At 41.2% G+C, this 57,671-nt stretch carries 32 protein-coding genes and 1 pseudogene (1 of these 33 running past the window's edge); 26 read left to right on the forward strand and 7 right to left on the reverse strand.

The genetic code is table 11. From position 1 onward, the window contains the following. Window positions 1-200: 200 nt before the first annotated feature. Window positions 201-926: an ABC transporter permease gene (locus I8748_RS10140; protein WP_198124561.1), complete on the forward strand. Its 726-nt coding sequence runs from the start codon at window positions 201-203 to the stop codon at window positions 924-926. Window positions 927-1,021: 95 nt separating this feature from the next. Here I8748_RS10140 and I8748_RS10145 read toward each other — a convergent pair whose 3' ends face one another. From I8748_RS10145 to I8748_RS10155, 3 genes are all read right to left on the reverse strand, one after another. After that, entirely contained in the window at window positions 1,022-1,918 is an 897-nt protein-coding gene (locus I8748_RS10145; protein ID WP_198124461.1) for a DMT family transporter, read from the reverse strand. Window positions 1,919-2,051: 133 nt separating this feature from the next. Further along, window positions 2,052-4,733, reverse strand: coding sequence for a bifunctional serine/threonine-protein kinase/ABC transporter substrate-binding protein (locus tag I8748_RS10150; RefSeq protein ID WP_198124462.1), 2,682 nt, complete (start codon window positions 4,731-4,733; stop codon window positions 2,052-2,054). A 408-nt stretch (window positions 4,734-5,141) separates the two neighbouring features. Next, window positions 5,142-6,725: an iron uptake porin gene (locus I8748_RS10155; RefSeq protein ID WP_198124463.1), complete on the reverse strand. Its 1,584-nt coding sequence runs from the start codon at window positions 6,723-6,725 to the stop codon at window positions 5,142-5,144. Window positions 6,726-7,262: 537 nt separating this feature from the next. Between I8748_RS10155 and I8748_RS10160 the strand changes: the two genes are divergently transcribed. From I8748_RS10160 to I8748_RS10225, 14 genes are all read left to right on the forward strand, one after another. Then, window positions 7,263-7,784, forward strand: a complete 522-nt coding sequence (locus tag I8748_RS10160) for a tetratricopeptide repeat protein (RefSeq protein WP_198124464.1) — start codon at window positions 7,263-7,265, stop codon at window positions 7,782-7,784. A 142-nt stretch (window positions 7,785-7,926) separates the two neighbouring features. Next, entirely contained in the window at window positions 7,927-13,830 is a 5,904-nt protein-coding gene (locus I8748_RS10165; protein ID WP_225896374.1) for a CHAT domain-containing protein, read from the forward strand. 404 nt (window positions 13,831-14,234) lie between these two features. Continuing rightward, window positions 14,235-16,001 carry a multicopper oxidase family protein gene (locus I8748_RS10170; RefSeq protein WP_214662497.1) on the forward strand — a complete coding sequence of 589 codons (1,767 nt, stop codon included), beginning with the start codon at window positions 14,235-14,237 and terminating at the stop codon, window positions 15,999-16,001. 414 nt (window positions 16,002-16,415) lie between these two features. Continuing rightward, window positions 16,416-17,537: a hypothetical protein gene (locus I8748_RS10175; RefSeq protein ID WP_198124465.1), complete on the forward strand. Its 1,122-nt coding sequence runs from the start codon at window positions 16,416-16,418 to the stop codon at window positions 17,535-17,537. Window positions 17,538-18,097: 560 nt separating this feature from the next. Then, a complete protein-coding gene (locus I8748_RS10180) occupies window positions 18,098-18,379 on the forward strand; it encodes a catalase (protein WP_198124466.1) in 282 nt (93 codons plus the stop codon). A gap of 592 nt (window positions 18,380-18,971) precedes the next feature. Further along, complete coding sequence (locus I8748_RS10185; protein WP_318781206.1) at window positions 18,972-19,133, forward strand: carbohydrate porin; 162 nt, start codon at window positions 18,972-18,974, stop codon at window positions 19,131-19,133. A gap of 112 nt (window positions 19,134-19,245) precedes the next feature. Further along, entirely contained in the window at window positions 19,246-20,439 is a 1,194-nt protein-coding gene (locus tag I8748_RS10190; protein ID WP_198124468.1) for an MFS transporter, read from the forward strand. 178 nt (window positions 20,440-20,617) lie between these two features. Continuing rightward, on the forward strand, window positions 20,618-22,165 hold the full coding sequence (locus I8748_RS10195) for an EthD domain-containing protein (protein WP_198124469.1): 1,548 nt from the start codon (window positions 20,618-20,620) through the stop codon (window positions 22,163-22,165). Window positions 22,166-22,329: 164 nt separating this feature from the next. Next, window positions 22,330-23,850: a 4-alpha-glucanotransferase gene (malQ, locus tag I8748_RS10200; RefSeq protein WP_198124470.1), complete on the forward strand. Its 1,521-nt coding sequence runs from the start codon at window positions 22,330-22,332 to the stop codon at window positions 23,848-23,850. A gap of 123 nt (window positions 23,851-23,973) precedes the next feature. Next, window positions 23,974-24,552: an NADPH-dependent FMN reductase gene (locus I8748_RS10205; protein ID WP_198124471.1), complete on the forward strand. Its 579-nt coding sequence runs from the start codon at window positions 23,974-23,976 to the stop codon at window positions 24,550-24,552. A gap of 364 nt (window positions 24,553-24,916) precedes the next feature. Further along, window positions 24,917-25,726 carry an MIP/aquaporin family protein gene (locus I8748_RS10210; protein ID WP_198124472.1) on the forward strand — a complete coding sequence of 270 codons (810 nt, stop codon included), beginning with the start codon at window positions 24,917-24,919 and terminating at the stop codon, window positions 25,724-25,726. Window positions 25,727-25,819: 93 nt separating this feature from the next. Then, window positions 25,820-26,593 carry a glucose 1-dehydrogenase gene (locus I8748_RS10215; protein ID WP_198124473.1) on the forward strand — a complete coding sequence of 258 codons (774 nt, stop codon included), beginning with the start codon at window positions 25,820-25,822 and terminating at the stop codon, window positions 26,591-26,593. A gap of 423 nt (window positions 26,594-27,016) precedes the next feature. Then, a complete protein-coding gene (locus I8748_RS10220) occupies window positions 27,017-29,677 on the forward strand; it encodes an MGH1-like glycoside hydrolase domain-containing protein (RefSeq protein ID WP_198124474.1) in 2,661 nt (886 codons plus the stop codon). Window positions 29,678-30,516: 839 nt separating this feature from the next. Then, the gene (locus I8748_RS10225; protein WP_198124475.1) at window positions 30,517-30,885 is read left to right on the forward strand and encodes a hypothetical protein; all 369 of its coding nucleotides are present in this window, start codon (window positions 30,517-30,519) and stop codon (window positions 30,883-30,885) included. 172 nt (window positions 30,886-31,057) lie between these two features. Here I8748_RS10225 and I8748_RS10230 read toward each other — a convergent pair whose 3' ends face one another. Next, on the reverse strand, window positions 31,058-32,239 hold the full coding sequence (locus I8748_RS10230) for a low temperature requirement protein A (protein ID WP_198124476.1): 1,182 nt from the start codon (window positions 32,237-32,239) through the stop codon (window positions 31,058-31,060). 534 nt (window positions 32,240-32,773) lie between these two features. Between I8748_RS10230 and I8748_RS10235 the strand changes: the two genes are divergently transcribed. Then, on the forward strand, window positions 32,774-36,322 hold the full coding sequence (locus I8748_RS10235; protein WP_198124477.1) for a WD40 domain-containing protein: 3,549 nt from the start codon (window positions 32,774-32,776) through the stop codon (window positions 36,320-36,322). Window positions 36,323-36,418: 96 nt separating this feature from the next. On the opposite strand, the gene I8748_RS10240 is transcribed toward I8748_RS10235, so the two are convergent. The 3 genes from I8748_RS10240 to I8748_RS10250 all read right to left on the reverse strand — a co-directional run bounded on the left by I8748_RS10240 (window position 36,419) and on the right by I8748_RS10250 (window position 40,643). Then, a complete protein-coding gene (locus I8748_RS10240; RefSeq protein WP_198124478.1) occupies window positions 36,419-37,453 on the reverse strand; it encodes an SGNH/GDSL hydrolase family protein in 1,035 nt (344 codons plus the stop codon). 143 nt (window positions 37,454-37,596) lie between these two features. Further along, entirely contained in the window at window positions 37,597-38,739 is a 1,143-nt protein-coding gene (locus tag I8748_RS10245) for a 3-oxoacyl-ACP synthase III family protein (RefSeq protein ID WP_198124479.1), read from the reverse strand. Between the two features lie 14 nt (window positions 38,740-38,753). Continuing rightward, complete coding sequence (locus tag I8748_RS10250; RefSeq protein WP_198124480.1) at window positions 38,754-40,643, reverse strand: ScyA-related TPP-binding enzyme; 1,890 nt, start codon at window positions 40,641-40,643, stop codon at window positions 38,754-38,756. 3,216 nt (window positions 40,644-43,859) lie between these two features. Between I8748_RS10250 and I8748_RS10255 the strand changes: the two genes are divergently transcribed. The 10 genes and pseudogenes from I8748_RS10255 to I8748_RS10300 all read left to right on the forward strand — a co-directional run. After that, a complete protein-coding gene (locus I8748_RS10255; protein WP_198124481.1) occupies window positions 43,860-44,252 on the forward strand; it encodes a carboxymuconolactone decarboxylase family protein in 393 nt (130 codons plus the stop codon). A gap of 562 nt (window positions 44,253-44,814) precedes the next feature. Continuing rightward, window positions 44,815-45,444 carry a DJ-1/PfpI family protein gene (locus tag I8748_RS10260; RefSeq protein ID WP_198124482.1) on the forward strand — a complete coding sequence of 210 codons (630 nt, stop codon included), beginning with the start codon at window positions 44,815-44,817 and terminating at the stop codon, window positions 45,442-45,444. 29 nt (window positions 45,445-45,473) lie between these two features. Beyond that, a pseudogene (locus I8748_RS10265) lies at window positions 45,474-45,725 on the forward strand (DUF1830 domain-containing protein); the annotation flags it as partial. 160 nt (window positions 45,726-45,885) lie between these two features. Next, window positions 45,886-48,003, forward strand: a complete 2,118-nt coding sequence (gene glgX / locus I8748_RS10270) for a glycogen debranching protein GlgX (protein WP_198124484.1) — start codon at window positions 45,886-45,888, stop codon at window positions 48,001-48,003. Between the two features lie 214 nt (window positions 48,004-48,217). Beyond that, window positions 48,218-50,389: an STAS domain-containing protein gene (locus I8748_RS10275; RefSeq protein ID WP_198124485.1), complete on the forward strand. Its 2,172-nt coding sequence runs from the start codon at window positions 48,218-48,220 to the stop codon at window positions 50,387-50,389. A gap of 404 nt (window positions 50,390-50,793) precedes the next feature. After that, a complete protein-coding gene (locus tag I8748_RS10280) occupies window positions 50,794-52,455 on the forward strand; it encodes an FAD-dependent oxidoreductase (RefSeq protein WP_198124486.1) in 1,662 nt (553 codons plus the stop codon). A gap of 20 nt (window positions 52,456-52,475) precedes the next feature. Continuing rightward, a complete protein-coding gene (locus I8748_RS10285) occupies window positions 52,476-53,870 on the forward strand; it encodes an ATP-binding protein (protein ID WP_198124487.1) in 1,395 nt (464 codons plus the stop codon). Window positions 53,871-54,173: 303 nt separating this feature from the next. Beyond that, window positions 54,174-55,514, forward strand: a complete 1,341-nt coding sequence (locus I8748_RS10290; RefSeq protein ID WP_198124488.1) for a transposase — start codon at window positions 54,174-54,176, stop codon at window positions 55,512-55,514. A 1,170-nt stretch (window positions 55,515-56,684) separates the two neighbouring features. Continuing rightward, entirely contained in the window at window positions 56,685-56,864 is a 180-nt protein-coding gene (locus I8748_RS10295; protein ID WP_198124489.1) for a hypothetical protein, read from the forward strand. A gap of 102 nt (window positions 56,865-56,966) precedes the next feature. Beyond that, window positions 56,967-57,671, forward strand: the 5' portion of a protein-coding gene (locus I8748_RS10300) for an RpoD/SigA family RNA polymerase sigma factor (RefSeq protein WP_198124490.1). The gene runs 246 nt beyond the window's last position; 705 of the gene's 951 nt are visible here — the first part of the coding sequence; the start codon lies at window positions 56,967-56,969; the stop codon falls past the right edge of the window.

A 57,671-nucleotide genomic window follows, 5' to 3' on the forward strand; every position in this document is an offset into this window, starting at 1 on the left:
CCCCTAATCCCCACTCCCTCCGGTCGTGGGGGCCCCGTGCTCCCCATCTCCCCATCCCCCACAGCTTGACTTTTTAGATAAAATATGATACAAAGGCTATTCATATGAATTAAGTAACAGTAAGTGTGAATATTTCTTCCTCTAGAAAAAAACCGCGTGTCGCATGGCAGGCGGTTTTCTCAGTAATCGTATTTATGTTCATGTACCTGCCTATACTGGTACTTGGCTTTTATAGCTTCAATCAGTCACCCTATAGTGCAACTTGGCAAGGATTCACTCTCGATTGGTATCGCAAATTGTTCAGTGATGAGCGGATATTATCAGCTTTAAAAAACAGTTTGATAGTTGCCTTTTGTGCAGTGGGTATTTCCGCAGTGCTGGGAACGTTAATGGCGGTAGGTTTAGCGCGTTATCAATTTGTGGGTAAGAAGTTGTATCGCGGTATTTCTTATCTACCGTTGATTATTCCTGATATTGCGATCGCAGTAGCCACTTTAGTTTTTTTAGCAGCGTTTGCCATCCCCTTGAGTTTATGGACAATTGTTGCGGCTCATATAGTGTTTTGTCTAGCTTACGTCGGACTTGTAGTTTCCTCACGACTGACTAATTTAGATCCTCACTTAGAAGAAGCAGCACTAGATTTAGGAGCCACACCAGTGCAGGCTTTTATTAAAGTATTATTGCCGCAGTTAATGCCTGGTATTATAGCCGGCTGTCTGCTAGCCTTTGTTCTGAGCTTAGACGACTTTCTCATCGCCAGTTTTACCGCAGGTAGCGGTTATAACACTTTGCCAATGGAAATTTTTAGTCGCATCAGAACAGGAGTCAAGCCTGATATTAATGCTCTGAGTGTGTTGCTAATTTCAGTATCTGCAATTGTCGCTTCTATAGGGGAATTAATTCGCGTTTTCGGAGATAAAAAGTGAATGCATCAAAAGCAAAGGTTTTTAGTCCAAAATCCAAAATTGGTATTTACTTATTCATGCAATAAAACCCATATCCCACCCAATGCAATCGATTTTTATAGCAACTTGGGTTCTTTAATCTGATTTGTTAGGCTAATCCCGCCTATAACAAGCCCACCTCCTACCAAAGTGGTTAAATTTAGTGATTCCCCTAAAATGCTAACTGCAAGTAAAACTGCAAAAACGGGGACTAAGTTAATAAAAAGTGCTGCACCAGCAGCTCCTAGTTCGCGTACCCCGTCTAGATACCAGTTAAAAGCCACCGCTGTACCCAATATTCCCAGGAATGCCAGCGCTACCCACGCATTGATAGGAATTGTTGCAATCTCTTGTATTCCTCCTTTACTAATTGCAAAGACAATGAGGAAGGTACATCCAATTAACGTTGAATAAGTTGTAGCAGTTAGTGGAGAGAGAGTTTGCATTGCTTTTTTACTTAACAGTGTATAAGTCACCCAGCTCAAAACACAGCCAAAAATAATAACTTCACCTATTCCAATTCCACCATTCCATAAAAGTGCTAAATCTCCTTGAGTTATCACGATTACCGCACCACATAACGATATTAAGATTCCTACTATACGGCGAAGTGTGAGGTGTTCGCCCAAAAATATACGTGCTGCTAATAATGCACAAACAGGATTTGTAGCAATAACTAAAGCAGCACGACTGGCTGAGATATGCTTAAGTCCCTCAAAAAAGCATAGATTATAAACCACTACCCCAGTTAGACCCATTAGAATCGTTTGTAGCCAAATCTTAGGAGATGGTGCAACCCATGAATGAGTCTTTGATACGAGCCACAACAGACATATACTTGCAAAAGTGAACCGAAGTGCTGCTCCGGTGTATGGAGAGAGGTAAGGAGCAGCAATTCTACCTGCAATAAAAGTGCCGCCCCAAATAAATGCAACTAGAATGAGCTTGATATAAATTTTCGTAATTGTCATCATAACTTACCGTTCGGGTCATCAGGAATGAATTTGATCAAATCAGGAAGATGTGAACAAGAGCAAGGAAGAAAAACAGGCGTTCGGTAAGACTGAAGTAGTAGTGTAGCAAGGCTAAAAGGGTGGGCTTTGCCCACTAAGGATTATCTTGATTATTTCGCTGTGGTGTGTTCAGATGAATAAACCCATATTCATCACGATTAGGGTTAGAAGAATATTGAGCTTGCACTAAAACTCCAACACCTGTGACTATTTTGCGATCGTGATTTTTGTCAAATTTCACACTGACTTCGGTAGCACCTGATGCTGAAATATTCTTTAATCTTTCGTATACAAGTTGACGGCTTGAACTAATATTTTCCTGTTTGGGAAAATCAGTCAAAGCTTTCACAAATGCCTGTGCTGCATCATAGGAAGACAGGGTTCTCCAACTCACATTTGTTGTCCACCAAAGTTCTTTAGCTTCTTTGATGAAATCTTTGTTAGCACGACTTGCATGGGAAGATACAGCGACAATCATACCATTAGCAGCGTTTCCAAGCGTCTCAAGGGTCTTCCTACTATATAGAACATCTCCTCCTAAAAGCAGGAGTGACGGCTGTTGATTTGCCAATTCAGGATTTTGCTTGACAAGCTTAACAATTTCTAGTGCTGCTTCAAGTTTGCTACGACTAGGTGCTAACATCAAAGCCTGCACTTTTGCATCTTGTGCTTTTTTAATGCAAGCTTCTTTATTTTCTGTTGATAAATCACAATTTACTTGAATATCGTTTTGATTTGCATTTGGAGAATATCTCAGCGTGTTGGCAAATTCTCCTTTCAATGATTTGCTATATTCACTATTAGATTCAAAAACTATTAGCACTTTTCGCTGTGTCAGCTTATTTACTATATAGTTAGCTAAATCTCTAGCTGCTATGAAGTCATTAGAAGATGTACGAAAAACATATTCGCTCAACTTACCTGTTTGTGAGTTACCTTCTCTAAGAGCAGTACTTGTAGGCGAAATTAAAACAAGTTTTTTGATTTCATAAATATTTCCTGCATTCCATGTATTGTCACTTGTGATATGACCAATAACACCTAAAATTTTACTATTATAAAAATAAACTAGTTCTCCCGGAATATTTTGATTTTCATCCGCAAGCAAATTGGCTATTTTTTTTACTTCGTCTTTGTTATCAGTATTTTCTTTGGCAAGTAAAACTTGAAATAATGGCGCAGCTTGATTTTGCTGCATTACTTGAGTAACACCACGCAGTATTTCTAAAGCAATATCACCATATTTGTCTAGGCTGGGAACAACAACTGCAATGGTTGGAAGGCTCGTAATCGATGTAGTTTTAGCTGCTTTAGAGTTGTAATAATAAATCCATGTCTCTGGATCAACTTCACATTTATTATTAGCAGGTGATCTTTGAAAAGCGACTTTAAATTTATCTGTAGCTTGTTTAAAATATTTTTCAGCTTCTTGGAAACCGTCTGAAGAAGCTGAATCACTGGCTGCTTTAAAGGCATCTATGCCTTTTTGTTTTAAAGCATAAGCTTCCGTACATTCTGTAATGGCGTAAGTTTCTGGTTTTTGCTTAATTAAAGGTTCTTCTCCTCTGCTAAAGTAATCTGCAAAAGGAGGAGGTGGTGTTGGTGTTGATGTTGGCGGTGGTGGATTTGTTGCAGCGATTGGTGGTATAGGCTCAGGTGGTATGTGTACAATAACAGCGATCGCTAGTGCTAACAAAGCCAAAGAAACTAAACTTATCCGCCAACGCCACCGTCTAGGAATCCTTTTGAGCCTATGGAGCAAGTTATCAAGCACGGTAGAAGGCTGTGTTTCACCAGCAAGAGCATCAAGAACTTCTTTTGCAGACTGTGGCCGCTCTTCTTGTCTGTATTTGAGCATCGAGTCTAAAACATTTGCAAAACGCTCGTTGCTCACATTTGTATGTTGTCTCCAATTTGAATTCAACAGCAGTTCTCTAGGATTTCCGCCTCCTGTCAACAAACACACACAGGTGGCGGCTAAAGAGTATAAATCTGATGCAGCGGATACTCTTTTACCTGCGAATTGCTCAGGTGGTGCAAAATCTGGAGTTCCTAATATAGTTGATTCATTAGCAGGTAATCCTTCAATTACTACCTGTTTAACTGTGCCAAAATCTATCAAATATAGTTTGCTATCTCTAGTACGGCGCATAATATTGGAGGGTTTAATATCCCTGTGTATGACTATGCGATTACCATCGTAATTATGGATATATTGTAATATTTTCAGAATTTCCTGTAAAATGTTGACAACTTCATCCTCTGAAAATTGTCTTCTTTGCCTTAATTCTTGAGCTAAATTCTGACCCTCGATATAATCTTGTACTAAGTAAAAAAACCTTTGCAAACTGCCTGTTTCTTCCTGAACTTCCACCACAAAAAATGCCCACGCACGAGGAATTTGCTCATGACCTAGCTCTGCTAAAATACTCGCTTCATCCTCAAACAATTTTTCTATGCGTTGAAGTTCTGACGCACTCAATACTCGACCAGGAGGATTTCTAGGGTGCAACTGTTTGATGACACGCAATGGTCTGTGAGGAAAGTTAATATCTTCTGCTAAAAAAGTTCTACCAAATCCCCCTCGTTCTTCATCTGGAACTAATAATCTTAGCGGTACAAAACGCCCCTCCAAAATTAAAGGCATTCCACAACAAGAGCAGCGTATTTCTGTTTTAGAACTGGAAGTGAGAGATTCCTCTGGAATAAAATTGTGAGGGCTATTACAATTTGGACGAGTGCAGTAAACTTCTATAGAGGAACCGTTATTATCCATTGATTAACCTTCAACGTTACTTTAGCTACACACTGGTGATCAAAGCTTGAAAGCCAGATGATACTTTTTAGATAAATCTTTCTCTTGGTTACATCCAAATGTTCAAAAAGGCAGTACTAATTTGTAATTAATCCACACTTTAAAAAGGTTGCTCAAGCCAGGTTATGGTACTTTACGCTGTACGGTGAAACAATACATCTTGCTAGAATTTTGTATAAATTTTTCCTTTATATGTATGTAAAATGACTTTTATAAGAGTATCATATACGTAATAATTCTGAAATATAGCTAAGATTTTTGCAATATCCTCAAAGTAACGTTTTTTTGCTTTGTGACAATGAAGGCTCTGAAAACCCATACTCTTCAAGAAGCCAGGGTTTTCAGACAAGAACTAAAATGAGTTTTTGTTTATATTTTAAAGGTAGTCCTAACTACTCCTAAGAAAATGTCACCATTGCTATCGTCGTGATTTGGTGCTGTCAGCCAAATCAAACCAGGAGTAATGCTGATATTGTCGTTGATTTTATATCGATAAAACCCTTCAATGTGAAATCCCGTATCTGGGTCACGACGAATTGAGTTTGATAGGGGTGCTGAAGTACCAGTTAATTTAGGTTGCATCCCCACAATAATTCCTCCTAAATTGCCCTTTTTACCCAAATCGTGAAAGGCCATGGTGACAGCCCAACTCCAGACATCAGCATCACCTTTGACATCTCCAGTCAGCGCCCGCGCATCGATATAAGTTACCCATCCACCAATTTGAAATTGATCGCTAACTTTGACATTGGTTTCAATTCCATAGGCATTAGCAGAAACTTTTCTGCCTCCTAAATTGGATGCTAAACTGCCAGTATTATGACCTAAACCGTCAGTATTATAACTATTGACGTAAGTCAAAGCAATTTTGGTAGCTGGGTCTTTTTTATTTGGATAAAAAATAATTTGCCCTAACGCACCATAGCCACTGTTAAACAAGCCGCTAGCAGGGTCGTTGGTATTTTTTGCTAGATAAGCCAGCTCTGCTTTAATATTATCAGTAGGCTTAAAAGTCACACCTGCGCCAGTATCTCCACCCAAACGGTAAATAGGGCTATATCGACCAAAGCGAGAAATAGCACTTTCTGCATCGCTTGATAGAGGATTAATTACATCCCAATCATCAAAGTAAGTATTAAAACCTGTAGCAACTAAAACACTCAGTTTATCGCCCACAAGAAAACGATATTGCAGTTTACTCAGCAAAGCATCATTAGTTGTATTAGTACCAGATGCGAAACTTAAGCGAGTATCATTTCCAGGCCCATTGGGGTTAAACACATTACTCGCCTGAATTCTTACCCTCAATTCATCTTTTCCCGTAAAACTGGATACGAAATTGAGACGAATTCGATCAGAAAATGTAAGGTTGCTATTATCTCTATTTCCACTACGGCTAGCATCGCCAAAAGCATCTGTGACTGCAAATATGATTTGACCATCGAGTTTAGTGGTTGTAGAAAACTGCTGTTGTTCTAACTTTTCTGTACGTGCTTCTAAAGTATCAATTCTACCCCGTAAGGTAGCGATTTCTGCTGCAAATTCTTCTTGCAGCTTTTGCAAAGTCACCAAATCCTCTTTAATAGCTATATCTGCGATATCAGTATTAATTTGTTGGTTAATTTTATCCAAGCAGGCGTTTAATCCAGAAGCAAACTCAAAGCGAGTCATGGCGCGATCGCCTTTAAATCTCCCATCCGGGTATCCAGCTATACATCCGTAACGCTCGATTAAAGTCTGTAAGGCTTGAAATGCCCAGTCTGTTGGTTGTACATCAGAAAGTTGAGAAACTGAGGTAATTTGTGCCAAATCCAATTGCACATATTGATTCGCGCTGTTGTCATCATTGGATTTTAAATCTGAGGCCTTCACTTTTGCGATCGCACTTAGCAGCACAATCGACATCAAAGCAGCAGGAACTAAGCCTAGAGAAACTCTAAAACAACTCAACATATTTTTCTCCCCACAAAATTTATTTTGTAAAAACTTTTTTGCAATCGAAAATATCCTTGATATGGTCAAAAATTAAATTGATATGCTGTATTTTATTAACGCTTACTATACACTCTGGCAAAGGTGAAAAGCAACTTAGTTGGTGTTCAACATTGGGTAACTAAATCATTAGAGAATTTTGACAATCTGGGAATGCGATCGCAAATTGAAGCAACACAAAATCTGTTATAAATGCCAAATTCACAATTCCTCTACCCCCTATTCGTGACAGTTCCGGGTGCGGAATGTGGATTTTACATAACCTCCAACACCTCAGAGATATATAGTGGTGAACCCAAGACGGTTCGGTTAAAGGGGAAAGGGGAAAGGGAAAAGGGGAAGAAAAACCTTTAACCCAAGCCCAGTAACCTTTTCCCAAAACCCTATTGTGAGTTGAAAATGCTTATCCGAACCGTATTGGTAGTGAACCAGTAAGTCAACTTATTTACTGGACTATTTGGACACTTAGCAAAACTTAGTATTTTAGGAAACATAACTATGCAAGGTTTGAAATTAGCAGTAGCCGTGATTGTATTGGCAACATTGACTTTGACCCCCAAAGCTGAAGCCAAAAGCTTATTCAACAATCAACATACACCAGCATCAAAAGTTACTGCACAATTACCCAACTCCAAGATTGCCAATAACAGTCAAACTGAAGATTACTTACAACGGGGATTTGAGCGCTTTGAGTCGAAAGACTATCAAGGAGCTATAGAAGATTTTAACCAAGTCCTGAAGATTGAACCCAAAAATATTTATGCTTATGTTGGCAGAGGTGGTGCAAAGCTGTTGTTGGAACAATATGAAGCGGCAAAGTTAGATTTTGACACAGCCTTAGACATTAATCCAGATATTTCCATAGCCTACTATTTTCGTGGTATTGCCAACTATGCCTTAAAAGATAAACCAGGAGCGATCGCAGATTTTCGCAAAGCATCTACACTCTTTAAACAAGAAGGCAAACTGGAACTAGCTCAAAAAGCAGATAACGCAGTTAAGGAGATAGAAGCTAGCTAAACTATTGCAAAATAATCATGATTGAGGTAGCAGCAACAATGAAAATCCAGATCAAGCTGCTGCCTTGCGTCATGCGATACTAGCAACTAAGAAAAAATACTCTAATTCCAGAGATTGGGCAGCCTTTACCCTTATCGGTGTGATGTCGTTCCAAATTATGACAGCTATTATGCGCGATCGCACAACCAGACTTATTTTAATCGCTTTGAGTGCTTTTTTGGTAACAATTGCACCTACATTCCCACAGAATTTTTCAGTATTTTTCTCTGCACCCCAGGTGTTAGCACAAACACCAAATCAGCAGCAAACTCAGGCTGTCTTTGGTAATTTTATCGATTACTTCGCCCAGGAAAGGGAAATTAAAGCACATGAAGGTAGCGTTAACAGTGCCAGTTTTAGTCCTGATGGCAAGTTAATTGTGACAGCTGGTGCTGATAACACTGCCCGTGTCTGGGATTTTGCTGGTAAGCAAGTAGCAGAATTAATTGGGCATCAAGCCAGTGTTAAAAGTGCGAATTTTAGCCTGGATGGTAAGTTGATAGTCACTGCATCCTTTGATGGTACTGCCCGTATTTGGGATATTTTGGGTAAACAGCTAGCTGAGTTAAAAGGGCATCAAGGTAATGTTAACAGTGCGAATTTTAGCCCGGATGCTAAACAGATAGTAACGGCAAGTGCAGATAAAACCGTTCGTATTTGGGATATTTCCGGTAAGCAACTAGCACAAATTACAGCGCATGAAAACATTGTCACTAGTGCCAGTTTTAGCCCCGATGGTAAGCGGATAGTCACGGCAAGTGCAGATAAAACTGCTCGGATCTGGGATACATCGGGCAAACAGTTAGTAGAATTAAAAGGACATACTGACACTGTTTTGAATGCGAATTTTAGCCCAGATGGCAAACGTATTGTTACTGCTTCTGATGATAAAACAGCACGTTTGTGGGATGTGTCGGGTAAGCAGTTAGCCATTTTACAAGGGCATCAAGATAGTGTATATACCGCTAGTTTTAGTCTTGATGGACAGCTAATCATCACGGCATCGGTAGATAAAATTGCTTTGGTTTGGGAATCGTCAGGGAAGCTGGTAGGAAAATTACAACAGCATACTGGTGGGGTTAACAGTGCCAGTTTTAGTGCGGATGGAAAGTGGATAGTGACAGCAGCAAATGATGGAACTGCGCGAGTGTGGGATACACAAAGCAAGCTGTTAACTGAACTCGAAGGACATCAAGCGGAGGTTAAAAGTGCCAGTTTTAGCCCAGATGGTAAGCTAATTGTTACAGGAGCAAACGATGGCACTGCCCGGTTGTGGGACGTTTCAAGTAAAAAGCTACTAGCAGTACTTAAGGAAAATGATTCTTGGGTGACAAGTGCTAGTTTTAGCTCTAATGGAAAGTTGATTCTTACCTCATCTTTAAGTTCTATTCATGTGTGGGATATCTCCGGGAAGTTGCTAACCCAAATCACAGATTTTGATGTTGCTACCCCTAATATCCAGAGAGCCAGTTTTAGCCCAGATGGGCAGATGATTATTGCAGATAGCCTTTCAGACGGTAACTATGTGTGGGACATCTCCGGGAAGTTAGTAACAAAAGTGAAAGGTTATGACTACGGTGAAGAATCTAACTTTAGTCCTGATAGACAAAAAAGTGTGACTATATCATACAAAACTGCTTACGTATGGGATCTTTCAGGCAAACTGCTAGCAGAACTTCAAGGACATAAAGGTGATATCACTATCGCTAAGTTTAGTCCTGATGGTAAGCAGATAGTTACTGCATCTGATGACCAAACAGTACGAGTGTGGAATCTTTCTCAAAAGCAGCTAGCCCAACTGAAGTTACCAGAAACACCTTCTTACAATAGTGTAGAACCTGAATCAAAAGTTGGGGATTTGTTCGGTTTCCTTAGTATTAGCCCTGACGGCAAGCGCGTTATCACCCCAACCAATAACAACACAGCCCGCGTATGGGATATTTCCGGTAAGCTGCTAGTCGAACTTAAAGGGCATCGGGGCTTTATTCAAAATGCGAGTTTTAGCCCGGATGGTAAGCTTATTCTTACCACAGCTTATGATAACACTACCCTTGTGTGGGATATGAACGGCAAATCTTTGGTGCAAATCAACGGGGGTAGCGCAAATTTTAGTCCCGATGGCAAGTTAATTGTCACTGCATATGGTGAAAATGCGTTTTTGTGGGATACCTCTGGCAAGTTATTGGCAGAACTCAAAGGGCATCAGGATAATGTAAACAGCGCCAATTTTAACCCGGATGGCAAACTGATTGTGACTGCATCTTATGATAAAACAGCTCGTGTATGGGATGTTAAAGGCAATTTACTGGCGGAACTCAAAGGGCATCAGGATGATGTAAGCAGTGCCAATTTTAGCCCAGATGGCAAACTAATTGTTACCGCTTCCCGAGATAAAACAGCTCGTGTGTGGGACGTTAAAGGCAATTTACTAGCGGAACTCAAAGGGCATCAGGATGATGTAAGCAGTGCCAATTTTAGCCCAGATGGCAAATTAATTGTTACTGTTTCACAAGACAAGACAGCGCGTTTATGGAATATCTCTGGTCAACTTTTAACAGAAATTAAAGATGTTCAGTTTGGGGAAGTTAACCGTCCTAGTTTTAGTTCTGAGGGAAAATTCATTTTGAATGTATATGGTGTTTTTGGGGTATGGGATACTTCCGGTAAGCTAATATCGGAAATTAACATTCAAGAGAATTTCAATCAGGCTCGCCTTACCCCCGATAGTAAGCGTATTGTCACTCTATCGGGTTTTGAAAAAATTGCTCGGGTGTGGGATCTCTCTGGTAATCTTTTGGCGGTACTGCAAGAAGGGATTGAGGCTGAGGTCAAAAGAGCTAGTTTTAGCCCTGATGGGCAGCGAATTGTTACTGTATCTACTGATAAAATCCCTCGCGTTTGGGATACTTCTGGTAATTTACTCACAGAACTCAAAGGACATGATTCTGATGTCAAAAGTGCGAATTTTAGCTCTAATGGAAAACTGATTGTCACCGCATCTTGGGATGGTCTCGTCCGTGTCTGGAATATCAATGGTAAATTGCTAGCGGAACTAATAGGGCATGAACCCAACCTCTATAGTGCGAATTTTAGTCCTGATGGTAAGTTGATTGTGACTGCATCTTATGATAAAATCGCTCGTGTGTGGAATACTTTGGGTAAACTGCTGGTAGAACTTAAAGGACATCAGGCAGGTGTCACTACTGCTAATTTTAGCCCAAATGGAAAGCTAATTGTCACAGCAAGCGATTATTCTGATAATCCTCGTATTTGGGATACTTCCGGGAAGTTGTTATTAGAACTCCAAGGCGGCGATCGCGGTTTCAAGAGCAACCCCCGTAATGCGATTGCTAATTTTAGCAATGATGGAAAACTGATTGTTACTCTATCCGATGGCCTGACTCCCAAGGTGTGGGACACGAATGGTAAGCTATTGGCCCAACTTCAAGGGCATCAGAGATTTATCGGCGCTGCAAGTTTTAGCCCAGATGGGCAGCACATTATCACTGCATCTAGGGATGGTACTGCCCGTGTGTGGGACACGAATGGCAAGCAACTATTGGAATTAAAAGGTCATCAAGACACAGTTAGTGATGCGAGTTTTAGTCCAAATGGAAAGCTAATCGTTACTGCATCTTTTGATGGTACTGCTCGTGTATGGGAAACTTCTGGCACACTGGTGGCGGAACTCAAAGGACATTACAACAGAGTCAATAGCGCTAGCTTTAGTCCAGACGGAAAACGCATAGTTACTGCCTCAGAAGATGGTACTACCCGCATTTGGGATACAAATGGCAAGCATTTAACTACCTTGAAATTAGCAACACCGCCTTCTTCACCAAAAGCTGAAGCCGATCGCCTGCGCGATCGCCAATTCTACGCCCCCAACTGCGCCCAAGCACTCGACCCTTGGCAAAAAGCTCTAAAAATCTATCAAGAAATCTCTGACAACGAAAATCAAGCAGTCATCCTCGAACAACTCGGAAACGCTCATTATTGCCTCAGCGATTACACCAACGCCATTAAATCCTACTCGCAAGCTTTACAAATCGCCCAAAAATCTAACTATCCCCAAATAAAAGTCAAAAATCTCGCCAATCTTGGTAATGTTTACAATTCCTTAGCTGACTATGAAACAGCAATTAAGTATTACAACGATGCTTTAAATATTCTAGAACAGTACCAAGACACACAACTCGAAACACAGGTTTTACAAAGTCGTGGTAATGTTTACATTTCTCAAGATAAGTATAACGAAGCAATTCCAGACTTATCCCAAGCATTAGCTATTGACACAAACACCTCTAGTCTTGCTAAAACTAAAGCTAAATTAGCAAATATTTATTATTCATTGGATGATTACAATAAAGCAATTCAATATTATAAAGAAGCTGTTGAATTTATACCCAGTGAAGCACTAGGAGGTTTAGGTAATGTTTACCTTGCACTGGGCGATACTGCAAAAGCGATTGAGTTTCACTCTTCAAGTTTAGCCAAAGCACAACAAAATGAAGATCAAGAAGCTGAGGGTAATGCTTTAAACAATCTTGCTAATTCCCTCCGTCAAGCTGGTAAATTGCCGGAGGCTGAGAAACATTTACGGGAAGCGATCGCTATTTGGGAAAACCTCCGCATTCAACTAGACGATGCCAACAAAATCTCTATCTTTGAAAAACAAGCCCGTACCTACCGCCTGCTACAAAAAGTCTTGATTGCTCAAAATAAAATCACTGAAGCTTTAGAAATATCTGAACGTGGTAGGGCAAGAGCTTTTATTGATTTACTCAATAAACGAGTATCCCCTAATCAAACAGAACAATCAAAAGTTACAGCACTGAATATTGCACAAATTAAACAAATTGCTAAAAACGAAAATGCAACTTTGGTTCAATATTCAATTATTACTGATGAATTTCAAGTTGGTGGTAAACGGCAAATTCAAGATTCAGAACTATATATTTGGGTCATCAAACCCACAGGTGAAGTCACATTTCATCGTAGCGATCTTAAGCCTTTGTGGCAAACAGAAAAGATAACTCTCAAGGAATTAGTTGACCAAACCCGCTTTTCTATGGGTGTGATAGATATCAATAGGCGCAACTCTCGCAGTATCTTTAGAGTTTCACTAACAGAGAAAATAAATCAACCCAAAGGCTTACAGCGACTCCATGATTTTTTAATCAAACCGATTGCAGATATCCTTCCCAATAATCCCAATGACCGAGTTATCTTTATCCCTCAAGGTGAATTATTTCTTGTTCCTTTCCCAGCGTTGCAATATGACGAAGATAAATATCTAATTGAAAAACACACCATCCTGACTGCACCATCAATTCAGGTATTGGATTTTACATCCAAGCAACAACGACGTGTAAAGCCTTTAAACCCCAAGTCTTTGATTGTAGGTAATCCTACAATGCCAAAAGTGGAGTTGCAACCAGAAAAACCCCCTGAACAATTAAGAAATTTACCTTGGGCGGAAAAGGAGGCTAAAAATATTGCTGAAATCCTGAAAACGCGAGCCTTGACAGGTAACGAAGCCAGCAAAACCGCAATTTTACAGCAGATTTCCCAAGCTGTAATTATTCACTTTGCTACCCACGGTTTACTTGATGATAACCGGGGATTAGGAAGTGCGATCGCTCTTGCACCCTCCAATCAAGATAACGGTTTGCTCACCGCAGAAGAAATCTTGAACCTGAAGCTAAATGCAGATTTAGTCGTTCTCAGCGCTTGCAACACCGGACGCGGACGTATTACTGGTGATGGTGTGATTGGTTTATCTCGTTCTTTAATTAGCGCAGGTGTTCCCAGCGTCGTTGTTTCCTTGTGGGCGGTTTCTGATAATTCAACTTCATTTCTGATGACAGAATTTTATCAAAATCTGCAACAAAAACTAGATAAAGCCACTGCACTAAGAAAAGCCATGCTGACAACAATGCAACAGAAAAAATATCAAAAACCCTTACATTGGGCTGCTTTCACCTTAATCGGTGAAGCTAGCTGAGTAATTTGTCAGTTGTCAGTTGTTAACACTCTACCTTGCTCCCCCACCGCTGAAGCACTAACTTTTTACCTAAAATTAGGATCTTATCTGGTAAAAAATTTTTTGAAAGTGAAAACTATACTCAAATTCTAATTCACCACTGATGTGAATTCAAACCCCTCTTATCCTTTAAGGGTTTTGAGAATTTTCCAGAGCCATGCTTTTTTTTAAGAAACACTCGCCCAAAGTCCTATTTATTAAATCGAGCTTTTTCCTTGAAAGTGTTTCTTTGTTTGGCAAGAAGACTATTGACAAATGAACCGTAATTTGGATTTGTCCACAGTGGGCAACAGGCGGTTTCAAGTTTATTTACCCATCAGGCCACAGCAGCCTTAACCAACTTACGTAAATTTGTTTGATACATTATGTATCCATATAGAAAGAAAGCAGCAATACTAAGCAGAAGACAGTTTATCTTTGCAGGTGCCAGCGGTGGAGCAGCATTTCTTGCCACTGGCCTGCTCAAGGCAAGTAAAACTCGTGCGACCTTGCCTGTGGAGATCACAAAGTTTACTGAAACTCTACCTATCCCGTTTCCAACTGCGCCACCCAGTACTTTGACCATCGCACGCAGTTCACACTCGTTCCACACCAACTTAGGCGCAGGCCCCACATTGGCTTATGGTGGTTTATCTATTCTTGGCCCAACTATCGAAGTTACAAGAGGCACGCCTGTTAGCATCAACGTATTTAACAATATTGTTGGAGACCATCCGTTTTTGCAAGCAGTTGACCCGGAGTTGACTGGTACTCTAGAGTCTGACAAAACTAGCCCCCGAGTATCGGTGCATCTGCATGGTAGCAACACCGAACCTCAAAGTGACGGCTACCCAATGGACACGTTTAGGCCAGGGCAGAATTACCTGTACAACTTCAACAACAATCAGGAAGCAACTACCCTTTGGTATCACGACCATTCAATGGGAATTACAGGTTTAAATGTCTTAGCCGGTCTTGCGGGGTTTTACCTCATCAGGGACATTGATGATCCTGCGGGTGGCAATGGGCCACTGGGTCTACCAGCTGGAGCGCCCTATGAAATACCACTGGTTATACAAGACCGTTCTTTCAACACCGATGGCTCTGTATCTCACCCCAACCAACCACCCTGGTTAATAGAGTATGTCGTTGATGTCGCTACTGTTAATGGTAAAGCTTGGCCGAATCTGAATGTAGACCGTACCCTCTACCGATTCCGGATTATTAATGGCTCAAGCGCACGGACTTACAATCTCAAGCTGTCCTCAAAGCAGCCAATCATTCAAATCGGTACCGACCAAGGTTTGCTCAACGCACCGGTGTATTTGTCCAGTCTGCTGCTTTCCCCTGGCGAACGGGCTGATGTGTTGATCGACTTTTCCAAGAGTCTGTCGGGAGAGAAAATTGTCTTAGAAAATGATGCGATTTCACCATATCCATCTGGTAGGCCTAAGTTCTTCGTATTTAACCCTGAACTGCCCGAAATTATGCAATTCACAGTCAACGCTGGTGCCGCTGCTCCGAAGCCAATTCCTAGTGTACTGAGACTGCATAAACCACTGATAAAACCAATTGCTGTTGAGCCGGTACGGCAACGGTTCCTGACACTGGTAGAGATTTCGGGGCCAACTGGGCCGATTGTGTTACTGCTGAACTATCTCTACTGGGATGAGGGATTCAAAAACCCGGAACTGATGGAACGACCGAAAGTGGATACCGTGGAGCAGTGGAATATCATCAATCTTCAGCCTGTTGCTCACCCAATGCACTTGCATCTAGTCCCGTTTCAGATTCTAAATCGACAAAAGATTAATGCAAGCAAATATCTCAAAGCATACTATGCTAAGGGGCCTCGTACAGTCATCTCAGAACATGCAACCGGTGGCCACCAGGTACCTGGTAGCTACCCACCACCTGATCCTACCCCCTTTGCGATCGGCCCAGCCAGACCACCAGCACCAAACGAGGCTGGATGGAAAGATACAGTACTAGTCAACCCTTATGAAGTCACCCGCCTAATCGTCCCGTTTGGCGCTCAAGCCGCCGAGAACCTACCCTTCGGCAACTCGTTTATTGGAACCTACGTCTGGCACTGCCATATGCTTGGACATGAGGACAATGAGATGATGTTGCCTTTCGAGATAATAGCCTAGCACCGCTACTTTCACTGCGCGTAATACCATTTCGTAATTCGTAATTCGTAATTAAATGGGTACAGCAGCCAACACCAAATTGAAAATTTGGTGATGCTTCGTTGGTGGTGGGTTCAGCAGCTCACACTGATTGTCACTACGAATTACCCTTCGGGTGACGCTCGCAAGCTCGCTACCGCTGCGCTAACGGCAGTCCCCCAGACGCTCGTTCGCCTTTGGCGTCTCCCCTTGGGAGAAGACACAGCTTAGCTACGCTAACGACGGAAACCGCCCTTCGGGTTCGCCACTTTGCCATCTCGGCAGAAGCCAAGACGGCAAGTGGACTCACCAAGATGGGGGCTGCCTCACGAATTACGAATTACGAATTATTTTGACAACTAATACGTAACCAAATCCAGTTTGCAGATAAATTTTATGAAGTTACTCTCCACTCTAGCTATTAGTGCTTATTCAATTTCGCTCAGTTTCCTCACTATAGTTTCACCTGTTCATGCAGCATCTCAAGGCGAAACTAATACTGGCACAAATATTCTATCAGATGGTTTCAGTAGTGTAGAAGGACAACTAGAGAATGAGAAAGTTGACTTCTACAACTTTTCCAATTTTGATCCTGGAAAGTTATTTACTGTCGAGGTAAATTCACAGTCATTTGATCCACTTCTAGGGCAACTGGATAGTTTTGGTAATATCATCGCTATCAACGATGACCAATCTGACAACAATGTTCTGCCCATCTTAACCGGAGAGATACCTGCTAGTGGCAGCCTGAACTTTGCTGTGTCTGGCTTGAGAGACATTAACCTCAAAGGAAACCACTTTGAATCTGGTTTATATACATTATCATTAAAAACATTTGCTTTACCCAGTAGTTCGACTAATTCAACACTAGTCAATGGTGGTTTTGAAACTGGCAATTTTAACGGATGGACAACACTAGGCTCTACCAATATTGAAACGACAACATTTGGCAGTGGCCCAACGCAAGGAAATTCGCAAGCTTTGTTGTCAACTGGTGGCGCTACATTTAATGATTCAATTCTAGAAAAATTTCTGGCATTAGAAGATGAGAGTCTGAATAGTCTTGGCAAAGGACAAGTTACTCAAGGTTCAGCTATTCAACAAACATTCACAGCTAAAGCTGGAGACATTTTGAGTTTCGATTGGGATTTCTTGACCAATGAGGTATTACCGCCAATTACTTTTTCAGATTTCTCCTTTGTTTCAATTAGTTCACAAGACAACTCCGTCAGTTCCTTATTAGCACTGGCTGATGTGACCGATACCACATCGGAATTTTCTCTGACAGACTTTTTTCAAGAGACTGGCTTTAAGACTTTTTCGTTCAAGTTGCCAACTACAGGAACATACACCTTAGGACTTGGAGTTCTAGATGTGGGAGATAGTGATATTGATTCTGGACTTTTGATTGACAATTTTAAACTTACCTCTGTTCCCGAATCCACTTCTGGACTAAGTTTATTAGGATTTAGTACTCTAGTACTATTAAAATTTCGCAGGAAAATCTACCCTAAATAACTAAGTATGACTGTGAAATTTCTGATCTTTCAGCCATTCTCTTAACTTGATCCTTAATTGATCGATCTTCTCTACTCAAAAATTAAGAAAAAGTAAATAATTATTACGTGATTGAAACAGTTCAACACACTAGTTGCAAAAACTGATTGACAAATGTATGTCTATGGCTTGATTGCTGCTTTCATTGACTAGTCATTTAAGACACAGAGAAAGTACTGAATAAGACTTTCATCAAGAGAGTACTAACGAGTCGAGCAACGCAACATTAGTTAATCAACAAACTAATTAACTTGCGATCGCTAACAAAAAAGTAGTAGTAATGAAACTATAACTTAGCATACATTATTGCTGTAACTATGGGTATTCCAGCAATCAACCTTTCTGGAATGACCCTCACAAAGAAACTGGATTCCAACCGCTAGCATTTGTGTTTAAGGAAAAAAGCGCCTTGCGCTTTGCCTGTGCAAATACACGAATAACCCTCAATTTGATGATGGTGATCACCACAAACTGTAAACACTAGGGCAAAAAAATCCATTAGCGAAAGCGGCAATTAAACAATGAATAAAGAAAAAGAAGTCCTGACAACGGATGCTGGCATTCCAGTTAGCGATAACCAAAACTTGTTGGGTGCTGGCGCACGCGGCCCGTTATTAATGCAAGACTTTTATTTGAATGAAAAGGTAGCGCACTCTCATCAAGAGTTTATTCCACAAAGAGTTGTAAACGCCAAAAGCTCTGGTGCTTATGGGACTGTCACTACCACCAATTATACCCAAGTAGGTAATCTTTTGAGATTCCTGCCAGTCTTGCCGCAGCTATGCAAGGTGTACCGCACTTGATCATTGAGCGATAGCTTACACACTTTGCAAAAGTCGATTCACCCAATCAAAAAGCAGTTGCTAAACCGCTCGGTCTCTTAACTGAAATTAAAATACTAACTCTCTAAAATCTGACTGATTTATTCAATGTGAGTTTGACAAACCTCCTAAAGGGCGAGGGAGGGGCAACGCAACAACAAGGGTTTTACTCTTCTCTCGTTGTAGAAAAGTGACTGGGGAGAGGTCATATAATCACTCATCGAACTCACATTCGACTTTCGATTTTAGATTGACCCTATGTCTGAAGCTAGGAGCTTGTCATTGAATTTTAGATTTTGGAGTTTATAGCTATGAGTTTTTTATATCCTGAGTTATGTTCTTCTTGGTTAAATTTTCTGTGGAATGAGAGTAATACTTGGGTTTAAGTGAATTTATCTATTGAGGTATACAAGGTAAGCAGAGAAAGATAAAAAAGCTTAACCCAAAGGTATTACGCTACAGACTAAGCTACAAAAAAATTCTATTCTCCCCAACCTCAAGGGCTTGCCAACACAATCGGTAATTTTAGGTTGGTCAAATACTAGGGACAGATAGTAGTACTATCCAAAGTTAGTTGAGTATTTTACAACTTACCAGTCGTGAAGCGTTTTATAACATGCCAATTAGCGACAACATCAGGGTTACGCCATTGGTACAGGTAATCATCGACCCTGGTAACCAGAGCAGTAACGGCACTATTTTTACTGGTACTGTGCGAACTGTCTTTTCCTTCTAAAACCTGTATTCATATATTAGTCAATCCTCACAATCCAACCCACAAAATCAGCATCAGCTAGCTTCATCGCCCGCAACTTATTATCCATCCAATTCATAAAAGGAAGCTTAATATGGATTCAATTGAACATATCAGTCAGGGTAAGAACCGTAATCCAGTCTATCTTGATAAAAACCTTCTGATTATTTTCTGTATTACTTTGATAGGTATACTGGGGGTTTCTAGTGTGACTCCAACTTTCCCCAAGCTAGCCCAAGAATTAAATGTACCACCTCAAGATGTTGGATTACTGGTGACAGTATTCACCTTTCCTACTATTTTACTAACTCCTATTCTCGGTGTCTTGGCAGACCGATTAGGTAGAAAAAAAATACTCGTTCCCTCACTGATATTATTTGGAATTGCCGGAGTAGCATGTGGGTTTGTTCGCGATTTTAACCTGTTACTGATATTACGTTTCATTGAGGGCATGGGTGCAGCTTCCTTAAATTCTCTGAATGTGACACTGATTGGCGATCTATATTCAGGTAAAGAACGCACCGCTGCTATGGGTTACAACGCCAGTGTCGGTAGTGTAGGTACAACAACTTATCCAACTATTGGGGGAGCAATTGCAGTCATGGGATGGAATTATCCCTTTATGCTTCCCATATTGGCTATACCCATAGGATTGCTTGTTTTGTTTTCACTCAAAAATCCTGAACCAAAAAGCCAGCAGAATTTTATTGAGTACCTCAAAAATGCATGGGGAAGCGTCAGAAACAAACAATTTTTTGGAATTTTCTTCAGCACAGTTGCAACATTCATGCTGCTCTATGGAGCCTTCATCACCTATTTGCCAATTGTGATGAAAAATTCTTTCAATGCATCTGCTTTCACCATTGGCATTATGATCTCAAGTATGTCTGCTACAATTACAGTCACATCACTACAATTGGGCAGATTAACCAGAAAGTTCTCCAGCAAAACTTTGATTAGAGCATCATTTGTCATCTTTGCTATAGCTCTAGCAATAATTCCTTTTATTCACAGTATTTGGCTGCTATTAATTTCTACGACGATTTTTGGACTAGGTCTTGGTATAGGCTTCCCCAGTATTCAAACTCTCTTGGCAGAGATGGCGCCCAAAGAATATCTAGCTGCAATTATGTCGATAAATGGAACCTTTTTAGGATTTGGGCAAACTTTAGGGCCACTATTAATGGGAATAGCTTTTGGCATTTGGGGAATTAATAGTGTTTTTTTCGTGGCTGCCTGCTTTTCACTCGCCACTCTTTTAGTGTTTAGGCGTTGCACATGTATGTAAGAAATTAAGGCTATTCAGGAAAACTGGCATTATCAAACAACTTTATCCATTAGATTTTTGTCTTTAGAGGGCTTGATTAAATTAGCTAATTGTTTCGATGTCCTCAAGGAAAATCAAAGTTAGCGAATATCAGATTGTGCCTCAATCAAGACAGTAGATGTAGCAAAGGAAAGCAGTAATGTTAGCAACAATTAGAAAATTCGATTATGCAGTCCGCGATCAAAAAGGTAAAGTATCTTTCTACGTTCTCTTATGGAAACGTAAAGGAATTTCTTTAGAACTTTTTGATGACTATTGGAGAGATGTTCACGGGCCAGTCTGTGCTAGACTACCAGGCCAGCATCAATACTGGCAGTTTCATGTAGCTGCAAATGAAGGTGGTCTATGGCCAACCATTAACGGCATTGAATACACTTGTCCAGAAGCAGATCAATTTAATGGTATTGCCGAATTAACCTTTGAAACGGCAACCGATCGCGATCTCTGGTTTAAATCTGCTGCTATCCTGATGGATGACGAACATAATGTATTCAGTAAAGCCATTGGTTACAACACTAGTTTTGGTAATTCTCGAACTTATATTGATGGCATCCCCACAGGAGACCCCAACGGGAAATTAGGTGTAATTAAGTTTCACGTCATGGTGAAAAAATCTGATGCCGTGAGTGTGGAAGATTTTCGCCGATATCTTACCAATAGCTTTGCACCAGCTGTTATTCAAAGTGATTCTGTTCTCAAATTCCGCCTACATTTGTTTGAGGAAGTAGATAACTCTCGCCCGGACGCGGCCGGAGTTTCTCATTATGAATCCCCAGAAAAACAATATCAAGCTGCTTTTGAAATAGCTTTTGCTAATCCTTTGGAAATGGAAACATTCTTTGCTTCCAAAGAATATGCGATCGCTGTTAAAGACCAAGCGAGATATGTCCAGCGGCTTTTACCATTTCCCGAACGAACTGCTTACACTTTTGTTTACGACGGCAATATGACTCTCGCAGGTCAGCGGAGTTCCACAGTAGCAGAACTGATTGCAAATATTGGCGCAACTAATCAACTCAAGGAGGACGTAGTTAGTCTTATGTTAGAACAGAAACTTGTTTCCTACTCAAATGGTCACTCGAATGGTTATCAAACCAATAACACGACCAACATATTGTCTAATAAACGAACTAACTACTACAAAGATTTATCCGCAGATTATTCTCGGCCTGGACTCGTAACTTCTTATGTAGCGAAGAAACTCATCGAAGATGCTGAGAAAATTGTGGCAATGAAAGAAAGGACTTTGCCAGAAATTGGGCCTAATTACACCCTAGAACAAATTGAACAAGAAAACAAAGAATGGTGGCCTACCCATTGTGAGGCTTTGAGGCAGGGACGAGGCGATATATTAACTGGTGAGTATCGCGACGATTTAGTATATCTGTGTCAAGATGGCCCCTATCAAGGCTTGGAACAACAAAAAGAGCGCGAACAGCATTGGTGGGCATTAATTGCTCAACCAGGTGTGACGATGTGCTGGCCAATTGTCATGTTTCATGGTGAAGTAGTCTTCTTTGAATGGAAGTGTGTGGATGATGAAACCAACGAAACACTCGCCAAGGGAAATGTCACCTGGATTCGCCGTGGACACAGAGGCGCCTGCTATCTGAAAACAGAACAATTGACTTTCTACAGGGATGTTTTTGCCCCCAGTGAACTGCTGAAGTTAATCAAGACTGCCTAAGTAAGGGGGAGCAGGGGAGCAGGGGAGCAGAGGAGCAGGAGTGCAGGGGTGCAGGGGTGCAGGGGAGAAATTTTTTCCCAATTCCCCATTCCCAATTCCCAATTCCCCATTCCCCAATGCCCCAGGAAATATGTTTGGCTTGAGTATAGGGTCAGTATTTGATTATGCCTTTTCCTAGAACTAGCGGTATTTTACTACACCCCACTTCTTTCCCCAGTCGGTTTGGTATTGGTGACTTAGGGTTGGAAGCTTATCAATTTGTTGACTTTCTGGTAGACAGTGGACAGCAGCTTTGGCAAATATTGCCATTAGGGCCTACGGGAGATCATAATTCTCCCTATGCATCTTATTCAGCGATGGCAGGAAATCCATTGCTGCTGAGTCCTGAAGTATTGATAGAAAAGGGTTTCCTAGCTCCAGAAGACCTTTTTGATTTGCCAGAATATAGCACTGCAACAGTAGATTTCGAGCGGGTCATCCAAACGAAGATGCCTTTGCTGCAAAAAGCTTTTAAGAATTTTAAAGCCTATGCTTCATCTATTCAGTGCAAGGAATTTGAACAGTTTTGTCAAACTAGGGCTTACTGGCTAGATGACTATGCTCTATTTATGGCGCTCAAGTATGTTCACGGTGATGCCAAATGGAATACTTGGGAACCAAATCTGGCCAAACGTCAACCAGATACAATTCAGCAATGGCAACAACGATTAAGCCATGAGATTTCTTACTATAAATATCTTCAGTTTGAGTTTTTCTCTCAATGGTCAAACTTAAAGCGTTATGCCAATGAACGTGGCATCCAAATTATTGGAGATATTGCGATTTACGTTGCCCACGATAGCGCTGACGTTTGGTCTCATCCCCAAATCTTTTGTCTTGATGAACAAACAGGTGAACCTGCATTGATGGCAGGAACACCACCAGACTACTTTAGTACCACTGGCCAACTATGGGGTAACCCAGTTTATGATTGGGTGCAGTTACAGAAAGAGGACTTTCACTGGTGGGTACAGCGCTTCCAAACTATCCTTGATTATGTAGACTTGATTCGGATTGATCATTTTCGAGGCTTCCAAGCATTCTGGGCAGTTTCAAAGGGCGAAACAACAGCTGTTAATGGTGAATGGATGCAAGCTCCTGGGGAGATTTTCTTTCAATTACTCAACCAAAAGTTAGGCAAACTGCCAATCATAGCCGAGGATTTGGGAGAAATCACACCAGATGTGGAAGCTTTGCGTGACCAGTTTGAATTTCCTGGGATGAAAGTTTTACAGTTCGCTTTTGGTTCGGGGTCTGATAATCCTTTTTTACCGTTCAATTATCCCCGCAACTGTGTGGTTTATACTGGCACTCACGACAATGACACAACAGTAGGCTGGTTTAATCAATTACAAGACCAAGATTCCAAAGCAGTTTTTCACTATTTAGGTTGTACCAATCCTGCCGATATCCACTGGGATTTAATTCGGTTAGCATATAGTTCTGTAGCTAATCAAGCGATTATTCCTCTACAAGATATTTTGGGATTGAATACTTCTGCGCGGATGAATTTACCCGGCCAAAATTTAGGTAATTGGGGATGGCGTTATGAATCTGCGGCTTTAACCAAACAACTGCGCGATCGCCTCAAAAGCATGACCGAAACTTATGGACGAGCTTTGACTCACAGTAGTTTGCAAGTATAATCAGCCTTGAACTATAAAGGCTATTTCTCTGTCTATATCTGCGTTCAGAAAACAAAGCTGTTGCGATCGCTTTTGTCGTGGCAGCAGCCCTATAATCCACTGATAACTGTAATACCAATACCTATGTCATCTACACTTAAAATCCTCGCCTTTGCTGGCAGTACTCGCATTGATTCTTACAATAAAAAATTGGTAAAAATTGCGGCGGGTGGCGCTCAAGCCGCAGAAGTAGAAGTGACTTATCTAGACCTACGGGATTTGCCTCTACCTCTTTTTGATGAGGATTTGGAAGCTCAAGAAGGTTTACCTGCCAATGCTGTGGCTTTCAAAGACTTGCTGATTTCTCACCAAGGATTGCTAATTGCTTCACCTGAATATAATGGTTCACTCACAGGAGTTTTGAAGAATGCCATTGACTGGGCATCCCGTCCATCTCCCAATGAACCCCCATTGGCTGCTTTTGCAGATAAGGTTGCTGCAATTATGAGTGCTTCACCTGGCGGGCTTGGTGGTCTGCGGGGGTTGTCTCACCTGCGGAATATCCTGGAAAGTCTCGGAGTTTTGGTGCTTCCCCATCAGGTAGCCGTACCCAAAGCTTACGAAGCTTTCAACGCCGATGGCAGCTTAAAAGCTCCCCAAAAGCAGGAAGCTATTGAGAAGCTAGGTAAGAATGTAGCAAACATATTACTGAAGCTCTACTAAATTTTTCACAACCTTCTCAACTGGATGCACTCAGGCTATTAAGCTCATAAACCTAAAGATTGCAAATCTCAGTTAGATCAGGACTTACGCAGCGAGATTATTTGCTGAGTTCGGGAATAGGGCATTGGGCATTGGGGATTTTTTTCTGTCCCATGCCCCATACCCCATGCCCAGCCCAAACCCTTAATTTCTCGTTTCCCATGCGTAAGTCCTATAGATAAAAGTATCATCGGGTGGGCTAGACAGCCCACCCTGATTATGCAATTCAAATAATCTGTTTTATTTTCCTCTCACGAATGGGAAATGCTATTAAAGCAACTTGCCTGCGCTGCTTAATTGCTGAAAGCCCAGCAGAAAGAAACTCATGAATACTTTCACAAATTGGAAAACCCTCAATTGGTCTGAATATGGTGCAGAACTCCTGGGAACTGCATTCAATCTCTTAATTGGATTCAGCATCATCACGTTCAATTTTGGCAAGGGCTTGCCTATGGAGCATCTCATCCCCGCAGAAAGTCCTCGTTTACTAATTAATGGTCTGATCTTTGCTGGTAGTGGGGCACTATTTACCATTTCGCCATTGGGAAAACTGAGTGGCGCTCACCTCAACCCTTGTGTGTCACTGGCTTTTTGGTTACAAGGCAAGATGCATAAACGTGACTTAATAGGGTATATTATTGGGCAATTATTGGGGGCAATACTGGGCACATTTGTGGTGACAAATTTGTGGGGTAAATACGCTCTCAGTGTCAATAATTGCATGACTTTACCAAGCAAAAGTTACGCCCTTTGGTATGTATTTTTAGCTGAGGTTTTCATGACCTGTCTGTTAATATTATCGATATCTATCTTCTTAAGTCATCGTCGGCTATTACGCTGGACACCTTTAATGGTGTGGTTACTTGTGGCAACTATGGTCTGGTTGGGAGCGCCAATTTCTGGTACTAGTCTGAATACGGCACGCAGTATTGGCCCTGCTTTCATCTCATGGTTCTGGCAAGACCAGTGGCTTTATTGCATTGCACCACCACTAGGGGCATTAATTGGTGTAGGAGTTTTTCGACTAATATCTATGGGTGAACGCGAAGTTTTAACAGGAAAACTTTTTCATGTTCACCATTATCCTTGCATTTTCAAAAATGTTAAAGTGCCACATCTGAAGAAGCAGTACTAGATTTAATCCTACACCTATTCACAGAACTTACTTGATTTCCATGTAAGGATTCAGTTCAAACTCAAACAAATATCAAAATCAAGAGTAAATACAATGAGTAAACTTGAAGGTAAAGTAGCTTTAGTAACTGGCAGCAGCAGTGGAATTGGTCAAGCTATTGCCGTGCGTTTGGCTCAAGAAGGTGCAGATGTTGTAATTGACTATCGCTCTCATGTGGAAGGAGCTGAAGAGACTCTATCAAAAGTGGAAGCTGCTGGACACAAAGGTTTAATTGTAAAAGCTGACTTAAGTGTCATCAGCGACATCCGCCAGCTGATAAACCAGGGTATTCAACACTTTGGTAAAATAGATATTTTAGTGAACAATGCTGGTATCGACGGCAGAAATGCAGACTTCTGGGACATCACTGAGGCAGACTATGATGCAGTGCTGAATCTTAACCTCAAAGGCACATTTTTTGCTACTCAAGCGATAGTACAGCATCTCATTGAAAGCAAACGAACTGGCAAAATTATCAATATTAGTTCTACCCATGAGGAAATAGCATTTCCTCACTTCACTTCCTATTGTGCCAGCAAGGGCGGTGTGAAGATGATGATGCGTAATTTAGCAGTTGAACTGGGGCCTTTGGGCATCACAATTAACAACGTAGCTCCAGGAGCAATTGAAACACCAATCAATAGTAAGCTATTAAACGATCCTGAAAAATTGCGATCGCTGTTGAAGAACATTCCCTTGGGTCGCTTAGGCAAGCCAGAGGATATTGCACCGATAGTTGCTTTTTTAGCTTCATCAGATGCCGACTACATCACAGGCGCAACCTTTTATGTAGATGGGGGTTTAAGCCGCAACTATCACGAGCAGTAAGTATTATTGCTCCTATAGAACTTAGTCTAAACTACATTTTGTAGGGGCAATTCATCAATTGCCTTTACATAAAAATCAAATATTCATATCATGTCCGTTTAAACACTTATGATACCTGTGGAGGTCGGGAATTGGGAATTGGTGAGCCAGCGCGGTCTTGGGGGTTCTCCCCCAATCCCCACTCACGAGCGGTCGTGGGGGCCCCGAGTCCCCCATGAGCGACTGGCGTTAGCGCAGCGTTAGCGACGCAGGAGCGTCACCCGAAGGGGAATTGGATTTTACTATTAGTCATCACATCTTACCCATTACCCATTACCCATTACCCATTACCCATTACCAGGCAAACCGACTATATCGTAAGTAATTAGCCGAACTTGATATTAGAACTTTTTTAACTCCCAAAATTCAAAACACAAAATCGCTATGACTCAAGAAGAAGCAAGATTGGCAGCAGACCGAGAGCGTACAGCCTACTGGAAACGATGGGGTTGCTATCTGAGCGAACGGCAGTGGGGAACAGTGCGAGAAGACTATAGCGCTGATGGTACAGCCTGGGACTTTTTCCCCCACGACCATGCCCGTTCTCGCGCCTATCGTTGGGGAGAGGATGGAATTGCTGGAATTTCCGATAATCATCAGCGATTGTGTTTTGCTATTGCTCTGTGGAATGGTGAGGATGCAATTCTCAAAGAGAGACTTTTCGGTCTGACAGGGAATGAAGGAAATCACGGGGAAGATGTTAAAGAATATTACTTCTACCTGGATAACACTCCTACTCACTCCTACATGAAATATCTTTATAAATATCCGCAAGCTGCTTTCCCCTACAGCCAGCTAGTAGAAGAAAATCAACGCAGAGGTCGCCACAGTCGGGAGTTTGAATTAATCGATACTGGTATATTTGACCAAGACCGCTATTTTGATGTGTTTATTGAGTATGCCAAGGCTGCACCCGAAGATATTTTGATTGAGATTAGTATCACTAACCGAGGCCCAGAAGCAAAAACACTACATCTGCTACCAACGCTTTGGTTTCGCAACACCTGGTCTTGGAATTTAAATGAACAAGAGAAACCTTGGCTCAAAATTAGCGAATCTAATTCTAATTTCAGCACCATCGAAGCTTATCACCATGATTTAGAAACTCGATGGCTCTACTGCAATGAAACTCCAGAACTACTATTTACAGAAAATGAAACTAATTATGAAAGATTATTTGGAGTCAATAATGCTTCAGCATATGTTAAAGATGGAATTAATAATTATGTAGTAAATGGGCATAAAAACGCTGTCAATCCCAATCGTATTGGTACTAAGTTTGCTGCTCGTTATGAATTACAAATCGGTGCGGGTGAAACCAAAACTGTAAGGTTGCGGTTAAGTGACGTACAAAATTTAACTGTGCCATTTGGAACTGATTTTGATACAGTTTGGCAACAACGCCAGCGTGAAGCAGATGAATTTTATCAGCGAATCTGTCCGTTTCCGTTGTCAGAAGATAGGCGGAATGTGCAGCGGCAAGCTTTTGCTGGGATGTTGTGGAGCAAACAATTTTATTACTATGTAGCTGACAAATGGCTCAAAGGCGATGCAGCTGGGCCGCCGCCGCCAGCATCACGACTTCATGGCAGAAATCATGAATGGGTTCATCTATTTAACGAGGATATACTTTCCATGCCTGACAAATGGGAATATCCTTGGTTTGCAGCTTGGGATTTAGCTTTTCATGTAATTCCGCTGGCGATGATTGACCCGGACTTTGCCAAGTTGCAACTGAGTCGCTTGACACGGGAGTGGTATATGCATCCTAACGGCCAACTCCCAGCATATGAATGGGCTTTTGGCGATGTGAATCCGCCGGTTCATGCTTGGGCGGCATGGCAAGTTTATCAGCTTGAGCAAAAAATGTATGGTCGTGCAGATAAAAAGTTTTTGGAAGGTATTTTCCAGAAATTACTACTGAATTTTACTTGGTGGGTTAACCGGAAAGATTTCGAGGGCAAAAATATCTTTCAGGGTGGCTTTTTGGGTATGGATAATATTGGTGTGTTTGACCGTAGTGTTGAACTACCAACTGGTGGATACTTGCAACAAGCAGATGGTACAAGTTGGATGGCGATGTATTGTCTGAACATGCTAACGATCGCTTTCGAGTTAGCCAAGGACAATCCCACCTATGAAGACATCGCCAGCAAGTTTTTCGAGCATTTCCTGTACATTGCTGATGCCATGAACGGCGTTGGTGATGCCCAAATAGCGCTTTGGGATGAAGGTGATGGCTTTTACTATGATGCCCTACATTTACCAGATGGGCGACAATGCCCGATGAAAGTGCGATCGCTGGTGGGGTTAGTTCCATTGTGTGCTGTCAGCATCCTAGAACCAGAAATCTTGGATCGGTTCCCAGGCTTTAAGCAACGAACCCAATGGTTTTTGCAAAATCGCCCTGACTTGACCCGAAATATCGCTTGTATGCAGAAACAAGGTGTTGGTGAACGGCGGTTGTTAGCGATCGCTTATCCAGATAAACTCCGCCGCATCCTAGAAAAGATGTTAGATGCAACAGAGTTTTTTAGCCCTTATGGTATTCGTTCTGTTTCTAAAGTTCATGCATCTCACCCTTATACTTTAACGGTGGATGGTCAGGAGTATCGGGTAGATTACGAACCTGCCGAGTCTAGTACAGGGATGTTTGGTGGTAATTCCAACTGGCGGGGGCCAATTTGGTTTCCCATTAATTATCTACTACTAGAATCGCTGCAAAAGTTCTATCGCTACTTTGGCGACGATTTCAAAGTTGAGTGTCCCACTGGTTCTGGGCAAATGCTAACACTTAAAGAAGTAGCCATAGAATTAGCTCAAAGGATGATCGATATTTTTCTGACAGATGCTTCTGGTAGACGACCTTTTTATGGGGGAACGGAAAAATTCCAAAATGACCCAAATTGGCGGGATTTAATTCTGTTCAATGAATACTTTCACGGAGATAATGGTGCTGGTATTGGTGCCAGTCATCAAACTGGTTGGACAGGTGTAATCGCCAAATTAATCCAGCAGTGTGCAGAACAGGTGTTATCAGATTAATTTCGAGGTTCTAGAACACCAATTCAGTAATCCTGTAAGAACCTCTCCCCCTACCCCTCTCCTCGTAGGAGAGGGGAGTTGAGCTACCCCCTTCCCTGTTTATGCAGGTTTTTGTTGCCCTACTAGCGCAGTTTTAAGTTCATTCTTAAATTCTCTTTCTTAGCTTGTCAAGATATTCCAAAAACTTAACTATATATATGTAACTAAGTCAAGAGTGTTGATCACGACAAGATATGCTCAATAAGCACTTTTTGCAGCTCAAAAATCCAACTTCAAATCTGGGGCTAAATAAATTAGACTTATACCAATTCTGTATGAAGATGGGCCTATAGGACTGACGCAAAACTACACCCTCTTAGGAGCAATTGATGAATTACTCCTACGTGAATAAAGCACAACGTCACATAAAATTGGTATTTTTGCAAAAATCCTGTTTCTCAAATTCAACCTAACAGTAGATGAGTGATATCAAAAATATGGTCATTATGATGAAACCTAAGTCTATCTACAGTATATAGGAGAGAAAAACGAACGACAGTACACTAGACCTAGATATGAAATAAGAGATTGTTGGTAAACTCCGTAGGCAATCACAGCTGTATCTATTGAGTTACTTCATGAGTTTGGCTTCATAGTTCATTACAAAGCTAAGGAGAACATAAATAATGAGTTAGTTGATATTATCCATAAAATTGGCTCTGCAAGGTAACTGTTTCTAAATGACCTAATAATTAAACAATTAGGTTTTGCAGTACAAGAAATAATCTTGCCAGATATTTATTGAAGGCACTAATAAAAACAGTTTTTTCGATAGTAAATTTCAGAGAAAATATACTTGTGTGGTGAAAAATCATAGTGAGGAAACTGTAGTTGTCAAGGGATCGATACCAAGAGCTTTAAAGCTGGAATTTAAGGTTCTTTGTGTACAGAAAGAGTTGGAAATGAGTGAGGTGTTGGAGAATTTAATCAGGCATTGGATACAAACAGACAGTCCTGTGGGTGAATTTTCTTCTATGGATTTGTTGAACCAGGAGTTTGAAGATGTCAAAGCATATGTGCCGAAATCTTTAAAACGTCAATTTAAATTGCTTTGCACTCAAAAACGAGTCACGATACGTTCTATTTTATATGTACTCATCAAGCAATGGGTACAAATGGGGGAAGTATATCAATTTTGCACAAATAGTGGAAGAAAAAATAATTTGTGAATTGATGAAATGAGGAATTAACAAGAAGGTAGGACACAGGATACACAATCTATATCGACTTTAATTTGGTAGGGTGCGTTATGGACACTAGTCCTAACGCACCAAAATTTTAAAACGCTTAATGAGCGTACCATTCGGGTTTGGGGGTGACGCTACCCCAGTCTTTTTTACACTAAATTTCTGGATCGACTAAGCGGGTAGTGGGACGACTCTGATACAAATCCTGAACGACCTGGGCCGCAGAAACTAAAGCTACAAGGCTGATGATTGCAACAGGTAACAAACCTTGACCAAAGATAGCGATCGCTAGCAGTACTCCTGCACTCACAAGTCGATACTGGGAACGGATTTTACAATAGCGTAGCACCCCATATCTATGGAGAATACTCACAGATAGCGAACATAATGCCACTGAACCACAAATGAGCCATCGCTGGGAATCTGGTAGTGCTATGGTTGGCTTACTTAACAAGATTTGTTCTACACTGACTCCAGCAGCAGCAATCCCAATCACTAGCGGTAAATGAGTGTATAGCCAGAGATTGACAACACTGATTCTGCCATGTGTCCGCGCCATCTCAATTGGTGTGCCACCCAGATTATCAAAATAAACCCACCACCAGCTAAAAGCGATAAGTAAACCAAATACTGCGGCAATCACGGTTAAAACATCCCATTTCTGTTGAGACATACCATTGACTACCGCAATGATTGCCTCGCCTAAGACAATAAGGGTAAACAACCCAAACCGTTCTGGTAAGTGGGAGGCGTGGGGGAGTAACCCGATCTGAAACTTACTTCCTATTAGGGGTGTGACAAAATCAATAATGATTCCCAATGTCCAGAATCCGAACCGCCAAGGAATCGGTACAGCTGCTGATATTAACCAGAAAAAGGCTGCGATCGCAAAACCAGTGGCATATTGAGTGGTCAAAAGGCGTGCTGAAGGGATATGTATTCCAGCTCGAATATACTCTATTACGAGTACAGCACGACCAAGAGCATAGGAAAGGGCAAAACCAGCAGAACTCTCGGCCAAACCGTGGTGGATGTTGATAGCCATTGCTGCTGCTGTCAGCATTTGTAGACCAATTAATAACCGATGTACCACATCATCACTATCAAAGCGGTTGGCATAGAGTGTGGTTCCAATCCATGACCACCAAATCGGTATGAATAGAACTACAAAGCCAAATAATCCAGATAGTGAGATATCCTCTTTGAGATTGTGGGCGAGTTGAGAAACTGCAACCACAAATACCAAATCATAAAAAAGTTCTAGCCAGGTGGTGCGTCGTTCTTCTTCGATATCTTCACCAACTCGTAATCTTGGTGGTTCGAGAAAATTGGTCATATTGGTAAAAATTCGTGAAAGTAAAGTGGATCAAATCAAATGCAATATTTCATTGTGTAATGAATGCAGCAGGAGCAGCAGATTTCTGAAGTCATTATACTCAATACATGCTTTGCTAATTCAAGATTGACTTGAGCAAAAGTATTACAGATAACAATATTTCTAAGCGTTCATTCCAGGGGAAAAAACTTTTTGAGCTACTGAAATATTATTCTTTCAAAGAATTTAAGTCAGTATTTCAGATTTAGTTTTACTTTTTGTAATGTTGTTCATTTCTATTCCTTATATCTTTGATAACTAGTTAATTATAAAAGTTAATTTTTTTTAAACTTTTTTGTATTAAAGTCCTTAGAGCCAAAAGGACTTTTTGTGATATATTCATACTTACGTGGTTTTCCCATTGTGATGTTAAATATCTTAAGTTATCGCTAAAAAGCACCGACCAAGTTGTAATCCCAAAAAAAATTGCATTGAAAGTAACTCGATTAATCATATAGCAGAGTCATTGATTTTATGGCTTCAAAGGTGGATTAGATGAAACTGACAAAGCAGAAACGTAAACGTGGTCTTATTCTCACTCCAGAAGGATTACAAAAACTTCAGTCCGCTAAACTTAATGCTGAATTAAACGAAAATTATGGAAACAGGTATACGCTTGAAGATCTCAGCGACCGGATTGGCATAAACACTGCTACAATTTCCAAAGTGCTGTCTCGTGAAGGCGGAGTTGACAAACGAACAATTGAGTTGTTCTTCCAAGCTTTTAATATCAAACTAGAGAAAGATTGTTACACCAACTCTGACCAATCTCAGCACCAAGATTGGGGAGAAGCGACTAATGTTTCAATTTTTTATGGTCGAACAGAAGAAATGGCTGCATTAGAACAGTTGCTCCTTCAGGAACGTTGCAGGCTAGTGGCAGTATTAGGGATGGGAGGAATTGGTAAATCAGCTTTAGCGATCAAGCTGACGGAGCGTATTAAAGATAGTTTTGAGTATATCATATGGCGATCGCTGCGAGAAGCTCCGCCCATCAAAAATATTTTAGCTAGCCTGATTCAGTTTTTGTCCGACGAGCAGGAGACAGAAGCTTCCTTACCAGAAAGTGTAGGCGAGAGAATATCCCTACTGATTGATTATCTGCGCCAGCATCGCTGTCTTTTAATACTAGATAATATAGAGTCAATTATGCAAGGTGGTAGTCGAGCCGGACTTTACCGAGAAGGATATGAGGGATATGGGGATCTGCTCAAACGAGTGGGAGAAGTAACTCACCAAAGCTGTTTGCTTTTAACAGGTAGAGAAAAACCTAAAGAAGTAGCAGCATTAGAAGGAGAAACACTGTGTGTACGTTCATTTGTTCTTGGTGGTTTACAGTCCGCGGATGGGCAAGAAATTTTGAAAGTCAAGGGAGTTTTTGCATCTGAATTTGAATCTCAGCAACTGGTAGAGCGTTATGCAGGCAATGCTTTGGCTTTGAAAGTGGTTGCTACGACTATTCAAGATGTATTTGGTGGTAATATTTCTAAATTTTTACAACAAGAAACAAGTGTTTTTGGTGATATTCATGAGCTTTTAGAGCAGCAGTTTAGACGTTTATCAAATTTAGAAAAGGATGCGATGTATTGGCTAGCCATCAATCGAGAGCCAGTTTCGCTATCAGAAATACGGGAGGATATTGTATCACAAATACCGCCGCAAAAAATGCTAGAGTCATTGGAGTCTTTGGTGAGGCGATCGCTCATCGAGAAAAGTGAAGGGCTATTCACGCTACAACCTGTAGTCATGGAGTATATGACTCAGCGATTAATAGAGCAAGTTTGTCAAGAAATTGCTAATGATCATCTTGATTTGTTCAGGTGTCATGGGCTAATGAAGGCAACGGCGAAAGACTACATCAGGGATATTCAAATTCGTCTGATTGTCCAACCAGTTATAGATGGGTTGCTTGGTATTTTTAGAAGCAAAAAAAATCTAGAATATCAGCTAACCAAAATCTTGGCAAATCTCCGAGAAACATCACCCTTAGAACAAAGTTATACGGCTGGCAATGTCCTGAATCTACTTTGTCATCTGGGGACTGACCTCAGCGGCTATGATTTTTCTCATCTAAGTATTTGGCAAGCAGACTTACGCAATGTGAATTTGCACAATACGAATTTCTCTCATGCTAATTTGGATAGATCTGTGTTTGCGGAAACCTTCAGTGCAATTTTGTCAATAGCATTTAGCCCTGATGGAAAATTTTTAGCTACAGGCGATATGAATGCTGAGATTCGCTTGTACCAAGTTGCTGATTGGAAAGAACTATTCACCTGTAAAGGTCACGCTGATTGGGTAACATCAATTGCCTTTAGTCCTGATAGTCGTATTCTCGCAAGCGGCAGTGATGATCAAACAATTAAACTTTGGAACGTCACGACTGGTGAATGTATCAAAATCTTGCAAGGGCATGAAAAGGGGATCTGGTCACTAGCCTTCAACTCAAATGGACAAACATTGGTAAGTGGCAGTGATGACAAGGCTATAAAGATGTGGGATGTCAGTACTGGTGAATGCCTCAAAACTTTGCAAGAACATAATAATATGGTCAGAGCAGTCATATTTACTCCTGACGACCAAATGCTAGTTAGTGGCAGCGTAGACAAAACGCTGAAGCTGTGGGATGTTCGCACTGGTCAACATATTAGAAGTTTCGAGGGACACGATGAGGGAATCTGGTCAGCTGCCCTCAGCCCAAATGGGCATATACTTGCTAGTGCTAGCGGCGATCAAACAGTTAGATTGTGGGATCTTCAAACTGGTGAGTGTATTATGACCTTGCAAGGGCACTCTGGGTGGCTTTGGTCAGTGGACTTCAATCCAAATGGGCAAACGCTGGCAAGTGGTGGTTGGGATCAAACAGTGAAGTTGTGGGATCTCAGTAATGGTCAGTGTTTAAAAACTTTGCAAGGACATAATAATCTTGTACGAGCAGTTGTTTTTAGCCCCGATGGTAAAATCCTAGCGACTGGCAGTGATGACCAATCGTTCAAATTGTGGGATTTTCAGACAGGTCAATGTCTAAAAACTCTACAGGGATATAGTGATAGAATCTGGTCGATTGCCTCAAGTCCTGATGGTCAAATGCTGGCTAGTAGCAGTGACAACAAAATGGTGAAGTTATGGGATATCAACACTGGTCAATGCTTAAAAACTTTTACCGGACATGACAATGTGATCAGGTCAGTGAGTTTCAGTCCAGAAGGTCATTCTTTAGCTAGTGGCAGTGATGACAAGACAATCAGGATATGGAATGTTAATACTGGTAATTGCTACCGAATTCTACAAGGACATACAAGTTGGGTCTGGTCAGTTGCTTTCAGCCCTGATGGTCATTCTTTAGTCAGTGGTAGTCATGACTACACAATTAAGCTATGGAATGTCAATACTGGTCAATCTCTGAAAACTTTACATGAAGAGAACCATGGAGTTTTGTCAGTGAGTTTTAGTCCTGATGGTAATACTTTAGCTAGTGGTAGTAACGATCACACAATAAAATTGTGGGATGTCAATACTGGCCAATGTCTCAGCACTCTGCGAGGACACACGAATTGGGTTTGGTCAGTCGCCTTTAGTCCAGACGGACAAATCCTATGTAGTGGCAGTCATGACCAGACAGTAAAGCTGTGGGATGTCAAGACTGGTCAATGTCTCAGAACATTGCAAGGACATTGTGGGGCAATTTGGTCAGTCGCTTTTTATGCAGACGGGCAAACTCTCAGCAGTGGTAGTACTGATCAAACAGTGAAGTTATGGGATGTCAATACTGGTCAATGTCTCAAAACTTTACACGAACATAATAAAGGAATTTTATCAGTTAGCTTCAGTCCCAAGGGACATACTCTAATTAGTGGCAGTGAAGATGAGACAATTAGAATTTGGGATTTTTCAACAGGTGAGTGCATCAGAAGTCTGAGAAGCAAAAAACCTTACGAGGGCATGAGGCTTACTGGCGTTACTGGATTAACGGAGGGGACAATCGCCACTCTCAAGAGTCTAGGGGCAATTGAGCATGAACTGGGGGCAGGTAACAAAAGGTAACAGAAAAAGCCTTTGTTTGGATATTCTGTAGAACAAACCTTATACTATTAATATGTAAGTAATTGCGTCAACTTAACGGTGTTTCGCCTGAGCCAGTCAACGAGCAGTTGTTTTAGTCTGCGAAGAACGATATTTGCTTGGCACAGCATTCCGTCTTGAGTGCATCTTCATAGAAAACTGGTATAAACCTAAGATACCAAACGACAATACTCCTAACACAGTAGAAGGTTCGGGGATATGTGCTAAGTGTAGCGCTGAAAATGCTAATTCTCCGATTAGCTTATGAGTGGCCGTCGTTGGATGGATTTCGTCCCAGAACAAAAACTTGTCTGGGGTACATGTAATTGGCTGCGTGGAAATGTCTATGGGCACCACTGATGAGTTTCCTATGCAAGAGTCAGTCACGTTCGTGAAACTGAATTCTCCAGGAGCAGCAATGACCCGATTAAACAGAGAATTAACATTAAGAGGAATAATATTGATCTCAGGTCTCAGTTGCTGACTCAATAACTTGAGGGTTGTGTTCAACTTGGAATTATGGGCATTGGTCAAAGTGCTGAGATAGCTGGAAATCTGACTATTGCCTCCTGTAACCGGAAACAAACCCAAATCTGGCAAGTTAACCACCATAATATTTTGAGCGCCAACCTGAGCTAGCGACGTTACCGCCTGAGATAAATTGGTAACTGTCTTATTAAAATTAGGAACACCACCCAAAAAGTAGCTGAAGTAATCATTAGCACCAGTCCACACGATATATAAAGCGTTGGGATTAGCAGACGGATTTTCTGCTGTAAAGCTATTGATCTGCTGTTGCAATCCCGGTAAACCAGGAAGACCAATGTTATCCAATCCTGTTGTAGCACCACCAAAGGCAAAATTGTTACTCAGATTTACGGTTAATCCTAGTTGTTGTGCAAGATATTCCTCCCAGACTGGGCCATTGGAAAAACGTCCCTCAAAGTAGGTTGGACTTGGAGGAATAGCTCCTTTAGTCGCATGGTAAAAATTACCTGTGTCAGAGAAGCTATCGCCAAAGACATAAATCTCGTCATAATTCTGTGCCGAAACTTTCAGCGGAAACATCAAAGACAACAGAAAAAATCCTGTTGCGAGAATTTGTTTTTTCACAGTTAATTCCTAGATATAGCAAAGCGCTAAGTGTTGAGTTTTGAGTGCTGATTATAAACCCAGTTGCTTCATTGCTATGAGCAATCAACACTCTTTGAACCTATGTGACTACGGCTATACGCTTTCTATCTTGGTAGATATTCTTAACGACAAATAATACTTCTGTCTGAGAAACTTTTTACTGGCGAGTCGGATTCTTTGAAATGTGGATCAGAACCCAGTGCTACATTACCCCAGCGCATCAGGTTTGCAGATGCGACCCCTGCTGCACCGAAACCATAGACGAGAACCAAGTCATTTTTGCGAATTTTGCCTAACTGTGCAGCATGGTAAAGATTAGCTACGGTAAGAACTGGCCCAATATTTGCGTACAGGGGGTAAAGATTGAGTGTGCGCTCTGGGTCAATGCTCAGTACGCGTGTAGCAAAGCGTGCAAACCAAGCTGTGGATGTATTGAAAAGAAAAAAGTCGATTTCCTCCATAGTTACACCCGCAGCAGCAGCAGCACCATCGCAACATGTATACAAAAGCTCTGCGGCTGTTTCGCTGAATATCTTTTTTGCATCCTTGGAGAGTTGCATACGAATCTGAGGATTGCCTTGCTTATCCTTGTTTATATTTAAAGAACCAATATCATTTAAAACACTAGCAGCAAGTGTTTTTGTACTTAGGATTCCCTGGTTAGGTTCAACTGAACCGACTACGAAAGCTCCAGCACCATCGCCAAGAAACCACGAGACAGTATCATCCTCATCGACAAAGCGAGAGTATGTGCATGAGATAACTACTAATATATTGTGATACTCTCCTGCTCGCACTAGGGCACAAGCATTTTGTATGGCTAGTGGAGTACTCCCACACGCTCCATCAAGGTTCCATGCAGCAGCTTCCAGACCCAGTTTCTGAGCAAGGAAAGCAGCATTGCCAAATCCAATTTGTTCTGGCCAGACAGAAGCGACAATCATCAGATCGACATCATTAGGAGTAAGTTTTGCTGCATCAAGAGCATCACGAGCTGCGCGTTCTTCTAACATCAGTGACGATTCTCCAGGAGCAAGAATCCTTCGCTCGACAGTACCACGAAACGGGTCTGACAAATAAGGCATCATCTCTAAGTCAAACTCATTGCTGGCAGTGGAATCAGAAAGTGAAAATAGCTTTGCTAAACTTTTTTGTTCGGACTGAGCAACTATCTGTGGGTATTTTTCTCTATAGTAATCATTTGTACGTATGATGCTCGGAAAGTTCACGGCAAGCGAGCGAATACCTACTGGGTGTTGAACCATGAAAAATCTCCTCTTTAGTAATTAGTAGCACCTTGGGAAATCAGACTGTGAATACGACCTGCAATCGGTGCAACTCGAGTCGGGTCAATTACTACGTCAACAATGAAGGGAACAGTCGCTGCCATAGCTTTTTTTAATGCTGCCTCGATGTCGGACTCTTTTTCGACGCGGATGCCATCGGCTCCCAAACCACAAGCAATCTTAACGAAATCCGTCTGTGGAATTTTTGCATCCATACCGTTGAACCCAAGCATAGCTACTCCCTGGATGCACATGTTGTAGCCTCCATTATTGAGTACAATCCAAACAGCGGGAATCTGGTAGTTAACAGCTGTGCTGACCTCGTTGTTCATGAGCATCGCACCATCTCCAACGATCGCCACAGCCTTACCTTTGCGTGCCAGTGCATTACCTACAACCCCTGTAACAAAATGGCCCATAGAGGAAAATCCAGTGCTGACCCGGAAACGATTTGGTGTGGCAAATCGCAGTAAGTTAATTGCCCAAGCAAATGAGCTTCCCCCTTCAGCCATTACTACTGCATCGCTACCCTCAACAATTATCCGTTGGATGACATTCATCAGTACCTCAGGTCGCACTGAATCATTCATGCTTGTATCGATTACATTACGCTCTGGTCGAGGCAAAGACTGGATTTTTCTCTGGCTTGGACTCTTTGGGAAGTATTTTAGCAGCGCCTTCAGAAACATTCTGATCTCGGACTGAATAGCGAACGTCTCAACCGATGGATAGGCTACTCCAGGAACCTGGGGATCGATGTCAACATGCAAAAAGCCCCGCGACGGGATCATCGCGGAATTCCAAAATGAGGTAAATTCACCTAGGCGTGTTCCAAGTACTAGGGTTCGCAAAGGGCGATATTCTTGCATATACCTCAGAACTGATTCATGCCCAGCAAAACCCGTGACACCCACAAATTGGGGGTGATCTTCGGGGAAAATACCTTTGCCGCGTGGCGAACACATCACCCCCACCCCAGTTATCTCAGCAAGTTGGAGAATCTCTGCTGCTGCACTCTTTGCACCAAAGCCTACCCAGATGGCAAATGATTCTTCCAAAAGCAGCCGGGCAGATTCTGAAATGGTTTCATCACTGGCAGTAGCGCAATTAAAAGAGAGATTGACTCGTGGCAATGGTGTCTTGACTGAGCTTGTTTGGATGTTGGTGGGAATACTCAAGTGTGCTACAAAGCCACCTGGTTGGGCTAAGCCAAGAGCCAGCCGCCGATAAACCTCTGGGAGTTCATCACTGCATTCGAGAGTAGTTCCATAATGAAACACTGGTTCTGAGGTAAACAATCCGGCATTAGGCATAGTGTAGGTACTGGTTTCTTGGCAAGCCCACCGTCCACGTTGTGATGTCGAGGTGGAAGGTGACAAAAAAATCACCTTAGCTCCTTCCCAGCGAGCAGCCAATAACCCAGTTAACGCGTTCGTGATCCCCGGCCCGGTAGTGGTGAACACCACAACCGGGCGATCGCTTGTAAAATAGGCTTCACTAGCAGCAAAAGCAGCTCCCGCTTCGTGACGAAAGTGAAGTACTTTGATGGAACTGTCTTGTAGCTTTTGCCATAAGGGTGCGATCGCACCACCTGAGACACCAAATGCATATTGGACTCCCATATCTTCCAGCATCTTGACTACAGCAGAGGCTACGGAAATGGCCGTGGATTGCTTGCTTTGCCCTAGCAACTTATCCAATAGGGTATTTGAATAGTTATTTGCAAAAGACGAACAGGTAAAAGCTGACTCAGATGGTGGAAAAATGAAAGAATCGGATGAATACTTTTGGCAGTCGGTGTGATCTGGCGTGAATGAAACAAGGGTTTTTTGTTCTAACTTTTCAGTTGTGTTTGTGTTGATGGGATGATCTGTTGCACTCATAGCTGGTAAACTCCGGTAAATCAAGCACATCATTGATATTATCGATTTCACTAACGACCACTTCCAAGGAGAAGGAGTGGCAAAACCTGAATCGGTAATCGCTCACACAGATATCATGCGTAGTGGCATCAAACCCCTCATAATATTGCAGGAGCTATGTTATTGCCGTTATTGCCGAATATTTGCATGTATTAAGCCAAAAGCGATGTGTCCAATCAGTTGTATGGTTTGTGTTCATAGCAAATTGCAATCCAAAATGTCAGGTAAACCTACTTCTGATGATGTATTCCTCTAAAATGCAAGACACAACTTATTCTCAATAAGTGCTTTACTCGCCTAAAAACACTTTTGGAACATAGTTTCTAAAGCCCCTGAAAAAGTACTTGATTTTTGAAGAACTTTAGTACAAAAGTTAAAAAGTACTTTTTTAAGGTCTTTAGTCTAAAGCGACTTTAGTACCTAACACTAGACCTCAATGAATGCTCAAGAGATGTTAACTCTAACAAAATTCTTGCCAATACCTAAAGGTTGCACATCGCGTTTTCAGGTCTTGGACGTAAGGCCTATTTGTAAGAAGTATCAAGCCTAGAAGATATTGCAACTATATGGGCTTTGGCGATTTTGCCGATCCACCTCAAAAAACAGGCGAGTTTTCAGGGCAAACGCATCTCAAGTACTCTTGATCACGAGCAAGATTAAAAATCAACGAGAAAATCAGTATTTATCATTTGATTTATTTTCCAAATTTCAAAGTGTTTGCCTAAATTATTGTCAATAAGCATGGCTTAATCTGATTAATCTAGACTTTATTAAGAACAGGATTTCCTTGTTGACAAGATGCGTTTGCTCTGGGCGAGTTCTAATTCCTGATGCGGATTTCTATATACCCAAAAAGTAGCCATAGTATTTGCAAGTAAGTGTAGAACACCAGACTTAAATTTGCAATAGAACAGAGAATGTACAGGCAAAATAAAAGAATTAGACACAATGTTGCCCTTCCTTCGTATTACTTCCTGGAAAAATAAAGGTGTATTGCAGCAATAAGCAAATTAATAGCCCGCCCCAGCACGGCTTTTACAGCTTATTAGAGGCAATTTAGTATATCTGCTTCAAGGAGAGAAACTTTGCTCATTCCATATTTTACAGCGCGATAGAGTGCTTTTTGAGAGCTTGTAGTTTATAAACAATTGCATATATTCATTCAAATAACTTTACTAGACAAATCATAAAAGTTCTAGTTATAAAACATTGATTAAAGTTTATTTAGGCTTTATTTCTGGCTTTATACGCAATCACTCACCGATACTAGCATGATTTTAGAATTTTTGGAGAGAAATTGTAAACATATTGAATTTTTTTGTAATTTTGCTGATCATTGCGGAGTAAATCTATGGTGGTAAGCAGTTTCAGAAACAAAAGACTTCAACTGCAAGGTTGACATATCTAATACTGCCCTTGAATAGTTAATATTCGGTTAATGTTAATATAAGAGTCCAATGGCAATTTTGAAGGGTAAACTCAGTGATTTATTCAGATAAATTTATAAAATTTTTAAATTTTATAAATTTATATAAATATACTTAAGTTTATTAATCCTGAGTCTTATTGATCCAGAGTCTTGCAGCCCTACAAGATTTTGTGAAATGAAGATCGATAACTTAAGGACTAACTTAACACGGTAAAGGCTCATACTATTTCTTTATGAAGATGGGTCAAAATAGGAGATGGGTGCATTTGGATGGAGAGTTATGAGAATGAGATTACTTTTTGAGATAATACGGAACCAAGATGAATTAGAAAAAGCCCTAAGAGTTGATTGATAAAGTAAATCTTAAGTTTGTGACCCGCACTAACACAATGTAAAGCAGCGTCATCAATGGTGCTTGACGGCTCAAATATTGGTGAATTATTAGACAAAAGTTTTTAGCGATACATTGAGCGGTTAAAGACAAATGACACCAAGATAATCGCAAATCTATTAAGCATAAGGCTTTTGGGTGTGGGGTGTGGCTGATTGGGTGTAGTGGCGAAGAAATTTATTTAAGTATCAACCTTAAAGTGAAACGGTATTAGCACTTTTTTTTCCCTGAAGCCTTATTTAGCGCAGGCAGCTTCATTAAGAATTGGTATGAGCAGTTGCAAAGTAATTTGCGGCTGATTCATAATTTATTAGATGTATTGCAAAAATAATTCGCCAGCCTGGAAACCGGTTTCCAAAACAGGTCAACATCTGATACAAAGGACTTAAAGACTAGGAATCCTAATTTGCTGAAAACAAGTACAGCGGGCTGACAATTATATTTTAGAGATAGTACCATAAGCAAGAGTATTTTTACAAAATTCTCACTAGTTTACAGTCTAAAAGCTTAAATTGAACCTTAACTCGAAGATTTTAGCTGGCTGATACTTTCTGAAATTGTTAAAAATAAATAAAGACACAAGTTGCCTTGATTCATCAGAATGAAGTGTAAACAAGAATACTTCTTTAGTACTTACTATGCTAATCATTAGCTTATCACCTCCCAAGGCGGTATTGCTAATTAAGAGTATGAATCTAGTATCACACAAAAGCGAGGTAGCGCGTTCGGTCATCAAACAACCTTTGCGACTGCCGTCGCCAAGACGAGGACAATTGCACAGTCAGGGTTTTCCGACTTGAGAAGCCAGTAAATTATAGCAACTGGCATCAAACTGTCCGTCGCAAAGATAAGAGTTTTAAACACTCTGTTTGGGAATTTCATACTTCAACTAAGCAATTATCTAAATTCTTTATGAAAAGAATTTAAGGCTGCTGAATACGAAATTTAAGAGAGAATCTTAGCTGTAACGCCTGCGATTAATGCATTCTGAATGATGATAAAGCAACCTAGTATAATACGTACTGAAGAGCCAGAAGAATTATCAGTATAGTTGCATTGGTACAGTCGATGGAAACCTAAAGCAAGTTATCATCAAAATTTTTGATATTACAGCAATCCTAAATTGTTTGTGGACATGTTTTGTGTTTTCTTTCTTCGTGTACTTGGCGACTGGCGTCGCTACAGATTTGACAAAGGGAGCAATACGCTGCCTTGACTTTGCGATCGTTGTGATTATTTTTTGTTCACGAACTATCTGGAATTGCTGTAATAACCAAGTAAAGCACTTAGTTGCTTTTTGTACCAAAAAAGATTGGCAATAGAAGAGCAAAACCTGTGTAAGAGGTGGAGAAAAAGTATGAGTCAGACAAATCATATAACGTTAGAGCAAAATAGCAAGACAGCACCATATAAAAACGCTGTTTTAGATGATCTAAAACTTCAACAGGCTTTAAATAGTATCAACCCGAAGTTTGGTGATTTTTGTACTCGCGTAGCCGGTGAAGCATGGGGTCTTCCATTAATCGATCAAAAAACCAAAGCTTTAATCACAATTGCTATTGATGTTGTCAATCAAGATCAGGTTGGGAGTGGTAGTCCTTTTGCAGCACACGTAAATATGGCTCTCCAACAAGGCGCTACACGTGCAGAAATAGAAGAACTTTTGTTGTTCATGTGCGTTTACGCAGGATTTAATAAGGCTGCGGGGTGTTTTGGTACTCTGAATGATATTTTCAATTCAAACCAATAGCAGACTGATATCAAGTTCGGCTAATTACTTACGATATAGTCGGTTTGCCTGGTAATAGGTAATGGGTGAGATGTGATGACTAATAGTAAAATCCAATTCCCCTTCGGGTGACGCTCCTGCGTCGCTAACGCTGCGCTAACGCCAGTCGCTCATGGGGGACTCGGGGCCCCCACGACCGCTCGTGAGTGGGGATTGGGGGAGAACCCCCAAGACCGCGCTGGCTCACCAATTCCCAATTCCCGGCCTCCACAAGTATCATAAGTGTTTAAACGGACATAATATGATGCAGTGCTAGACAATAACTTGAACAAATACCAACCGATTACCATTGGAAAATTCGTTTAAGTGAAATGGAATTGTTTGGATGAGCAGACACTTATTCAAATGTTAATCGGCAATCTATAGGAACTAATTTGATTTTTCAAAAGCCAAGCTGACTGAAAGCTTGCTGGGTATAGTTTTGTTGATCAAGCAAGACTAAATTTGGAATCCTATAGCCAGTGACTGAGTAACTGTGTCAAGCAAAACCTGTCACCAATATGTACAAGTGAGGGATAAAATCATGGTAACTAATGGTACTAAAGCTCAGGGTAAAATAGGTGTACTCATCGAAGAACACTTTGATGAAATTGAATTTCGAGCATTTAATAATTTCTTTCCACAACATGGGTACGAGATAGAGTATATCTCTCATCTTTGGAATCAAGAGCAACTGACTTTTAAGGGTGTAGACTTAACAGAAGAAATTACTGTTACAGTAGAAGTAAACGAAGTTGAACCTACTGATTATGAAGGCATCATTCTCATCGGTGCATATGCTATGGATCGTCTTCGTTATGAACAGTATCCTCAGCAAGGACAACCCAATCAATCTCCTGCTGTCAAATTTCTCCGCAAAGCTGTAAAAGTTATGGATGCAGGACAATTAAAGATTGGAACTATTTGTCATAGTCTTTGGTTGTTTTGTGCTGATCCAGAACTTTTGAGGAATCGTGAAGTAACTTGTGCCCATAACATAATCTGTGATGTCAAAAATGCTGGAGGCATTATTGTTTTTGATGGCGATGGAACTAAGAATTTACATATTGATGGTAATTTGATTACAGCCAAACATCCTAATGTAGTTGAGGAATTCATGGAAGTTTTCTTAAAAGCAATTAGTGAGCAGAGATTGCAGGTGGCTACCAGGTAAGCAACTAAAATTAAAAATTTGAGTCTGTCATGTGGGAAAGAAAAACGCTGCTAATTCCTGACCAGTCTGGTTGGATTGTCTGCAATTACGTTAACTCTACTAGCCAGATTCAGGTACTTCGGATCGTAAATATTCCTAATTGGTACTTTGAACGAGTTATTTTCCCAAAACAAGATTTTCGTTTTGAAGCACCTCCTGATGCCGATCTGGAAATTCACACGGGTATTCTAGCTAGTGCAATTCTCTCAGATAAGATTCAGTGCGATCGCTTACGCATTAGCTAGAACATCTATTCAGTATTCAAATACGGTGCATCAACTATGTTTGTCTCTGTTGTCAAACTTGAATTGATGTTCTAGAAAATATGTGTATTTCTGACAAACTCTTGCTTAATTGTTCAGTCAAATATCAATTAATTTTCCAGGTGAGAAGAAAGAGAAAATGATTGCAACAACATTTCAATATCAAGCAGAAACTACAACCAAGTACGAAGTAGAGTTGGGACGCACTTATCCTTTGGGTGCAAAGCCTGACAAATATGGAGTCAATTTCTCAATCTTTTCTGAACATGCCACATCTGTAGAACTATTGTTGTTTGAGACACCTGATGACCCAGATCCGATACAAATTATTCAGTTAGACCCAAAGGTCAATAAAACCTTTTTCTTGTGGCATATTTATGTCAGAGGCTTAAAACCTGGTGCTGCTTATGCTTATCGCGTTGATGGCCCTCAGGATTTACACGGTAAAGGACACCGCTTTAACAAAAACAAAGTATTGATTGATCCTTACTCAAAGGGAAATAGTACTACGCTGTGGAAGCGCACTGATGCTTTAGGGACAATAGATAACTTGTCTACTTCAATGCGTAGTGTAGTCATAGATATATCAGATTATGACTGGGAAGGCGATCGCCCTCTGAACCGACCCATGAATGATACCATCATTTATGAAATGCACGTTCGTGGGTTCACTAAATCATCTTCCTCTGATTGCAAACATCCTGGTACCTTTTCTGGAGTGATCGAAAAGATTCCTTACCTGCAAGAATTAGGAATCACAGCTGTTGAATTACTACCAGTATTTGACTTTGACGAAACGGAAGTTTTGCGAGAAGTCAACGGTAACAAACTCAAAGATTACTGGGGGTATAACCCACACAGTTTTTTTGCACCAGAAGTTTCATATTGCGCCTCTCCCCGTGATAAAAACCCCATCACAGAGTTTCGGGATATGGTCAAAGCCTTACATAAGGCAGGTATCGAGGTCATCTTAGATGTGGTCTTTAACCACACTGGTGAAGGAAACCATCAAGGCCCGACTATTAACTTTAAGGGATTCTTCAACAGTATATTCTATCACCTTGTACCATTCGACAAGCAATATTACATGGATTACTCAGGGTGTGGCAATACCATCAACTGCAACCATCCCTTAATCCAGAAATTAATTGTTGATTGTCTAGAATTTTGGGTGGAAGAGATGCACGTCGATGGCTTCCGCTTTGATGAAGCCTCAATCTTATCCCGTGACCAAAATGGGGTTCCGATGGTTCATCCGCCTGTAGTTTGGCAAATTGAAACATCCGAAGTCCTGGCGGAGACCAAAATTATTGCTGAAGCTTGGGATGCTGCTGGACTATATCAGATTGGCTACTTTCCTGGCTATCGTTGGGCAGAATGGAACGGACGCTTCCGGGACGACGTTCGGCGCTTTGTCAAGGGAGATCCAGGACTTGTAGGTGCAGTGGCTTGGCGCATGTCTGGAAGTGCCGACCTTTACCAATCAAGCGGACACCTACCAATTAACAGCATCAACTTTATTACTTGCCACGATGGATTTACTCTCAATGATTTAGTTTCTTACAACCACAAACACAATGAAGCTAATGGCGAGAACAATCGAGATGGCATCAATGACAATTTGAGTTGGAATTGTGGTGTAGAAGGAGAAACTGATAACCCACATATTGATGCACTGCGGCGGCGACAAATTAAGAATTTTGCAACTATCCTTTTGCTCTCGCAGGGTGTGCCGATGATCACATATGGTGATGAAGTCAGACGCACTCAAAAGGGCAACAACAATGCTTACTGTCAAGATAATGAGATTAGTTGGTTTGATTGGGATCTTGTAGACAAAAATATTGATATATACAGATTCTTCAAACTGTTAATTAGTTTTCGTAAATGCTACTGTCATGAATCATTACACCGTCGTCACTTCTTCAATGGTGAAGTGAATGAGCGAGGTTTGGCAGACATCTCTTGGCATGGCTTAAATCTGCATAGACCTGCTTGGGAAGATCCTCATGCCAGAGTCCTCGCTTTTACATTAGCAGGTTTCAAAGGAGCAGCAGATATCCACGTCATGTTCAATATGTACTGGGATACTCTCAAATTTGAAATTCCTTCTGTTCCAGGTAGAAAATGGTACAAAGTCATCGATACTGCTCAACCTTCCCCAAGGGATATTGTGGAAGCTGGACAAGAGACTTTAGTTCCAGAGAATTTCTCTTTAGTTGAAGGTCGTAGCAGTGTGGTTTTAATTTCCAAATAGTTTACTAATTAATGCGCTTTGCAGTGGATTGAGAATCATTTGAGAACTAAAGGTAATGACATCAAGTCAGAAAACCTTTTTCTTCACTCCATGAGTTTGCATTAAAAATCTCCTTGATTTTTCAATATCCTGCAAAGCTAATTCTTTCAACCACACTCTGATACTTGTCCTGAAAGGCTTTGATCATCGACATTACATTTTGGGAGATAATTCCATGAATCAAGTGACTTTCCCATTTTCAGATTTAATCGCTGGGTATGTTACTACCTTTAATTCTCAAAAAGGTGCTTTTGGAAGTTTTAATCTAAAAACCACCGATAGCAGAGAATTTGAGGTAGCATTAACTGCAAACACCTATGCAGAACTAGTGCGAAATCTGGGTGAGCCTTACTATGATTGCACTCTGCAATTGAAAGAAATGCTAGTTCCAGAACGCTACCTTTTTGTGTATGGCACTTTTTATCCAGAGAATGGTGAAAACAAGTTTGAAGGTAAACATATTGTATTCCTTGGCAAAGCTGAAAGTGAGTATGCATTTGAAAAGCAAGACTGGTGGGTCAATCAAGTACGAAACCTAGCCAATTTTTACTTAAAAGTGCAGTTTGAAGATGGTGAAATTGACTATGGTAAATATCGTACTAATTTAGGCTTGGTTGGTACGAAAGACATCAGTACTCGACAAGAAACTGACACCATTTCGCGTTTGGTTTACGGTTTTGCTACAGCCTACTTGATGACTGGAGATGACCGTTATCTAGAAGCTGCCGAAAAAGGCACCGAATACTTGCGCGACCACTTGCGTTTTCTGGATGAAGGTGAAGGAATTTGCTATTGGTATCATGCAATTGACGTTAAACCAGATGGTAGGGAGCAAAAAATATTTTCCTCAGAATTTGGGGATGACTATGATGCCATACCAGCTTATGAACAAATCTATGCACTAGCTGGCCCAACCCAGACTTATCGAATCACGGGTGATCCCAATATCTTGAATGATATTGAATTGACTTTGAATCTGTTCAAACGCTATTTTCTAGACAAAACAGACAGAGGAGGATTCTACTCACACATTGATCCGATTACTCTGAGTCCCCACAGTAATACCTTGGGCCATAACCGGGCGAAAAAGAACTGGAACTCAGTAGGTGACCATGCCCCAGCATACTTAATCAATCTTTGGCTGGCGAGTGGTAAGAAAGAGTATGCTGATTTACTTGAGTATACTTTTGACACAATTGAAAAGCATTTTCCAGACTACGACTCTAGTCCATTTGTGCAAGAACGTTTTCATGAAGATTGGAGTCATGATACAACATGGGGATGGCAACAGAACCGAGCAGTTGTAGGTCACAACCTCAAAATCGCTTGGAACCTGATGCGGATGCACCACCTCAAACCAAAAGAGAAGTATGTTGCTTTAGCTGAAAAGATTGCAGACATCATGCCTGCTGTTGGCAGTGACCAACAGCGTGGAGGGTGGTACGATGTAGTAGAGCGTATCTTAAAACCAGGTCAGGAAACACATCGTTTTGTTTGGCACGATCGCAAAGCTTGGTGGCAGCAAGAACAAGCCATATTAGCCTACTTGATCCTGGCTGGTTCACTTAACAATTTTGAGTATCAAAAACTAGCCCGTGAATCAGCAGCTTTCTATAACGCTTGGTTCCTCGATTACGCAGATGGCGGTATCTACTTCAATGTTTTGGCTAATGGACTTCCTTACTTGCTAGGAACTGAGAGAGGTAAGGGTAGTCACTCGATGAGTGGTTACCACTCGTTTGAACTGGCGTACTTAGCTTGTGTGTATACTAATCTATTGCTGACTAAGAAGCCAATGGATTTGTATTTTAAGCCAAAACCAGGAGCATTTAAAGATAACATCCTCCGGGTTCAGCCAGATATCTTACCACCAGGCAGTGTTCAAATTGGTGAAGTTTGGATTAATGGCCAGCCTTATCTTGACTTTGATGCTGAAAACCTGACAGTCAAACTGCCAACAACTCAGGACGAAATCAAAATTAGAGTTAGACTTCTTCCCACACAAGTATTTTTCAATGCAACTTTACTGGAAGTCAGCAAAGGTACTGCCAAACTATCTTTAAGTGGTTTACTTGATGCCAATGCTGTGGGACTACTTGAGGAAGAATTGCACAAAGCAACAGCCCAATCTATCAAACGTCTAGTCTTGCAACTAGAGGATTTGAAATGTATCAGTGCGGCTGGTCTAAGATATCTCATTTTCACCAAGCAAAAACTGGGTAGTGATGTTGATATCTATTTAGTTGGCGCCAATGAGAATGTATTGAGTTACTTGAAGAAAGGTGCATTCTGTGAAGGCGTAATTGTTTTAGAACAGTATGACGCTGTTGAATTGGCAACTGTGTAGGTAAGTGCAAAAACTTTTTTAGCTTGCCACTAGGGTGTAGTGGGGAGTGAGGAGTGGGAAGTAGAGAGTGAGGAAAGAGTTTTTTCTGTTTCTCACATCTACTTACCTCCAACAGAGTTGGTATTTTAGGTACTAGTGGACGATCGCAAAAGTTTTAACTAAAAACACATTTATCTTTGATAATTGAGGGCGATAGTTCACTAGCTGATACCTTGAATTTGCACATTGTATTCAAACAAAATTTTTGTAGGTTAGGTTCTAAAGCTTACCTAGCCTATACAACTTAAAAGTTCACTAGCTTAAACTCACATCAAAAATTGTGAGGAGACTGAATAAATACCAACTTTAAAAAACAATTGTGTCGTTAGCTGGATGTTGCTAGAAGCAGCATTTGTGAGGAACTTATGGCTAAACCTGTAATACTGGCATTAGATGATGACTTGGAAGTTTTGCAAGCGCTTGAGCTTGACTTACGTAAAGAGTACGGCGATCGCTTCCGGGTGGTGCGATCCAACTCAGCTAAAACAGCTTTAGAGGTACTGCAAAAGTTAAAGTTGCGTAATGAGTCAGCAGCCCTGTTTCTTGTAGACCAGCGAATGCCACAAATGAGTGGGGTGGAATTCCTAGAACGGGCAATTGAAATCTTTCCCCTGACCAAACGTGTCTTACTCACAGCCTATGCAGACACTAATGCAGCTATCCATGCCATCAACAAGGCCAAGATTGATTATTACCTCTTGAAGCCTTGGAACCCCCCTCAAGAGCGTTTATATCCCATACTTAACGATTTGCTTGAGGTTTGGCAAGCTTCTTTCCGTCCACCTTTTGAAGGTGTAAGGGTTGTTGGTTCTCGTTGGTCGCCTAAATTACATCAAGCCAAAGATTTCTTAGCCCGCAATCATGTTCCCTATCAGTGGCTGAATATAGAGTCAGATGAAGGCGATCGCCTTTTGAGTTACGCCGTTAGTTCTGATACTAAATGCCAGGCGTTAGTTATTTTCCCTGATGGTTCACATCTTATAGAGCCAACAAATACCCAAATTGCCGAGAAAATAGGGCTAAAAACACGTCCCAATATGCCGTTTTATGACTTAGCTATTGTGGGTGCTGGCCCAGCTGGTTTAGCAGCAGCTGTTTATGGGGCTTCTGAAGGGCTTCGGACAGTGCTGATTGAACGAGAGGCGCCAGGAGGTCAAGCAGGTACTAGTTCCCGGATTGAAAATTATCTTGGTTTTCCGGGTGGTGTGCATGGTGGAGATTTAGCCAAACGTGCTGTCACACAAGCTCAAAAGTTCGGAACAGAGATTATTTCGCCGCAAGAAGTAGTTGATGTGCGTCTGAATGGTCAATATCGATTGGTCACTCTCGCAGACGGTTCCCAACTTAGTACCCATACCTTGATTATTGCCACAGGGGTATCTTATCGCAAGTTCAACATACCTGGAAGTGAAAAATTGACAGGTGCAGGTGTCTACTATGGCGCTGCTATGACCGAAGCACTGACTTGCAAAGGCGAAGATGTGTTTATTGTGGGTGCGGGTAACTCCGCTGGACAAGCAGCTGTGTATCTTTCTAAATACGCAGGCTCAGTGAACCTTGTAGTTCGCGGGGATTCACTGAAAAAAAGTATGTCTCAATATTTGATTGACCAGATTGAAGAGATTGGCAATATTAACGTCAAGCTCTTAACTCAGGTTAAAGAATTTATCGGAGAAGACAAATTAGAGGCGATAAGCATTTTTAACTCAATAACAGGTGAAGTCGAAACCATTCCTACCAATGCTTTGTTTAGCTTTATTGGTGCCAAGCCGCGTACTGATTGGTTACAAAACATTGTGGAGCGTGATGAAAACGGCTTTATTCTGACTGGAGCCAGTGCAATGCCGAATGGGAGGTCGCCGAAAGGATGGACAATAGAGCGTGATCCTTTCTTTTTAGAAACTAACGTACCGGGTATTTTCGCCATAGGCGATGTGCGTTGTAACTCAGTTAAACGAGTCGCTTCCGCAGTGGGTGAGGGAGCGATCGCTGTTCAATTAGTTCACCAATATTTAGCATCTGTGTAGCGATCTTTCGGGTAAAGACCATGCTTGAGACATTGCGTAAGATATCAGTTTTTGAACACTTGACCGAAAACGAGCTGAAGTGCTTTATCAATGGTACTGAATTATGGCTGGATTCAGGAGACATCTTGTTTCACCAAGGAGATCCTGTCGAGTACTTCTATATAGTATTTGAAGGAGCAATCCAGCTTTCACGAGAGATTGTTAACCAAAAAATCCTACTAGCTACATACGGTAGTAGTACATTCTTTGGTGAAGTCCCTCTGCTTGCAGGTACACCTCACCTTGCAAGCGGTGAAGCAGTACGTAAAAGCCATATGTATTGTTTGCATGAAAATGATTTTTGGCAAATGATTACTATTTGCCCAAGTATCAGAAAAATTGTTCTCGGTCATATGGCTTCGCGAATGCAGGAGTTACAGTTGTTGTCTCAGCAACATGAAAAGCTCGTTGCTTTGGGTACTTTGTCTGCTGGTCTTGCCCATGAACTAAATAATCCAGTATCCGCAGCCCATAGAGCTGCAAGTCAATTGCAGGATACAGTTAAGTCGTTGGATGCTGTTACTTTCAAACTGATTGGCCAAAATCTCACACAAAGACAGCTCAAACAACTCTTAACTTTTAGACAAGATGCTATTGAACAGGCTGCACAGTCTGATATACAAGACTCTTCCGATCCATTGGCTCAGATTGATCTGGAAGATGAATTAGCGCAATGGTTAGAGTCACATAATGTGAATGACGGGTGGAAACTTGTTCCTACCCTTGTTGCTGCTGGGCTAAATAATCAGAAGTTAGAAGTGATTAGCGAACATTTAGCCACTCAGACCTTTAGTGATGTGCTGGTTTGGTTGGAAGCAACCTTGTCTATAATCGGGCAGTTGAAGGTACTGGAACAAGGTACTACTCGTGTCTCGGAAATAGTCAAGGCGATTAAAGACTACTCATACATGGATCGAGCTTCACTATTGAAGATAGATGTACATGAGGGTCTAGAAAATACCTTGACAATTCTGCGCTACAAATTGCGAAAGCACAATATTGTGGTGACACGCGAGTATGATAAAAACCTACCGCAAATTCAAGCTCATGGTAGTGCATTGAATCAAGTGTGGACTAACCTGATTGATAACGCGATCGATGCTTTAGGTGAACAAGGTGAGATTCGGATACGAACTTGCCAAAACAAAGACTATGTTGTTGTTGAGATTATGGACAATGGCCCAGGAATTCCCCTTGCCATTCAATCTCGAATTTTCGAGCCATTTTTTACAACTAAGGAGGTGGGGTCAGGTACAGGGTTAGGTTTGGAGATTTCATATCGAATTGTAGTAACTCAGCATCATGGAGAAATTCGTTGTTTTTCTGAACCTGGCGAGACACGTTTTCAGATTCGTTTACCTATCCTTCATATGTAAACTACTGACTGTTATACAGCTTATGGTGTAGCCTCAGTTTCTAGCAGTTGAGTATAGAGACTAATTTACAGCAGTTTTCTTTTCTATGAACTACAACACTACAGGTTTTGAGGCAGGACACACCAGGTATAAGCTCTCCATATCTGATGAATGATTCCTGGATTTTGTACCTCACTTAAAAGCAAACTGCTGTAATTTTATGACTTACCAATACCGTTGCCAAAAAAAGAGTATGAAGAGATAGGGCTGACGTAGTAGAGTTGTTGTCTTCCCAAACGACAACTCAAAACCCACGAACAGCCCATGATCGATATCTTATCACTGCTACAATGCTTATTACCGCAGATAAACGCCACAACGATGCGGCAATTGAACCAGATAATCCTGGCTATGTTAGCAATGAGTGGCCGAGTGACGATGTTAGGAATTTCTCGTTGGGCAGGCGTTGGTGGCAGTTATCGGACGACGTTGAGGTTCTTTCATACAGTAATACCTTGGGCAACATTGTTTTGGCTATTTTTTCGTAAACATTTGTGGCGAGAAAATGAAGTATATCTACTGGCTGGAGATGAAGTTGTAGTCAGTAAATCGGGTAAACAAACTTATGGGTTAGATAGATTCTTTTCTAGCCTAGCAAGCAAACCAATTAATGGTCTATCCTTTTTTGCTTTATCATTAGTTAGTGTTGGAGGAAGGCAGTCATTTCCTATTCAGATAGAACAAGTAATTAAGAGTGAGAATCAAACAAATAGTACGCCCGCAGTCAAAAAAGTAAAATCCAAAGAAAAACGGGGGAGAGGACGACCAAAAGGGAGTAAAAACAAAAATAAAGCCCAAGTGATATTAACATCTGAGTTATTACTAATTCAGAAGATGATTAATTCACTATTCGAGTTAGTAGGTAACTTTATCCCTCTAACATATTTAGTATTAGATGGTCACTTCGGTAACAACAATGCTTTGCAGATGGCACGTCTTGTCAACTTGCACATAATTTCCAAGTTGCGTCATGATTCAGCATTATACGTCCCTTATGAAAATCCTGACTCCAGTAAACGCTCTCGTCGTAAATACGGCGACAAGCTAGACTATCGTAATATCCCTGACAAATATTTATGTAAAAGTGATATTGAGGATGAGATTCAAACTGATATTTATCAAACCACTCTTCTTCACAAAGAATTTGCCCAGGCTATCAATGTAGTGATTTTGGTCAAAACCAATCTTAAAACTCATTCTTGCAGCCATGTAATTCTTTTTTCTAGCGACCTAACTCTGTCATTTGAAAACATCGTTGACTATTACAAGCTTCGTTTTCAAATCGAGTTTAATTTTAGGGATGCCAAGCAGTTTTGGGGATTGGAAGATTTTATGAACCTGGGACAAACTGCCGTGACTAATGCTGCTAATCTAGCATTTTTTATGGTCAATTTATCCCACAATCTTCTTGCTGATTTCCGTCAACTTAATCCCGGTTCCGGCATTATTGATCTTAAGGCTTACTATCGTGGTTTTCGATATGTTTGTGAAATGTTAAAAATGCTTCCCGAAATCCCTGAGCCTATTTTATTAACCCAGATTTTTGCCAAGCTTACTACTTTAGGACGTATTCATAACGTTTCTACAAGCGTTGAACCCTTGTAAATTGGCAGAGGTATTGCTTACACAAAACTATATCCTACTTTGGGTAATTCATGAATTTACTTAGTGAAAATAAGGGTTTCAGCTATTGTTTGTGAAAGTCCAGTAATTACCAACGTGAACTAAAGAAGAGCAGAGAAAATGACACATTCAATCAACGGTTTACCACTCAATTCTCCAGGGTAAACAGATCACGATCACACTCATTATCCTAACCACCACATAGATAGTGATTCCCTCAGTATTCTAGACCTTCCAGCTATTGATAATTATTATTTAATTTCACCCCAAGATGCCCCATTAAATGAACGTCCGGCGTTTTATACTTCCGGTGATCTATATACTCTTTTGGCAACATCTTAAGAGACTAATTTTACCTTCAATGCCTTCGATTTCTTTGTACCAAAAGGAGGTGGGCCAGCACCACATATTCATAATTACGAACACGAAGCATTTTATGTAGCACAAGGAACGGTCAATTTATTTTTAGGTAACGAAGCTGGAGTTAAAGGTAGCAACCAAGAATTTATCTTAGAGGGAATAATTGCAGCCTGATGTTTAAAAGTTGTCTGAGATTTTTCTTTCCCCAGAGTGACGGAAGAGCGTTATATCATGTCCGGTTGATTAGAAGTCAATTGCGAGCGTTCGCTCTTTTGCGTTTCCCCAGGAGAGCGAAGCAATCCCAGAGTCCTTGCAATTGCTACTCTTCTCCTTCAAAAAAGAAGACCACGAACGAGAATGCCTACCCTGCGGGAAAGGCTACTCTTCTTGTGAAGAAGACGCTCTTACTAGCTTACTTCTCCGAAGGGGTACGAGAACGCCAACGGCGAACACCCAACGGCGAACGCTCCACTTTGTTGCGCTCGCTGCGGACATATCATAAGTAATAAGCGCGGACATGATATTAAGAGTTCCCTCTTCCCTGTTCCCTGCTATATCAGCATTATAGGCAGTTCAAGAAAGGGAAGCTGATCAGCATTGCTCCAAAAAAGACTTTTAAACGCTGGCTGAAGGGTGATAGCAACGGGAAAAAATCTGGTCGCCCCAGGTTTGAGAACAAAGCACGTTATCGTTCTTTGGGATTTCCTACCCCCATAAAGCCTGAAAATATCTAAGGAAAGTTCGTAGAGTTACCTAAAATGGGATAGTAAAGATGATTTGAGGCGAGCTTCCTTGACCAAAACAGGACAATTGAGCTTGACACTGCTGATGCTGTTCGGCTGGGGTTTTGGCGGGTTTATCTTGCAGTTGCTGCAATTGGGCTTGAGAGAGTTCTTCAACAAAGGCGATCGCTACACCCGCTACACTAGATTGCAGTCCCTGATTGATTGGGTTAAGGTTCAGCCATCATAATCACAAATTAAAATTTTTCAACTAGCCAAATTGGGAAAATTTCTTGAGCTATTTGATTTATACTTTTAGATTCGTCTAATTATGGAGAAGTGTTAAAGTTGTATGTCCAGCCTGAGTTCTGACATGGTACGCGTGTATTTGCAAGAAATTGGTCAGTTTCCATTATTAACATCAGACCAAGAAATAACTTATGGCAGGCAAGTACAACAAATGATTGCCATTGAGCAGCAAAAACAGCAGCTTAGTCAACAATTGCATCGGGAACCAAGCCTAGCAGAATTAGCTAATTTTGTAAACAAAAGCGAAACTGAAGTCACTCAAATACTAAAGCTTGGTCAAGGAGCCAAGCAAAAGATGGTAACGGCAAACCTGCGGCTAGTGGTTTCGATCGCTAAAAAATATCAGCGTCGCAATCTCGAGTTCTTGGATTTGGTTCAAGAAGGGGCAATAGGTTTACAAAGGGGTATAGAAAAGTTTGACCCCAACCGAGGTTATAAATTATCAACTTACGCATATTGGTGGATTAGTCAAGCAATTACAAGAGCGATCGCAGAAAAATCCCGCACGGTGAGGCTACCGATTCATATCAACGAAAAACTCAATCAAATTAAGAAGGTGCAGCGAGAATTGTTTCAAGCACTCGGTCGCCGTGCTACTGTCGCAGAAATTGCCCAAAAATTGGACTTAGAGCCAAGCCAAATTCGAGAATATCTGAGTGCTGCTAGTGGGACAGTTTCTTTAGATTTAAAAGTGGGGGATAACCAAGACACAGAACTCAGCGAACTCCTCAGCGATGAGGGCGTCTCA

This window comes from Amazonocrinis nigriterrae CENA67 (genome assembly GCF_016056305.1).
GTDB classification, from domain to species: Bacteria; Cyanobacteriota; Cyanobacteriia; order Cyanobacteriales; family Nostocaceae; genus Amazonocrinis; species Amazonocrinis nigriterrae.

What these genes read in the sequence shown, in the direction of transcription:
- I8748_RS10140 (WP_198124561.1), top strand. Translation starts at nt 201, where the DNA reads ATGTACCTGCCTATACTGGTACTTGGCTTTTATAGCTTCAATCAGTCA.
- I8748_RS10145 (WP_198124461.1), bottom strand. Translation starts at nt 1,918, where the DNA reads ATGATGACAATTACGAAAATTTATATCAAGCTCATTCTAGTTGCATTT.
- I8748_RS10150 (WP_198124462.1), bottom strand. Translation starts at nt 4,733, where the DNA reads ATGGATAATAACGGTTCCTCTATAGAAGTTTACTGCACTCGTCCAAAT.
- I8748_RS10155 (WP_198124463.1), bottom strand. Translation starts at nt 6,725, where the DNA reads ATGTTGAGTTGTTTTAGAGTTTCTCTAGGCTTAGTTCCTGCTGCTTTG.
- I8748_RS10160 (WP_198124464.1), top strand. Translation starts at nt 7,263, where the DNA reads ATGCAAGGTTTGAAATTAGCAGTAGCCGTGATTGTATTGGCAACATTG.
- I8748_RS10165 (WP_225896374.1), top strand. Translation starts at nt 7,927, where the DNA reads ATGTCGTTCCAAATTATGACAGCTATTATGCGCGATCGCACAACCAGA.
- I8748_RS10170 (WP_214662497.1), top strand. Translation starts at nt 14,235, where the DNA reads ATGTATCCATATAGAAAGAAAGCAGCAATACTAAGCAGAAGACAGTTT.
- I8748_RS10175 (WP_198124465.1), top strand. Translation starts at nt 16,416, where the DNA reads ATGAAGTTACTCTCCACTCTAGCTATTAGTGCTTATTCAATTTCGCTC.
- I8748_RS10180 (WP_198124466.1), top strand. Translation starts at nt 18,098, where the DNA reads ATGAATAAAGAAAAAGAAGTCCTGACAACGGATGCTGGCATTCCAGTT.
- I8748_RS10190 (WP_198124468.1), top strand. Translation starts at nt 19,246, where the DNA reads ATGGATTCAATTGAACATATCAGTCAGGGTAAGAACCGTAATCCAGTC.
- I8748_RS10195 (WP_198124469.1), top strand. Translation starts at nt 20,618, where the DNA reads ATGTTAGCAACAATTAGAAAATTCGATTATGCAGTCCGCGATCAAAAA.
- malQ (WP_198124470.1), top strand. Translation starts at nt 22,330, where the DNA reads ATGCCTTTTCCTAGAACTAGCGGTATTTTACTACACCCCACTTCTTTC.
- I8748_RS10205 (WP_198124471.1), top strand. Translation starts at nt 23,974, where the DNA reads ATGTCATCTACACTTAAAATCCTCGCCTTTGCTGGCAGTACTCGCATT.
- I8748_RS10210 (WP_198124472.1), top strand. Translation starts at nt 24,917, where the DNA reads ATGAATACTTTCACAAATTGGAAAACCCTCAATTGGTCTGAATATGGT.
- I8748_RS10215 (WP_198124473.1), top strand. Translation starts at nt 25,820, where the DNA reads ATGAGTAAACTTGAAGGTAAAGTAGCTTTAGTAACTGGCAGCAGCAGT.
- I8748_RS10220 (WP_198124474.1), top strand. Translation starts at nt 27,017, where the DNA reads ATGACTCAAGAAGAAGCAAGATTGGCAGCAGACCGAGAGCGTACAGCC.
- I8748_RS10230 (WP_198124476.1), bottom strand. Translation starts at nt 32,239, where the DNA reads ATGACCAATTTTCTCGAACCACCAAGATTACGAGTTGGTGAAGATATC.
- I8748_RS10235 (WP_198124477.1), top strand. Translation starts at nt 32,774, where the DNA reads ATGAAACTGACAAAGCAGAAACGTAAACGTGGTCTTATTCTCACTCCA.
- I8748_RS10245 (WP_198124479.1), bottom strand. Translation starts at nt 38,739, where the DNA reads ATGGTTCAACACCCAGTAGGTATTCGCTCGCTTGCCGTGAACTTTCCG.
- I8748_RS10250 (WP_198124480.1), bottom strand. Translation starts at nt 40,643, where the DNA reads ATGAGTGCAACAGATCATCCCATCAACACAAACACAACTGAAAAGTTA.
- I8748_RS10255 (WP_198124481.1), top strand. Translation starts at nt 43,860, where the DNA reads ATGAGTCAGACAAATCATATAACGTTAGAGCAAAATAGCAAGACAGCA.
- I8748_RS10260 (WP_198124482.1), top strand. Translation starts at nt 44,815, where the DNA reads ATGGTAACTAATGGTACTAAAGCTCAGGGTAAAATAGGTGTACTCATC.
- glgX (WP_198124484.1), top strand. Translation starts at nt 45,886, where the DNA reads ATGATTGCAACAACATTTCAATATCAAGCAGAAACTACAACCAAGTAC.
- I8748_RS10275 (WP_198124485.1), top strand. Translation starts at nt 48,218, where the DNA reads ATGAATCAAGTGACTTTCCCATTTTCAGATTTAATCGCTGGGTATGTT.
- I8748_RS10280 (WP_198124486.1), top strand. Translation starts at nt 50,794, where the DNA reads ATGGCTAAACCTGTAATACTGGCATTAGATGATGACTTGGAAGTTTTG.
- I8748_RS10285 (WP_198124487.1), top strand. Translation starts at nt 52,476, where the DNA reads ATGCTTGAGACATTGCGTAAGATATCAGTTTTTGAACACTTGACCGAA.
- I8748_RS10290 (WP_198124488.1), top strand. Translation starts at nt 54,174, where the DNA reads ATGATCGATATCTTATCACTGCTACAATGCTTATTACCGCAGATAAAC.